Annotated in this window: 55 protein-coding genes, 4 tRNA genes and 1 riboswitch (1 of these 60 cut by a window edge); of the genes, 28 read left to right on the forward strand and 31 right to left on the reverse strand. The window is 65.9% G+C overall.

Annotated features, from left to right (window positions below; translation table 11 throughout):
• A protein-coding gene (gene recQ, locus AC6CIE_RS09645) for a DNA helicase RecQ (RefSeq protein WP_175123203.1) crosses the window boundary here: on the reverse strand, window positions 1-1,731 show its 5' portion. The gene continues 99 nt to the left of window position 1, outside the view; the window shows 1,731 of its 1,830 coding nt (coding positions 1-1,731); the start codon lies at window positions 1,729-1,731; its stop codon lies beyond the left edge, outside the window.
• Between the two features lie 92 nt (window positions 1,732-1,823).
• Entirely contained in the window at window positions 1,824-3,161 is a 1,338-nt protein-coding gene (locus AC6CIE_RS09650) for a fimbria/pilus outer membrane usher protein (RefSeq protein WP_414631973.1), read from the reverse strand.
• A 219-nt stretch (window positions 3,162-3,380) separates the two neighbouring features.
• On the opposite strand from AC6CIE_RS09650, the gene AC6CIE_RS09655 reads away from it, so the two are divergent.
• The 5 genes from AC6CIE_RS09655 to AC6CIE_RS09675 all read left to right on the forward strand — a co-directional run bounded on the left by AC6CIE_RS09655 (window position 3,381) and on the right by AC6CIE_RS09675 (window position 8,962).
• Window positions 3,381-4,082, forward strand: a complete 702-nt coding sequence (locus AC6CIE_RS09655; protein ID WP_008158717.1) for a response regulator — start codon at window positions 3,381-3,383, stop codon at window positions 4,080-4,082.
• Entirely contained in the window at window positions 4,082-5,671 is a 1,590-nt protein-coding gene (locus tag AC6CIE_RS09660; protein ID WP_498092158.1) for a sensor histidine kinase, read from the forward strand. The genes AC6CIE_RS09655 and AC6CIE_RS09660 overlap by 1 nt, the downstream gene beginning before the upstream one ends.
• Before the next feature lie 114 nt (window positions 5,672-5,785).
• Window positions 5,786-6,862: a Holliday junction branch migration DNA helicase RuvB gene (gene ruvB / locus AC6CIE_RS09665; RefSeq protein ID WP_498092159.1), complete on the forward strand. Its 1,077-nt coding sequence runs from the start codon at window positions 5,786-5,788 to the stop codon at window positions 6,860-6,862.
• Between the two features lie 103 nt (window positions 6,863-6,965).
• On the forward strand, window positions 6,966-7,931 hold the full coding sequence (locus AC6CIE_RS09670; RefSeq protein WP_175123200.1) for a threo-3-hydroxy-L-aspartate ammonia-lyase: 966 nt from the start codon (window positions 6,966-6,968) through the stop codon (window positions 7,929-7,931).
• Window positions 7,932-8,035: 104 nt separating this feature from the next.
• Window positions 8,036-8,962: a complex I NDUFA9 subunit family protein gene (locus tag AC6CIE_RS09675; protein WP_498092160.1), complete on the forward strand. Its 927-nt coding sequence runs from the start codon at window positions 8,036-8,038 to the stop codon at window positions 8,960-8,962.
• 9 nt (window positions 8,963-8,971) lie between these two features.
• Here the strand turns inward: AC6CIE_RS09675 and ruvA are convergent, their stop codons facing one another.
• From ruvA to AC6CIE_RS09705, 6 genes are all read right to left on the reverse strand, one after another.
• The gene (ruvA, locus tag AC6CIE_RS09680) at window positions 8,972-9,544 is read right to left on the reverse strand and encodes a Holliday junction branch migration protein RuvA (RefSeq protein WP_175137187.1); all 573 of its coding nucleotides are present in this window, start codon (window positions 9,542-9,544) and stop codon (window positions 8,972-8,974) included.
• Between the two features lie 128 nt (window positions 9,545-9,672).
• A complete protein-coding gene (ruvC, locus tag AC6CIE_RS09685; RefSeq protein ID WP_142050713.1) occupies window positions 9,673-10,221 on the reverse strand; it encodes a crossover junction endodeoxyribonuclease RuvC in 549 nt (182 codons plus the stop codon).
• Window positions 10,221-11,810, reverse strand: a complete 1,590-nt coding sequence (gene purH, locus AC6CIE_RS09690; RefSeq protein ID WP_175137188.1) for a bifunctional phosphoribosylaminoimidazolecarboxamide formyltransferase/IMP cyclohydrolase — start codon at window positions 11,808-11,810, stop codon at window positions 10,221-10,223. Before purH ends, ruvC begins: the two co-directional genes overlap by 1 nt.
• 102 nt (window positions 11,811-11,912) lie before the next feature.
• The gene (locus AC6CIE_RS09695; protein ID WP_006217670.1) at window positions 11,913-12,152 is read right to left on the reverse strand and encodes a helix-turn-helix domain-containing protein; all 240 of its coding nucleotides are present in this window, start codon (window positions 12,150-12,152) and stop codon (window positions 11,913-11,915) included.
• A 36-nt stretch (window positions 12,153-12,188) separates the two neighbouring features.
• Window positions 12,189-13,214, reverse strand: coding sequence for a tRNA dihydrouridine synthase DusB (gene dusB / locus AC6CIE_RS09700; protein ID WP_498092399.1), 1,026 nt, complete (start codon window positions 13,212-13,214; stop codon window positions 12,189-12,191).
• Between the two features lie 116 nt (window positions 13,215-13,330).
• Window positions 13,331-14,512, reverse strand: coding sequence for a UbiH/UbiF/VisC/COQ6 family ubiquinone biosynthesis hydroxylase (locus tag AC6CIE_RS09705; protein WP_175137189.1), 1,182 nt, complete (start codon window positions 14,510-14,512; stop codon window positions 13,331-13,333).
• 78 nt (window positions 14,513-14,590) lie between these two features.
• Here AC6CIE_RS09705 and AC6CIE_RS09710 point away from each other — a divergent pair, with 78 nt between their 5' ends.
• Window positions 14,591-15,055: an NINE protein gene (locus AC6CIE_RS09710; protein ID WP_175123195.1), complete on the forward strand. Its 465-nt coding sequence runs from the start codon at window positions 14,591-14,593 to the stop codon at window positions 15,053-15,055.
• A gap of 18 nt (window positions 15,056-15,073) precedes the next feature.
• Here the strand turns inward: AC6CIE_RS09710 and AC6CIE_RS09715 are convergent, their stop codons facing one another.
• On the reverse strand, window positions 15,074-16,417 hold the full coding sequence (locus AC6CIE_RS09715) for an aminopeptidase P N-terminal domain-containing protein (RefSeq protein ID WP_498092161.1): 1,344 nt from the start codon (window positions 16,415-16,417) through the stop codon (window positions 15,074-15,076).
• A 147-nt stretch (window positions 16,418-16,564) separates the two neighbouring features.
• Window positions 16,565-16,756, forward strand: a riboswitch (yybP-ykoY riboswitch).
• A gap of 43 nt (window positions 16,757-16,799) precedes the next feature.
• On the opposite strand from AC6CIE_RS09715, the gene AC6CIE_RS09720 reads away from it, so the two are divergent.
• The 5 genes from AC6CIE_RS09720 (at window position 16,800) to AC6CIE_RS09740 (ending at window position 23,984) form a co-directional block, all read left to right on the forward strand.
• Window positions 16,800-17,804 (forward strand): sodium:calcium antiporter, encoded by a 1,005-nt coding sequence (locus AC6CIE_RS09720; protein ID WP_498092162.1) that lies wholly within the window; start codon window positions 16,800-16,802, stop codon window positions 17,802-17,804.
• Window positions 17,805-18,242: 438 nt separating this feature from the next.
• Window positions 18,243-18,575 carry a hypothetical protein gene (locus AC6CIE_RS09725; RefSeq protein ID WP_498092163.1) on the forward strand — a complete coding sequence of 111 codons (333 nt, stop codon included), beginning with the start codon at window positions 18,243-18,245 and terminating at the stop codon, window positions 18,573-18,575.
• A gap of 429 nt (window positions 18,576-19,004) precedes the next feature.
• A complete protein-coding gene (mgtA, locus tag AC6CIE_RS09730; protein ID WP_498092164.1) occupies window positions 19,005-21,848 on the forward strand; it encodes a magnesium-translocating P-type ATPase in 2,844 nt (947 codons plus the stop codon).
• A 51-nt stretch (window positions 21,849-21,899) separates the two neighbouring features.
• Window positions 21,900-23,003, forward strand: a complete 1,104-nt coding sequence (locus AC6CIE_RS09735; protein ID WP_498092165.1) for a porin — start codon at window positions 21,900-21,902, stop codon at window positions 23,001-23,003.
• Between the two features lie 108 nt (window positions 23,004-23,111).
• On the forward strand, window positions 23,112-23,984 hold the full coding sequence (locus AC6CIE_RS09740; RefSeq protein ID WP_175123189.1) for a cytochrome c oxidase assembly protein: 873 nt from the start codon (window positions 23,112-23,114) through the stop codon (window positions 23,982-23,984).
• A gap of 52 nt (window positions 23,985-24,036) precedes the next feature.
• Here the strand turns inward: AC6CIE_RS09740 and galU are convergent, their stop codons facing one another.
• Window positions 24,037-24,888, reverse strand: a complete 852-nt coding sequence (galU, locus tag AC6CIE_RS09745) for a UTP--glucose-1-phosphate uridylyltransferase GalU (protein ID WP_175123188.1) — start codon at window positions 24,886-24,888, stop codon at window positions 24,037-24,039.
• Window positions 24,889-24,944: 56 nt separating this feature from the next.
• On the opposite strand from galU, the gene AC6CIE_RS09750 reads away from it, so the two are divergent.
• On the forward strand, window positions 24,945-26,468 hold the full coding sequence (locus AC6CIE_RS09750; RefSeq protein WP_175123187.1) for a M48 family metalloprotease: 1,524 nt from the start codon (window positions 24,945-24,947) through the stop codon (window positions 26,466-26,468).
• A 7-nt stretch (window positions 26,469-26,475) separates the two neighbouring features.
• On the opposite strand, the gene AC6CIE_RS09755 is transcribed toward AC6CIE_RS09750, so the two are convergent.
• From AC6CIE_RS09755 to AC6CIE_RS09770, 4 genes are all read right to left on the reverse strand, one after another.
• Entirely contained in the window at window positions 26,476-27,576 is a 1,101-nt protein-coding gene (locus AC6CIE_RS09755; RefSeq protein WP_239216265.1) for a YheT family hydrolase, read from the reverse strand.
• Between the two features lie 17 nt (window positions 27,577-27,593).
• Window positions 27,594-28,016, reverse strand: coding sequence for a YybH family protein (locus AC6CIE_RS09760; RefSeq protein WP_175123185.1), 423 nt, complete (start codon window positions 28,014-28,016; stop codon window positions 27,594-27,596).
• Window positions 28,017-28,056: 40 nt separating this feature from the next.
• Window positions 28,057-28,275, reverse strand: a complete 219-nt coding sequence (locus AC6CIE_RS09765) for a zinc-finger domain-containing protein (protein ID WP_175123184.1) — start codon at window positions 28,273-28,275, stop codon at window positions 28,057-28,059.
• Window positions 28,276-28,363: 88 nt separating this feature from the next.
• A complete protein-coding gene (locus AC6CIE_RS09770) occupies window positions 28,364-29,284 on the reverse strand; it encodes a branched-chain amino acid transaminase (protein ID WP_175123183.1) in 921 nt (306 codons plus the stop codon).
• Between the two features lie 173 nt (window positions 29,285-29,457).
• Here AC6CIE_RS09770 and AC6CIE_RS09775 point away from each other — a divergent pair, with 173 nt between their 5' ends.
• From AC6CIE_RS09775 to AC6CIE_RS09785, 3 genes are all read left to right on the forward strand, one after another.
• The gene (locus AC6CIE_RS09775) at window positions 29,458-30,207 is read left to right on the forward strand and encodes an AzlC family ABC transporter permease (protein WP_175137193.1); all 750 of its coding nucleotides are present in this window, start codon (window positions 29,458-29,460) and stop codon (window positions 30,205-30,207) included.
• Window positions 30,204-30,539 carry an AzlD domain-containing protein gene (locus tag AC6CIE_RS09780; RefSeq protein WP_175123181.1) on the forward strand — a complete coding sequence of 112 codons (336 nt, stop codon included), beginning with the start codon at window positions 30,204-30,206 and terminating at the stop codon, window positions 30,537-30,539. Before AC6CIE_RS09775 ends, AC6CIE_RS09780 begins: the two co-directional genes overlap by 4 nt.
• Before the next feature lie 283 nt (window positions 30,540-30,822).
• The gene (locus tag AC6CIE_RS09785; protein ID WP_498092166.1) at window positions 30,823-32,316 is read left to right on the forward strand and encodes a DEAD/DEAH box helicase; all 1,494 of its coding nucleotides are present in this window, start codon (window positions 30,823-30,825) and stop codon (window positions 32,314-32,316) included.
• A 92-nt stretch (window positions 32,317-32,408) separates the two neighbouring features.
• Here the strand turns inward: AC6CIE_RS09785 and AC6CIE_RS09790 are convergent, their stop codons facing one another.
• Entirely contained in the window at window positions 32,409-32,792 is a 384-nt protein-coding gene (locus tag AC6CIE_RS09790) for a thioredoxin family protein (RefSeq protein WP_175137194.1), read from the reverse strand.
• A gap of 63 nt (window positions 32,793-32,855) precedes the next feature.
• Here AC6CIE_RS09790 and AC6CIE_RS09795 point away from each other — a divergent pair, with 63 nt between their 5' ends.
• From AC6CIE_RS09795 to AC6CIE_RS09805, 3 genes are all read left to right on the forward strand, one after another.
• Window positions 32,856-33,665, forward strand: a complete 810-nt coding sequence (locus tag AC6CIE_RS09795; protein WP_175123178.1) for an EI24 domain-containing protein — start codon at window positions 32,856-32,858, stop codon at window positions 33,663-33,665.
• 31 nt (window positions 33,666-33,696) lie between these two features.
• Window positions 33,697-34,512, forward strand: coding sequence for a competence/damage-inducible protein A (locus AC6CIE_RS09800; RefSeq protein WP_239216271.1), 816 nt, complete (start codon window positions 33,697-33,699; stop codon window positions 34,510-34,512).
• 148 nt (window positions 34,513-34,660) lie between these two features.
• Window positions 34,661-35,524 (forward strand): IclR family transcriptional regulator, encoded by an 864-nt coding sequence (locus tag AC6CIE_RS09805; RefSeq protein ID WP_175123176.1) that lies wholly within the window; start codon window positions 34,661-34,663, stop codon window positions 35,522-35,524.
• A 100-nt stretch (window positions 35,525-35,624) separates the two neighbouring features.
• Here AC6CIE_RS09805 and AC6CIE_RS09810 read toward each other — a convergent pair whose 3' ends face one another.
• Window positions 35,625-36,602, reverse strand: a complete 978-nt coding sequence (locus tag AC6CIE_RS09810; RefSeq protein WP_056568785.1) for a tripartite tricarboxylate transporter substrate binding protein BugD — start codon at window positions 36,600-36,602, stop codon at window positions 35,625-35,627.
• A gap of 381 nt (window positions 36,603-36,983) precedes the next feature.
• Here AC6CIE_RS09810 and phaP point away from each other — a divergent pair, with 381 nt between their 5' ends.
• A complete protein-coding gene (gene phaP, locus AC6CIE_RS09815) occupies window positions 36,984-37,562 on the forward strand; it encodes a TIGR01841 family phasin (protein ID WP_105237564.1) in 579 nt (192 codons plus the stop codon).
• Between the two features lie 128 nt (window positions 37,563-37,690).
• Here the strand turns inward: phaP and AC6CIE_RS09820 are convergent, their stop codons facing one another.
• The 5 genes from AC6CIE_RS09820 to AC6CIE_RS09840 form a co-directional block, all read right to left on the reverse strand.
• Entirely contained in the window at window positions 37,691-38,734 is a 1,044-nt protein-coding gene (locus tag AC6CIE_RS09820; RefSeq protein WP_498092167.1) for a quinone-dependent dihydroorotate dehydrogenase, read from the reverse strand.
• Between the two features lie 62 nt (window positions 38,735-38,796).
• Window positions 38,797-39,534 (reverse strand): arginyltransferase, encoded by a 738-nt coding sequence (locus AC6CIE_RS09825; RefSeq protein ID WP_498092168.1) that lies wholly within the window; start codon window positions 39,532-39,534, stop codon window positions 38,797-38,799.
• Window positions 39,535-39,618: 84 nt separating this feature from the next.
• The gene (aat, locus tag AC6CIE_RS09830) at window positions 39,619-40,389 is read right to left on the reverse strand and encodes a leucyl/phenylalanyl-tRNA--protein transferase (RefSeq protein WP_175137198.1); all 771 of its coding nucleotides are present in this window, start codon (window positions 40,387-40,389) and stop codon (window positions 39,619-39,621) included.
• Window positions 40,386-40,967, reverse strand: coding sequence for an NUDIX hydrolase (locus AC6CIE_RS09835; protein ID WP_175123172.1), 582 nt, complete (start codon window positions 40,965-40,967; stop codon window positions 40,386-40,388). The genes aat and AC6CIE_RS09835 overlap by 4 nt, the downstream gene beginning before the upstream one ends.
• Window positions 40,968-40,977: 10 nt before the next feature.
• Entirely contained in the window at window positions 40,978-41,910 is a 933-nt protein-coding gene (locus AC6CIE_RS09840; protein WP_495602185.1) for a LysR substrate-binding domain-containing protein, read from the reverse strand.
• A gap of 132 nt (window positions 41,911-42,042) precedes the next feature.
• On the opposite strand from AC6CIE_RS09840, the gene AC6CIE_RS09845 reads away from it, so the two are divergent.
• Together AC6CIE_RS09845 and AC6CIE_RS09850 are read left to right on the forward strand one after the other, a co-directional pair.
• A complete protein-coding gene (locus AC6CIE_RS09845) occupies window positions 42,043-42,444 on the forward strand; it encodes a DoxX family protein (RefSeq protein ID WP_105237569.1) in 402 nt (133 codons plus the stop codon).
• A 118-nt stretch (window positions 42,445-42,562) separates the two neighbouring features.
• The gene (locus AC6CIE_RS09850) at window positions 42,563-43,018 is read left to right on the forward strand and encodes a nuclear transport factor 2 family protein (RefSeq protein ID WP_498092169.1); all 456 of its coding nucleotides are present in this window, start codon (window positions 42,563-42,565) and stop codon (window positions 43,016-43,018) included.
• Window positions 43,019-43,033: 15 nt separating this feature from the next.
• Here the strand turns inward: AC6CIE_RS09850 and AC6CIE_RS09855 are convergent, their stop codons facing one another.
• The 6 genes from AC6CIE_RS09855 to AC6CIE_RS09880 all read right to left on the reverse strand — a co-directional run bounded on the left by AC6CIE_RS09855 (window position 43,034) and on the right by AC6CIE_RS09880 (window position 44,798).
• Window positions 43,034-43,633: a DUF2946 family protein gene (locus AC6CIE_RS09855; RefSeq protein WP_498092170.1), complete on the reverse strand. Its 600-nt coding sequence runs from the start codon at window positions 43,631-43,633 to the stop codon at window positions 43,034-43,036.
• 4 nt (window positions 43,634-43,637) lie between these two features.
• Complete coding sequence (locus AC6CIE_RS09860) at window positions 43,638-43,973, reverse strand: hypothetical protein (protein ID WP_175123169.1); 336 nt, start codon at window positions 43,971-43,973, stop codon at window positions 43,638-43,640.
• A 99-nt stretch (window positions 43,974-44,072) separates the two neighbouring features.
• Window positions 44,073-44,146: transfer RNA gene (locus AC6CIE_RS09865), tRNA-Cys, on the reverse strand.
• Window positions 44,147-44,201: 55 nt separating this feature from the next.
• Window positions 44,202-44,277 (reverse strand) — tRNA-Gly (locus AC6CIE_RS09870).
• Window positions 44,278-44,422: 145 nt separating this feature from the next.
• Window positions 44,423-44,498: transfer RNA gene (locus AC6CIE_RS09875), tRNA-Gly, on the reverse strand.
• A gap of 224 nt (window positions 44,499-44,722) precedes the next feature.
• Window positions 44,723-44,798, reverse strand: a tRNA-Gly gene (locus AC6CIE_RS09880).
• 205 nt (window positions 44,799-45,003) lie between these two features.
• Between AC6CIE_RS09880 and murB the strand changes: the two genes are divergently transcribed.
• Window positions 45,004-46,047 (forward strand): UDP-N-acetylmuramate dehydrogenase, encoded by a 1,044-nt coding sequence (gene murB / locus AC6CIE_RS09885; RefSeq protein WP_498092171.1) that lies wholly within the window; start codon window positions 45,004-45,006, stop codon window positions 46,045-46,047.
• A gap of 195 nt (window positions 46,048-46,242) precedes the next feature.
• Here murB and dapB read toward each other — a convergent pair whose 3' ends face one another.
• Both dapB and AC6CIE_RS09895 read right to left on the reverse strand, forming a co-directional pair.
• Complete coding sequence (dapB, locus tag AC6CIE_RS09890; protein WP_175123167.1) at window positions 46,243-47,034, reverse strand: 4-hydroxy-tetrahydrodipicolinate reductase; 792 nt, start codon at window positions 47,032-47,034, stop codon at window positions 46,243-46,245.
• Between the two features lie 17 nt (window positions 47,035-47,051).
• On the reverse strand, window positions 47,052-47,588 hold the full coding sequence (locus AC6CIE_RS09895) for an outer membrane protein assembly factor BamE (protein WP_175137203.1): 537 nt from the start codon (window positions 47,586-47,588) through the stop codon (window positions 47,052-47,054).
• Window positions 47,589-47,742: 154 nt separating this feature from the next.
• Between AC6CIE_RS09895 and fur the strand changes: the two genes are divergently transcribed.
• Window positions 47,743-48,162: a ferric iron uptake transcriptional regulator gene (gene fur / locus AC6CIE_RS09900; protein ID WP_056321269.1), complete on the forward strand. Its 420-nt coding sequence runs from the start codon at window positions 47,743-47,745 to the stop codon at window positions 48,160-48,162.
• A 136-nt stretch (window positions 48,163-48,298) separates the two neighbouring features.
• On the opposite strand, the gene recN is transcribed toward fur, so the two are convergent.
• Window positions 48,299-49,960 (reverse strand): DNA repair protein RecN, encoded by a 1,662-nt coding sequence (gene recN, locus AC6CIE_RS09905; RefSeq protein WP_175123165.1) that lies wholly within the window; start codon window positions 49,958-49,960, stop codon window positions 48,299-48,301.
• A 13-nt stretch (window positions 49,961-49,973) separates the two neighbouring features.
• Window positions 49,974-50,873, reverse strand: a complete 900-nt coding sequence (locus tag AC6CIE_RS09910; RefSeq protein WP_105237577.1) for an NAD kinase — start codon at window positions 50,871-50,873, stop codon at window positions 49,974-49,976.
• Between the two features lie 141 nt (window positions 50,874-51,014).
• Between AC6CIE_RS09910 and hrcA the strand changes: the two genes are divergently transcribed.
• The 5 genes from hrcA (at window position 51,015) to AC6CIE_RS09935 (ending at window position 54,509) form a co-directional block, all read left to right on the forward strand.
• A complete protein-coding gene (hrcA, locus tag AC6CIE_RS09915) occupies window positions 51,015-52,019 on the forward strand; it encodes a heat-inducible transcriptional repressor HrcA (protein WP_062840377.1) in 1,005 nt (334 codons plus the stop codon).
• 45 nt (window positions 52,020-52,064) lie between these two features.
• The gene (gene hemH, locus AC6CIE_RS09920; RefSeq protein ID WP_286938764.1) at window positions 52,065-53,180 is read left to right on the forward strand and encodes a ferrochelatase; all 1,116 of its coding nucleotides are present in this window, start codon (window positions 52,065-52,067) and stop codon (window positions 53,178-53,180) included.
• A complete protein-coding gene (locus tag AC6CIE_RS09925) occupies window positions 53,170-53,406 on the forward strand; it encodes a hypothetical protein (RefSeq protein WP_175123163.1) in 237 nt (78 codons plus the stop codon). The genes hemH and AC6CIE_RS09925 overlap by 11 nt, the downstream gene beginning before the upstream one ends.
• 126 nt (window positions 53,407-53,532) lie before the next feature.
• Complete coding sequence (gene grpE / locus AC6CIE_RS09930; protein ID WP_175123162.1) at window positions 53,533-54,090, forward strand: nucleotide exchange factor GrpE; 558 nt, start codon at window positions 53,533-53,535, stop codon at window positions 54,088-54,090.
• 14 nt (window positions 54,091-54,104) lie between these two features.
• Window positions 54,105-54,509: a thioredoxin family protein gene (locus tag AC6CIE_RS09935; RefSeq protein ID WP_175184126.1), complete on the forward strand. Its 405-nt coding sequence runs from the start codon at window positions 54,105-54,107 to the stop codon at window positions 54,507-54,509.
• Window positions 54,510-54,590 lie beyond the last annotated feature (81 nt).

The raw sequence follows: 54,590 nt of genomic DNA on the forward strand, positions 1-54,590 counted from the left end.
CTCGGGCTGCGCCAGCGCGATCTCGCGCAGCGTGGCGTCGTGGAAGATCACGTAGGCGGGCACGCCGTGGCTCTTGGCGACTTCGCCGCGCCAGGCGCGCAGTGCCTCGAACACCGGCTGCAGTTCGGCCGGCAGGTCGATCGCCGCCGCCTTGGGCCGACCGCTGCCCGTCTTGCCGGAACGCGGCTTCTTTTCGGATTCGCGCCGCAGCATGAGCTGGTGCTCGCCCTTGAGCACCGCGCGGCTGCCTTCGGTCAGGGCCAGCGTGCCGAAGCCTTCGTTGTCCACGGTCAGCAGGCCCTGCGCCAACAACTGGCGCAGCACACCACGCCACGCGGTGTCGGAGAGGTCGGCGCCCACGCCGAACACGCTGAGCGACTCGTGGCCATGCTGCTTGGTGCGGTCGGTGACCTTGCCGCGCAGGATGTCGATAATGTGGCCGGCGCCGTAGCGCTGGCCGCGTTCTTTCCAGAGCCGGTACACGGCTGACAGCACCTTCTGCGCCGCCACCGTGCCGTCCCACGCCTGCGGCGGATCCAGACAGACGTCGCAATTGCCGCAGGCGGTGATCTGCTGCCCAAAGTAAGCCAGCAGCCGCACGCGCCGGCATTCCACCGTTTCGCACAGGCCCAGCATGGCGTCGAGCTGCTGGCCCAGGCGCCGGCGATAGGATTCGTCGCCGGGCGATTCGTCGATCATGCGGCGCTGCTGCACCACGTCTTGCAGGCCATAGGCCAGCCACGCCGTGGCGGGCAGGCCGTCGCGGCCGGCGCGGCCGGTTTCCTGGTAGTAGCCTTCGACGGACTTGGGCAGGTCGATGTGCGCCACGAAGCGCACGTCGGGCTTGTCGATGCCCATGCCGAACGCAATGGTGGCCACCATGACCACGCCGTCCTCGCGCAGGAAGCGCGATTGGTTGGCCGCCCGGATTTGGGGGCTGAGGCCCGCGTGGTACGGCATCGCATCGATGCCCTGATTGCACAGGAATTCGGCCGTTTCTTCGACTCGGGCGCGCGACAGGCAGTACACCACGCCGGATTCGCCTTCGTGCTCGGTGCGGATCATGTCCAGCAACTGCTTGCGCACCTCGTTCTTTTCGACGATGCGGTAGCGGATGTTGGGACGGTCGAAGCTGGAGACGAAATGGCGCGCTTCATCCAGGGACAGGCGCTGCGCGATCTCGGTGCGGGTGACGGCGGTGGCGGTGGCCGTGAGCGCGATGCGCGGCACGTCGGGCCAGCGCTCGTGGAGCATGGACAGGCCCAGGTATTCGGGCCGGAAGTCATGACCCCATTGCGATACGCAGTGTGCTTCGTCGATGGCGAACAGGGCGATGCGGCCGCGGTCCAGCAATTGCAGGCAGCGGTCGGTCAGCAGGCGCTCGGGGGCGACGTAGAGCAGGTCGAGCTCGCCATCCAGAAAAGCCTGTTCAACTTCGCGCGCCACCCGCCAATCCTGCGTGGAATTCAGGAACGCCGCGCGCACGCCCAGTTCGGTCAGCGCGTCGACCTGGTCCTGCATCAGCGCGATCAGGGGCGACACGACGATGCCGGTGCCTTCGCGCACCAACGAGGGGATCTGGTAGCAGAGCGACTTGCCGCCGCCCGTAGGCATGAGAACGAGCGCGTCGCCGCCGCCGATCACCTGTTCGACAATGGCTTGCTGGTCGCCGCGGAAGGATTCGTAACCGAAAACGCGCTGCAACACGCCGAGGGCGCGCGCGTCAGACATGGGGGTAGGCCGGAAGCATCATGGCAGCGATTTTAAGCCCCAAATCCCGGCCGCCCGTTCCGGAGGGAGATTTTGGCCACGCTATCCGGCACTTACCAGCTGAGCCAGGTGCCGCGCATGAAGGTGTCGACCGGCATGCTCAGGTTGGCGCGCCAGCCGTAGTCGCCCGTCACGATGTCGCGGTCGGCGCCGACGGCCAGCTTGACCTTCGGAGCCACGAACATGCTGTGGGACAGGCCCACGCGCTGCTCGGCCAGCACGGAGCCTTCGCGCAGCCCGGAATACGTGCCGCTCAGCGTGCCCCAGCCGGACAACGGGACGCCCGCCGACACGGTATTGCGCGTCTGGGCCGTGGACGCGACGCCGTCGGAATAGGTGGACAGGTCGCCGTAGCCCGCACCGATCTGCTCGTTGGTGTAGCCCAGCGTCACCGTGTCGGCCACGTCGATGCTGTAGCCGAAGCGGTAGCGGTAGCCGCTGGCCGCATCGAAGGTGCTTTGCGTGGCGCCGGCCCGGAAGGTGCCGAATTCGCCGGCGTTGTATGTGGTGCCCACGCCGCGGGTGGTCAGGGATGGGGCGCTCTGCATCTGGCCTTCGACCGTCACCACGGGCGTCAGCCCGTAGCGCACGCTGCCGCTGCCGACGGACGCGCCGTAGTCCACGGCCCCGGACTTGGCGGCCGGGTCCATCAGGTTCAGTTTGCCCACCGATGACGAGTAGCCGAAGCTGCCCTCGGGCAACGTGGCGCCGCTGCCGCCCCAGTTGGCGATCTGCAGCCCGCCCACCGGCGCGCCGCTGCCCCACGCGGGCGCATTCGGATTGACGTTGCCCACGGTGAGGGAAGGGCCGACGGTGTTGTTGTAGACCCAGTTGCGGCTGCCGCCATAGCGCAGGCCATCCAGTCCGCCGACGGACGAGAACCAGGGGCGCGAGGGGCGGGAAACCCCGGAAATCACCACCACGGGTATTTTCGGGAGATCGCCGTCTTCCAGTGCAAACGAGTAGTCCGGGGGGGTGTCGACGGCGGAAGCCGGCGTTGCCAGGGGATCGCAGGACAGCGGGACCGTCGGCGCGTTGCCCGTCAGGCCCATGCCGGTGCCGGGGATGAAGCCTTCGGCCGGGTCGTCAGCGCCATCGCGCACCGTGGTGTCCATGCCGGGTTCCGTCGCGTGCAGGTCGCACGGCGTCGGGTCCAGCGGCACGGCGCGATCTTCCAGCGACGGGGCGGGGCGCACCGGCAGCGATTGAACCGGCGAGAGCACGCCGATGCCGCGCGCCACGCGCGTGACGTCGCCCGCCGGGGGCGGCGTCCAAGTAAAAGGGGACACGTCGGGCTCGTCACCAAAAGCGGGCGCCAGCGGCCAGGCCAGGCCCGCCGTCAGCGCCGCGTGCAACAGCCCTCTGCGCCAGGGGTTAGCTGTGGCGGCCATGGGGACAGTGTAGGGAGCACCCTGCCGGGCATCTGTAAACGATCTTTAGGAAAGTCCACGAAGGGCGGCAGGCGAAGCGACATTCTAGGGCCAGTTCGGGGGCGAGGGGACCCCCGTTGCAAAAAGCCCGACACATCATCCGTACATCGTGCAACGGGTATATTTCAGATGATTTCCCGCCCCTTGCGAGCGACGGCGACGCGCCGCACTATGACGCCCATGGACAATTCCCACACCAAGCTGCTGGTCGTCGACGACGATCCGGCGCTGCGCCAATTGCTGGCCGACTACCTGAACCGGCATGGCTACGACACTTTGCTTGCCCCGGACGCGACCGACCTTTCCTCGCGCATTACCCGTTACGCGCCCGATCTGCTGGTGCTCGACCGCATGCTGCCCGGCGGCGACGGCGCCGATGCCTGCCGCCGCCTGCGCGAGCAGGGCGAGGACATTCCCGTCATCCTGCTGACCGCGCGCGACGAAGCCGTGGACCGCATCATCGGCCTGGAGGCCGGCGCCGACGACTACGTCGGCAAGCCCTTCGACCCCCGCGAACTGCTGGCCCGCATCGAGGCCGTGCTGCGCCGCAAGCGCGGCCCGTCCGCGCTCACCAAGGACGCGCCGGTCTCGTTCGGACCATTCGTGTTCGATCCGTCCACGCGTCAGCTGTCCCGCGACGGCACCGTCGTCAAGCTGACGGGCGGCGAGATCAACCTGCTTGAAGCCCTGGTGCGCAACGCCGGCAAGCCGCTGTCGCGCGAACGCCTGCTGGCGCTGGCCCGCGACGACGACGCCGGCGAACGCAACGACCGCGCGATCGACATCGCAATCCTGCGCCTGCGCCGCGTCATCGAAGACGATCCCAAGCAGCCGCGCTGGATTCAGACCGTCTGGGGCATCGGCTACCGGTTCTCGCCCTGATGCGCTTTTCCCCCAGCATTCTGGTGCCCCGCTCGCTGCGGGCACGGCTGATCCTGCTGATCCTGGGATCCGTCCTGCTGACGCAGGCCGCCACGTTGGTGACCGTGTCCTACTTCCGGCACAAGTTCATGGAAGACGTGGCCATCGGCTACATCGTCACCACCATCCGCACGCTGCGCGCCGCCGTATCCCAGGTGCCGGCCGAAGACCGCGCCGATTTCGTGCGGGCCGCGTCGCAGAACCAGTGGCGGTTGTGGTCGCGTGTGCTGCCCGCCGAAGCCAAGCTGCAGCGCTTCAATGGCCGCCGTCCGCCACCGCCGCGCGCCGCGCCGCGCCCGCCGCCTCCACCGCCGCCGTCCTCCCAGGATTCCCAATTTCACGGGCCGCCGCCGCCCCCGCCGCCCGAAGTCCGCGACGACGAGCGCGACACGCACGCCGCCCAGGCCGACGCGCGCGGCGACGCGCAGCGCACCGGCGACGGGGCGCGCGACCGCGAGGAGTCCAACCGCCGCTACAAGCCCGAGCCCGACGACATCCGCCGCGATCTGCGCGTGCTGGTCCAGCAACTCAACGAACGCCTGAACGACGGCACGCGCGTGGCGTTGTCGCGCGGCCCCACGCCGGAAATCTTCATTTCGCTGGCGCCCAACCCGGCCACCGAAGACGCACCGCGGCTGCGCGAGTGGCTGGTCATTCCGCTGGAACGGCTGGACCCGCCCGTGGCCACGCCCTTCATCGCCGCCTGGCTGGGCGGTCTGGGCCTCCTGCTGCTCCTGGCCGTGGGCTTTTCGTGGCACATCACGCGGCCGATCACGCGCCTTGCCGATGCCGCGGACCAGTTGGCCGCCGGCCAGCCGCAGCGCGTGGAACCCTCGGGGCCACATGAAACCCGCGTGCTGGGCGAACGCTTCAACGCCATGCTGGATGCGTTGTCCGAATCCGACTCGGTGCGGCGCACCCTGCTTTCCGGCCTGCCGCATGACTTGAAGGGGCCGCTGTCGCGCATGTGGCTGCGCGTTGAAATGGCCGACGATTCCACGCTGAAGGAAGGCCTGCGCACCGACCTGCGCGACATGCAGCACATGGTGGATCAGTTCATCGGCTTCGTGCGAGGCACCGATCCGGCGGCCTACCGCTATGCGCCCATCGTGCTGGCCGAATGGCTGACCGAGCGCGTGGGCGCCTGGCAGGGCGCCGGCACCGCCATCGGCCTGGACACTGCCCAGGATGCCAGTGGGGCGGTGGTGCAGGCCGACGCCGTGGCGTTGGGCCGTCTGCTGGACAACCTGATCGGCAACGCGCTGAACCACGGCGCGCCGCCGGTGGACATCGCGCTGCGCCGCGAAGAAGGGCACGCGGTGCTGGACGTGGCCGACCACGGCCCGGGCATCGTACCCGAACGCCGCCTGGAGGCCTTGCGGCCGTTCAGCCGGCTGGACGACGCGCGCACCCGCACGGGCAGCGTGGGCCTGGGCCTGGCCCTGGCCGAGGCCATCGCGCGGGCGCACGGCGGATCGCTCGAACTGCGCGAGGCCGATTCCGGCGGCCTGTGCGTGCGCGTGCGTCTGCCGCTGTCGCAGGCCGCCTGACCGCAGGCCGCCTGATCGCAGGCCGCCTGACTGACGTGTCCTCGGGGCGGCCCCGGGGCGGGCCGGGCTACGGTACGATTCATCCTGCTTCGTCCTTTGCCCGTACCCCGCACCATGGCCATCCAGTCCGATTCGCTTTCCTCCCGTCCCGACGCCCCTCGCATCGTGGCGCCGCAGCCGGTGTCGCCCAACGAGGAGTCGATCGAACGCGCGTTGCGGCCCAAGGCGTTACAGGAGTACGTCGGGCAGCAGCGCGCCCGCGAACAGCTCGAGATCTTCATCGCCGCGGCCAAAAAGCGCGGCGAGGCCCTGGATCACGTCCTGCTCTTCGGCCCGCCGGGCCTGGGCAAGACCACGCTCGCGCACATCATCGCCCACGAAATGGGCGTGCAGTTGCGCCAGACCTCAGGCCCGGTCCTCGAACGCCCGGGCGACCTGGCCGCGCTGCTGACCAACCTGGAAAAGAACGACGTCCTCTTCATCGACGAAATCCATCGCCTGTCGCCCGTCGTCGAGGAAATCCTCTACCCGGCGCTGGAAGACTTCCAGATCGACATCCTGATCGGCGAAGGCCCGGCCGCGCGCAGCGTGAAGCTGGATCTGCAGCCCTTCACGCTGGTAGGCGCCACCACGCGCGCCGGCATGCTGACCAATCCGCTGCGCGACCGCTTCGGCATCGTCTCGCGGCTCGAGTTCTACAACGCTGCCGATCTCGGCCACATCGTGACGCGCAGCGCGGGCTTGTTGAACGCCGTCATCACGCCGGACGGCGCAGCCGAGGTGGCGCGGCGCGCGCGCGGCACGCCGCGTATCGCCAACCGTCTGCTGCGCCGGGTGCGCGACTACGCCGAGGTCAAGGCGGGCGGCACGATCGACGCCGAGGTCGCGGGCCGTGCGCTTGCCATGCTGGAAGTCGATCCGCAAGGGCTGGACCTGATGGACAGGAAGCTGCTCGAAGCCATCGTCCACAAGTTTGATGGCGGCCCGGTCGGCGTGGACAGCCTGGCCGCGGCCATCGGCGAAGAGCGCGACACGATCGAGGACGTCATCGAGCCGTATCTCATCCAGCACGGCTACCTGCAACGCACGCCGCGCGGGCGCACCGCCACGCTGACCACCTGGCGCCACCTTGGCCTGGCGCCGCCTGCGGGCACCGCCACCGGCGGCAGCGGCGACCTCTTCGGCAAATGATCCGCGCCACGCGCCGTCATGCCAACGGGCGGCGCGCAAACCGCGCGACGGGTTTATGATCCGAGGGTTTCGTTTCCCCCTCGCGATCTAAGGACCTTATTCCATGCAGCCCGAATTGCCCTCCTATGATGACGTCGTGCGCGCCAGCGAGCGCCTGGCCGGCAACGCACACCGCACGCCCGTCCTGACCTCGGCCACCGCCGATGCCATCGCCGGCGCGTCGCTGTTCTTCAAGTGCGAGAACTTCCAGCGCATGGGCGCGTTCAAGTTCCGGGGCGGCTACAACGCCATCGCGCGCCTCACGCCCGAGCAGCGTGCCGCCGGCGTGGTGACGTTCTCGTCGGGCAATCACGCGCAGGCCATCGCGCTGGCCTCGAAGCTGCAAGGCGTTCAGGCCACGATCATCATGCCGCTGGACGCGCCCGCGGCCAAGCGCGCGGCCACGGAAGGCTACGGCGGCAAGATCGTCACGTACGACCGCTACACCGAAGACCGCGAGACCATCGCCCGCCGCATCCAGGCCGAAACCGGCGCTACGCTGATCCCGCCGTACGACCACGAGGACGTGATCGCGGGGCAGGGCACCGCCGCCAAGGAGCTGTTCGAGGAAGTCGGCGAACTGGACTACCTGTTCGTGTGCCTGGGCGGCGGCGGCCTGCTGTCGGGCTCGGCCCTGTCCGCCTTCGCGCTCAGCCCGCGCTGCCTGGTGTACGGCGTCGAGCCCGAAGCCGGCAACGACGGGCAGCAGTCCTTGCGCAAGGGTGAAATTGTCCGAATCCCCGCGCCCAAGACGCTGGCCGATGGCGCCGCCACCACGCACCTGGGCAACATCACGTTCCCCCTCATCCAGAAGTACGTGCGCGACATCGTCACGGTGACGGATGAACAGCTCGTCACGACCATGAAGTTCTTTGCCGAGCGCATGAAGATGGTCGTGGAACCCACGGGCTGCCTGGCCGCGGCGGCCGTCATGCAGAACGTGGTGCCGGTGCGCGGGGCCCGGGTTGGCGTCATCATCAGCGGCGGCAACGTCGACCTTCCGGCCTACGCCCGGCTGCTGGCGGGCTGACGCGCATCAAGCGGCGCGCGCGGCGTGCGCCCTGCGCGCGCTTGCGCCTGCCGACCTGGCAAGGCAGAATCGAACCTCGATCCTGACGAACCGGAGGCTACGCCATGCGTATCCTTGTCATTGGCGGCACGGGCTTCATCGGCCGCCACTTGGTAGCACGGCTTTGCGCGGACCCGCATCAGATCGTCGTGCCCACGCGGCTCATTGCACGCGGACGCGACCTGCAATTACTTCCCACCGTCACGCTGCTTCAGGCGGACATCCATGATGACGCCGCGCTCGACGGCATGGTCCGGGGCTGCGACGCCGTCGTGAATCTGGTGGGCATCCTGCATGGCAATCTGGGCCGGTCATATGGGTCGGACTTCGCGCGGGCCCACGTGCATCTGCCGCAGCGCATTGCGCAGGCCTGCGTGCGCCACGGCGTGCGTCGCCTGCTGCACGTCAGCGCGCTGGGCGCCGATTCCAGCGGCGACAGCATGTACCAGCGTTCCAAGGGCGACGGCGAGGCCGCCATCAAGGCGGCCTACCAAGACCGCGGCGATATCGGCTGGACCATCTTCCGCCCGTCGGTGCTTTTCGGCCCCGACGACAACTTCACCAATATGTTCGCGTCGCTGGCGCGCTGGCTGCCGGTATTGCCGCTGGCTGGCGCCAACGCGCGCATGCAGCCCATCTATGTGGGCGACGTGGTGACCGCCATGACGACGGCGCTGGCCGACTCGCATACCTGCGGCAAGACCTACGAACTGGGTGGACCGCAGGTCTACACGCTGGGCGAGATCGCGCGGCTGTGCGCCGCCTGGAGCGGCCATCCGCGTCCCGTCATCAGCATCCCGATGGGGGTGGGTCGCATGCAGGCCCGGCTGTTCGAATGCATGCCGGGCACGCCGCTGATGTCGCGCGACAATCTGGATTCCCTGCGCCGCGACAACGTCTGCGGCGGGCCGATCGCCCCCGAGCTGCATGTGGTGCCCACGGGGCTGGAAGCCGTGGCGCCGCGCTACCTGCAGCACGGCAAGACGGCCTAGCGCGATTACTCAGCGCACCAGCGCCTTCAGCGCCTGCTTGATGCCGTCGGACACGCCCACGCCCTCGGGCAGCGTCTTCAGGGCCGACAGCGATTCCTTCTCGGAGTAGCCCAGCGCCAGCAGGGCATTCAGGATGTCGGACTGGTTGTCGTGCGTGACGTGCGCCGCGGCGCCAATGTCCGCGCCCAGCTTGCCGCGCATCTCCAGCAGCAGGCGTTCCGCGGTCTTCTTGCCGATGCCCGGCACGCGGGTCAGGCGGCCCGACTCCTGCAGCGTGATGGCCTGCGCCAGATCCGCGACCGACAAACCCGACAGCACCGACAGCGCGGTTCGCGCCCCGATCCCGCTGACCTTGATGAGCTCGCGGAACGCGCTGCGTTCGCCGGCCGAGGCAAAGCCATACAGGATGTGCGCGTCTTCGCGCACGGTCAGGTGCGTGTAGAGCGTGACGCGCGCGCCGGTGTCGGGCAGCGAATACAGCGTGCTCATGGGCACGTCGATGTCATACCCGATTCCGCCCACGTCCACGCAGATCGTGGGGGGCAGTTTTTCGATCAGGGTTCCGGTGATTCTTCCGATCATGGTGAGAGGCCTGGCAATGGTGGAGCCGCGCAATGCGCGGCAGATGCGGGGATTCTATACGTGCGGGCGCGCGAGCGGGCGGGGCCGCGTAGGCGTGATGTGACGCAGCGAAAAAGGGAAAGCGGGGATCAGCCGATCAGCCGGCCGTTGCGGATGCGGGTCTTGCCGCCCATGCGCAGCGCGCTGCCCAGGCGTTCCAGCTTGTCCTGCAGCGGACCCACGTGCGCGTGGCAGATCGCGCAGGCCAGCGCGTCGGCCGAGTCGGGGGCGGGTACGCCGTCCAGCGCCAAGAGATGCTGCACCATCATCTGCACCTGCTCTTTCGCCGCGCGGCCGGTGCCGACCACGGCTTTCTTGATCTGCAGGGCGGTGTATTCGTGCACGTCGAGCGAACTGTCGGCCAGCGCGCACAGCGCCGCGCCGCGCGCCTGCCCGAGCAGCAGGGTGGAAGCGGGATTGGTGTTCAGGAAGACGATTTCCAGCGCGGCCACGTCGGGTTGCGTGTCGCGGGCCACCTGGCGCAGATTGTCCAGGATGACCTTCAGGCGTTCGGACAGCGTCAGCGCCGGCGGGACCACGATGGTCCCGCTGGCCACGTAACGCAGCCGCGAGCCTTCGGCATCGATCACACCGAAGCCGGTGCGGCGCAGGCCGGGATCGATGCCGAGGACGCGCATCAGTGGCGGAAGTGGCGGGTGCCGGTCAGCACCATGGCGATGCCGTGCTCGTCGGCGGCGGCGATGACTTCGTCATCGCGCACGCTGCCGCCCGGCTGGATCACGCAGGTCGCGCCCGCCGCCACCACGACGTCCAGGCCGTCGCGGAACGGGAAGAACGCGTCGGACGCCACGGCCGAGCCCTTCAAGGTCAGGCCGGCGTTTTCCGCCTTGATCGAGGCGATGCGGGCCGAGTCGATGCGGCTCATCTGGCCGGCGCCCACGCCCAGCGTCATGCCGCCGCCCACGAACACGATGGCGTTGGACTTGACGTACTTGGCGACCTTCCAGGCGAACGACAGGTCGTTCATTTCCTGTTCGGTAGGCTGGCGCTTGGTGACGACCTTCAGGGCGTCGCGCGGCACGTTGTAGGCGTCTGGCGTCTGCACCAGCCAGCCGCCGCCCACGCGCTTGATGTCGAAGGCGTTCTGGCCCGTGCCCATCGGCACTTCCAGCACGCGCACGTTCTTCTTGGCGGCCAGGATGGCCAGCGCGGCGCCGTCGTAGGCAGGGGCCAGCAGCACTTCCAGGAATTGCGCGCTGACGGCTTCGGCGGTCGCGGCGTCAACCGGGCGGTTGAAGGCGATGATGCCGCCAAAGGCCGACGTCGGATCGGTCTTGAAGGCTTGCTGGTACGCGCCCAGCGTGTCGGTGGCAACGGCCACGCCGCACGGATTGGCGTGCTTGACGATGACGCAGGCGGGCGCCTCGAAGCTGCGCGCGCATTCCCACGCCGCGTCGGCGTCGGCGATGTTGTTGTAGGACAGTTCCTTGCCCTGCAGCTGGCGGTAGTTGCCCAGCAGGCCCGCCGGACGCTGCGCGTCCACGTAGAAAGCGGCGCTTTGATGCGGGTTTTCGCCGTAGCGCAGGGCTTGTTCCTGCTTGACCTGCAGCGTCAGCGTGCCGGGCCATTCGTTACGGGCGGGCACGGCTTCCTGCACGGGTTCGGCTTCGGTCAGGCTGGTCAGGTAGGCGGCGATGGCGCCGTCATACGAGGCCGTGTGGGCGTAGACCTTGGCGGCCAGCGCCAGGCGCAGGCCGTAGGAGGTCGAGCCGCCCTTGTCCATTTCGGCCAGGACACGCGAGTAGTCGACCGGGTCGATCACGACCGTCACGCCGCCGGCTTCGGTGCCGTGGTTCTTGGCGGCAGCGCGCAGCATGGCAGGGCCGCCGATGTCGATGTTCTCGACGGCGTCGGCAAACGTGCAGTCGGGCTTGGCGACCGTCTCGCGGAACGGATACAGGTTGACCACCAGCATGTCGATGCGATCGATGCCAGCCGCCTTGATCGTGTCCATGTGCTCGGCGCTGTCGCGGCGGGCCAGCAGGCCGCCGTGGATCTTCGGGTGCAGCGTCTTCACGCGGCCGTCCAGGATCTCGGGCGAGCCGGTGTGGGCGGCCACTTCGGTGACGGTCAGGCCGGAATCGGCAAGCAGCTTGGCGGTGCCGCCGGTCGACAGCAGGCGCACGCCACGCGCGGCCAGGGCGCGGGCAAATTCAACGATGCCGGTCTTGTCGGACACCGAAAGCAGGGCGGTTTCGATTTTCATGATGGGACGGAGTGGGGCGGAGACGCCTTTCTCGTTCTGGTCGGATGGGAAATCTGGAGGGGGCGGCGGCGCCAAGCATGCGCCGCCCGCGCGGGGGGAAAGCTAAACCTGGATATTGTGCGCCAGCAACTTCTTGCGCAGGGTGTTGCGGGTGATGCCCAGCATCTCGGACGCCCGGGACTGGTTGCCGCCCGACCGCTCCAACGCTACTTCAAGCACCGGGCGCTCCACGCAGCGCATGACCATGTCCCACATATCGTGGGGCTCGGACTCGCCCAAGTCTTCGAAATAGCGCTCCAGGCTGGCGCGCACGCATTCTTCCAGGACATCTTTCTTGCTCATTTGAGTACAGATATTTTTATGTTGGTGTTTAGGCGGTCATGCCGCCAATAGGGCTTCTGCGGCCGGCGCCGGGGTAGGGGCGCCGTCGCGTGAGAGCGTGTCGAACCAGTCCGCCACCGCCCGCCATTGGTCGCGGGTGTTGTCGATCAGGTTCATGCCGGCGCAGAACGAATCCGCGCCCGGCAGGCCGTCCACATACCAGCCTATGTGCTTGCGCGCGGTGCGTACGCCGGTGTGCTCGCCATAGAAACGATAGTGGTCGTCGAGATGTTCGAGCAGCAGCTCGCGCATTTCCCTATAAGAGGGAGGGGCCAGTGATTCGCCCGTGCGCAGGTAGTGGTCGATTTCGCGGAAGATCCACGGACGGCCCTGGGCCGCCCGGCCAATCATGACCGCATCGGCGCCAGTGTAATCCAGGACATGCCGGGCTTTGGCGGGCGAGTCGATATCTCCGTTCGCAATCACGGGGATGCCGATTTCGGCCTTGACGGCGCGGATGGTGTCATATTCCGCCTCGCCCGTATAGAGGTCGGCCCGCGTGCGGCCGTGCAGCGTGAGGGCGGCAATGCCGGCGTTTTCGGCCAGCTTCGCGACGCGCAATGCATTGCGGCTGTTGCGATCCCACCCGGTGCGGGTCTTCAGGGTGACGGGCACGCCAAGTGGCGCGCAGGCGGCGACCACCGCGTCCAGGATGCGGACGATCAGGTCTTCATGGCGCAACAGCGCCGATCCCGACGCCACATTGCACACCTTCTTGACCGGACATCCCATGTTGATGTCGATGATCCGGGCGCCCTTGTTGGCGTTGAAGGCGGCGGCCTCGGCCATCATGGCGGGGTCCGCCCCGGCTATCTGCACCGAAATGGGGGCGATCTCGCCATCGTGGTTCAGGCGGCGCGACGTCTTGACGCTGTCCCAGAGTTTCGGGTTGCTGGCGGCCATCTCGGACACCGCGTAACCCGCCCCCAGCTTCTTGCAAAGCTGGCGGAAAGGACGATCCGTCACGCCCGCCATGGGCGCGACAAGAACGTTGTTGGGAAGGGTCCACTGGCCTATGCGCATGCTCACATTTTAACCGGCTCGATCGAACCCCCATTTTTGGGGCGCGAGGGCCTGGTAACAAACAGGGAATAAAAGAGGGCGATCCCGCCCCTATGCGGGGCCGGATCGAAGGGAGGTCAGGCGCGGAAACCCTGCAGCAGGTGCTGCGCGAGCGGGGCGCGCAGCGGGGAGGCAAGGTCCATTCCCAAGAGCGCGGCGCCGCAGGCGTGTTCGACGGGCGCGAGGCCGGTGGCGAAGATGCGCGGCATGAAATCGGTGAGCCCGGCGGTGATGAAACGATCCAGATGGCGCGCGCTGGCGAATTCGGCGAGCGCGGGGCCGGGGTTTGAGCCGGCGTTGGCAGCGCGACTCGCCAGCCAGCCCGCCAGGGTCTGCGCCAGCCGCGCCGCGTCGCGCAGGCCCAGGTTCAAACCCTGCCCCGCCACCGGGTGCAAGGTCTGGGCCGCGTTGCCGATGGCCGCCACGCGGCCGTGCACCTGTGCGCGGCGGGCGGACAGCGCCAGCGGGAAAACGTGGCGGGGCGCATGGCTGGACAGACGGCCCAGGCGTTCGCCGAAGGCCTGCGTCAGTGCGTGGGAAAACGCGGCGTTATCCAGCGCCGCCAATTCGGCCGCGCGGTCCGGCGCGCTGCACCAGACGACCGAATAGGCGTCCGGCGTCTGCGGGTGCGGCAGCAGCGCCAGCGGGCCCTCGGACGTGAACCGTTCCCAGGCCCAGCCGCGCCGGGGCAGGGTGGCCTGCGCGGTGGTCAGCACGGCGTGCTGGTCGTAGTCGCGCCGCACATCCGTGGCGCCGGCGCCGTCGGATTGCACCGCAACGCCGCAAAGGATTTGTGTTTCGCCCTGCTGGATGCGCACGCCGTCGGCATCCTGGAGGCCGATCTGCGCCGGCGGACCGGCCAGCACGGTGACGCCGGACGCCGCGACGCATTCGTCCAGCTTGGCGTACAGCCCGGAATAGGCCACCACGCTGCCCAGTTGGGGCACGTTGAAATCGGTGTGCTGGATCAGCGTGCGGCCCAACCGGCCGCGCTGCGACACATGGATGTTGCGGATGTCGGCCGAGCGTTCGGGCCAGGCATGCAGCGACTCCAGCAGCACCCGGCTGCCGTGGTTCATGGCGAGCACGCGCGGATCTGCGGCCGGGATGGCCGCGGCCGGCGTGACGGGGACCGGTGCGCTGCCCGCGAGCAGGGCGATGCGCGCCGGATCGGGCGCCACGCGCGCCAGCATCAGGGCCAATACGCGGCCCACGGGGCCGGCGCCAAGAATCGCAATGTCGTAGGCGGAGGAAGTCATGCCCGGATTTTACTCGTCCACTACAATCGCGGCAGCCGCCGCAGCCCGGCGCCACGGCTCCCTTACCGGTTGATTGACATGACGCAGGCTCAGGCTTCCTCTTCGCTTTCCGCCGTATCCGCCCGCCGCCCCCGCAGCAAGGTTGTGGTGGGGCTGCTGGCCTGCCTGCTTGGCGCCTTCGGGGCGCATTGGTGGTATCTGGGCCGGCGCCACGCGTGGCTGGTCACCGCGTTCGCCGCCGTGTGCCTGTTCTGCGCATTCCGCTTCTACCCGGTCTGGTACGACAACCCCGCGTTCTTCCTGCTCTTCATCCCGATGATCGACGGCTTCATCGAAAGCGCCGTCTACTCGCTGATGCCGGACGAGAAATTCGATCGGCTCTGCAATCCGGGCTTGGGCAAGGTGTCGTCGACAGGTTGGGGCCCGGTGCTGGTGGCGATCCTGGCCTGCCTGGTCGGCGCCATCGTCACCATGTTCGCCATCGCCATGGTCGTGGTCTACGTGTGGGTGGCCATGGGCTGGCTCGACGGCTACGTGCTGTAAGTCGCTTGCCCCGCCGCGCTATTCGCGCATCAGCGCCTCGATCTCGGTGGCCTGCACCGGGACGCCTCGGGTAATCAGTTCGCAGCCCTCGTCCGTGACCAGCGCGTCGTCCTCGGTGCGGATGCCGATATTCCAGTAGACCTCGGGCACGTCGTCCGCCGGGCGCACATAGATGCCCGGCTCGATCGTCAGCATCATCCCGGTTTCCAGCGTGCGCCACGGCCGCTCCGCGCCGGTTGCCGTGCCCGGCTGGCGGTAGTCGCCCACGTCGTGGACGTCCAGCCCCAGCCAGTGGCCGGTCCGGTGCATGTAGAAGCGGCTGTAGTCGCCCGATTCCAGCACGCCGTCCAGCGACCCCTTCAACAGTTTCAGATCGAGCATGCCTTGCGCCAGGACGCGCAAGGCGGCCTCGTGCGCGTCGTTGAAGGTGCGGCCCGGCGCGGTGGCCTGGGCCGCAGCATCCTGCGCCGCCACCGTCAGGTCGTACAGCGCGCGCTGCGGGCCGCTGTAGCGGCCGTTCGCCGGAAATGTGCGCGTGATGTCGCTGGCGTAGCTGTCGACCTCGCAGCCCGCATCGACCAGTACCAGATCGCCGTCGCGCAGCACCGCCTCGCCGGCCGGATAGTGCAGCACACAGGCGTTGGCCCCGGCGGCGACGATGCTGTTGTACGCCACCGACTGCGCGCCATGCCGGCGGAATTCATAGAGCAGCTCGGCTTCGATTTCGTATTCGCGCATGCCCGGCCGCGCAACGCGCATGGCCCGCGCATGCGCGCCCGCCGATATCTTGGCCGCGCGCCGCATTGCCGCGATCTCCGAGGCGTCCTTGATCAGCCGCATGTCGGCCAACAGCGGACGCACGTCCTGCTGCCGCGTCGGTGGCGTGTGCCCGCCGCGGCTCTTTTCCTGTGCCGCGGCCAGCCAGCGGCGCAGGCGGCCATCCGTGCGCTTGTCGCCGGCCAGCGGCGCGTACAGCGTGGGGTGGTCCAGCATCAGCGCGGGCACCAGCTCGTCCAGCGCGTCGATGGGGTGGGCGTCGTCAAAGCCGAAGTAGGCCGCGGCAGCCTCGGGGCCGAAGCGCTTGCCTTCCCAGAGTTCATGCTCGACATGGCGCGGCCGGCAGAACAGCACGGCCCGGTCCGTGGCGCCGGCAACCAGGACCAGCCACGCGTCCGGTTCGGTAAAGCCGGTCAGGTAAAAAAAGTCGCTGTCGTGCCGGAAGGGGTATTCCGCGTCGCGGTTGCGGATGGCTTCCTGCGCCGTCGCCAGGATCGCGACGCCGCCACCGTCTGCGCGCATGCGCTCCATCAGGCGCTGGCGCCGCGCGGCGAAAGGGGCGATGTCGTCGGGAGGCAGGCTCATGGCGGGCGGGTCGGGGCGGGCACCCCGGCAAGGGCGAAAGATGGGGCCTACTTTACCCGCCATCCCGCGAATGCAACACCCCGGCGCGCGAATCCGCGAGGACGGCGCGGTGATGACTGGACGGCGCGCGAACCGCTGCTACAATCGCCGCTCTGTCATTGGGGAGTAGCCATCCTTTTCCCCTAAAGGAGTCAGCGTCAACAGACTTGGTGGTTCAGTGCTGCGGAGCAGCCGCTAGAACCCCATGGCGCTGACGGCACCCACGTCCGGCTTGCCGCCGCGTGGATCAGCCAGGCGAGACCTTTGGCCGCGTAGCGTTCACCCTTGGCCGGGCGAGCCGCTGCGTCGCGCCAATGGTATCTGCTCGTCCGGCCGCGTTCCCATGTTGCTCACCCTGTTTCTGTTCTTCCTGTCCGCGGCAGTGATCTACGTCGCGTGCGAGTTCTTCGTCAACGGCGTCGAATGGGTTGGTCACCGCTTCCAGTTGGGCGCGACCGCCACCGGCACTGTGCTGGCGGCCTTCGGCACCGCGCTGCCGGAAAGCGCCGTCACCTTCATGGCCGTTGTCTTCGGCGATACCCCAGAACAAAAGGACATCGGCGTCGGCGCCGCAATGGGCGGTCCTCTCGTGCTGGCCACGCTGGCCTACGCCGTAGTCGGCCTGGCCCTGTGGCGCGCGCGCCGCGGCCAACCCGCGCAGGCAGACTGTATCAACGCGGACCAGCGCCGGCTGGCCCGCGACCAGGCCTGGTTCATGGGCATCTTCATCTTCAAGGTGGGCCTGGGGCTGCTGGCCTTCGCCTGGAAGCCGTGGCTGGGCTTCGTGTTTCTGGCCACCTACGCGCTCTACATCAAGCGCGAGCTGAGCAACGACGAGGAATGCCTGGACTGCGAGGACCTCGAGCCGCTCAAGCTGCGACCCCGCGACGAGAACCCGACCATGTTCTGGGCCGCCGCGCAGACCATCATGGCGCTGGTGGTGATCGCCGGCGCGTCGCACGTCTTCGTGAACCAGATCGAACTGCTCGGCATTGCGATGGGCGCGTCGCCGCACGTGGCCGCGCTGCTGCTGGCGCCGGTGGCTACCGAATTGCCGGAAATCATGAACGCGCTGATCTGGGTGCGCCAGGGCAAGGAGCGTCTGGCGCTCGCCAACATCTCGGGCGCCATGATGATCCAGGCCACCATCCCCAGCGCGCTCGGCATCTTCATGACGCCGTGGGTGCTGGATGCGCCGCTGCTGGCCGCAGGTCTCTTTACCATGGTGTCCATCGGCCTGTTGTGGATGCGCTTCCGCCGCGCCGCCATGAGCGTGCCGGCGCTGTCGGCGGTGGGCGGACTGTATGCGCTGTTCGCCGGCTATCTGGGCTGGCACTTCTACGCCTGAGCGCAGTTGCCGGGCAGGCCGCTCCGTGCCTGTCCGGCTTTGCTTCATTTGTGTGTCAAAAGTGCGTCAGACCCTTGTCCATCAGTACAAACCCGCGTAAACTCGCCGTGTTTTCCATCCCAGGAGTTGTCTTCGTGAATACCGATTCCGGCGAAAGTTGTCGATCTTGCATCGACGTCGCTGTCTGACAGGATCCACGCAGAACTCCGTCTGCCGCATCCTGTCATTCAGGTTGCGGTGTATCCCAAGCGCCAGGCATCAGCCCGGCCCATAGTGCAGGCCTACGGTCTGCCGGAACTCCCCCCGACATAAACCGCCAGAACCGCCGCTAGTCGCAGCGCCAGCGTTCGTGCACGTTCGTCGTGCCCGCCGCAAGGGCGTTGTCCGGCTGCGCTCGTGTTCGCGATCACGCTCCGCCTTCTTGTCATGGAGGTCGTTATGCGTTTCTTCGACTTGTTCCTGCGCCGCGCTGGCGTGGACCGTGCCACCGCCCTGGGCCGCCGTCGCGGCACGTCCCGGCTGACGGTGATCTGTCCTCGCGGCGAGCTCGGCGCCCTGCGCAAGCAGATCTGCCTGGACTTCAGCGCCGCCGGCCTGGATGTCGCGCAAGTGCAGATCGATCAAGGCCGGGAGCCGGATCTCGCATCGGCTTGCATCACCGTCAATTGCCCCCCGGAACTGCGGGCGGAACTGATGACGCAAGCGCGCCGTCTGAGCGCCAACCCTGCTGTCCGTCACGTGCATTTCGGCGCGCAGGCCGCATTGGCCTGATCGCGCCTTTTCTTTCAACCCAGGAGAAATCATGCCTAGCGCCTTAGACCCAGAGCCTCGATTGCGCCCTGTGCGCGGCTCCGGCATGCCTATCTGACCCGTCATCTCCCTGCGAGCCGACTGGCCGGATAGACATCCCGGTCCGTACGGAACCCGCAGCCTGGAATCCCCGGCCCAGCACGCGCCCTGCGCGCCCCGGCGCCCGGTCCTGATTCCACCGCCCGCTCCCTTTCCGTTTTCCGCACCCGGCGCGCCATAGACGCGATCCGGACACCGGCAACATTGCTCCGGCGCCTGCGCACGCCCGTCAGTGGCGGTCTCACGGCATTTCCTCGGAAACGCCGCGGTCCGCTGCTGCCCGCGCGCGGCCGCCGCCGGCAGGGTAGTCCGTGTCTCCCGCAACAACTTTAATAAATGCGGAGCACTCCCATGTTTGCTTTCCTGAAGTCCTTTTTTTCTTCCGCTGCGCGTCTGCGCCGCACCGGCCGGCACTTTCGCCGCGCCCCCATTCTCGAGCAAGGCGGGGATCAGGCCGCGGCATCGTCCGTAGCCGCCCGCCGCGCCAGCCAGCGTATGGTCGAGACGTCCCGGCTCGGTTTCGATTCGCTGTTCGAACAGTTTGGCAGCGGCTGGGGCGGCCTGTCCGACGCCCAGGCGCTGGCCGCGCGCGAACGCCACGGCGCCAACGAGGTCGACCACGAAAAGCCGCTGTCCTGGCCAGCGCACCTGTGGCTGTCGTACCGCAATCCGTTCAATCTGCTGCTGACCGCGCTGGCCGTGCTGTCGTGGCTGACCGACGTGCGCATGGCCGCGCCCGAGGAACAGTCCTGGACGGCGGTTGCGATCATCGGCTCGATGGTGGTGATCTCGACGGTGCTGCGCTTCGTGCAGGAGCAGCGCTCGAACCGCGCCGCCGAGGCCCTGAAGGCGATGGTGCGTAACACCGCGACGGTGCTGCGCAGCGATGCCGGATCGCCGGCCGCCGGATCGCCGGCCGCCGGATCGCCGGCCGCCGGGTCGCCGGACGCGGGCAATGGCCGGCGTTTCTTCGGCGCCGCCCTGCATGCCTCCGGCTCGCAACAGCGCGAAGTGCCGCTGGCCGACCTGGTGCCCGGCGACGTGGTGCTGCTGTCCGCGGGCGACATGGTCCCCGCCGATTGCCGCATCCTCAACGCAAAGGACCTTTTCGTTGCGCAGGCCGCGCTGACGGGCGAATCGCTGCCCGTCGAAAAGCACATGTCCCCGCGTGAGCAATCGGCCAATGCCCTCGAGCTCGAAAACATCGCCTTCATGGGCACCAACGTGGTCAGCGGAGCGGGCAGCGCGCTGGTGGTGGCCACCGGCTCGGACACGTACTTCGGCCAGTTGGCGGGCCGCGTCACGCAGACCTCGCGCGCGCCCACGCAGTTCCAGCAGGGCATCAACCGCGTGAGCTGGATCCTGATCCGCTTCATGCTCGTCATGGCGCCGGTGGTGATGTTGATCAACGGCTTCACTAAGGGCGACTGGCTCGAAGCGCTGCTGTTCGCGCTGGCCATCGCGGTGGGACTGACGCCCGAAATGCTGCCCATGATCGTCACCGCGACGCTCGCCAAGGGCGCCGTGCGCATGTCGCGCCGCAAGGTGGTGGTCAAGCGCCTGGATGCGATTCAGAACCTGGGCGCCATGAACGTGCTGTGCACCGACAAGACCGGCACGCTGACGCAGGATCGCATCGTGCTCGAGCGCCATACCGACGTGTATGGCGCGGCCAGCGACGACGTGCTGGCGTACGCGTATCTGAACAGCTACTACCAGACGGGCCTGAAGAACCTGCTGGACGTGGCGGTGCTGGAGCATGCCGAGGTCGCGCGCAGCCTGGATCTGGCAAGCCGTTACCGCAAGATCGACGAGATCCCGTTTGATTTCTCGCGCCGCCGCATGTCCGTTGTGGTGAACGAGACCGAGAACGGCCGCGACCACCACGAACTGATCTGCAAGGGGGCGCTCGAGGAAATGCTCTCGGCCTGCACGCGGCTGCGCGTGGGCAACGAGGTGCATCCGCTGACCGACGCCCGCCGCGCCGATATCCGCCGCGTGACCGCCGGTCTGAACCGCGACGGCCTGCGCGTCATCGCGGTGGGCGTCAAAGAGTTGCCGCCCACGCAGCAGGCCTATGGCATCGCAGACGAATCCGATCTGGTGCTGGTGGGGTACATCGCCTTCCTGGATCCGCCCAAGGAGTCGACGGGACCCGCGCTGGCCGCGCTGAAGGACTCGGGCATCGAGGTCAAGGTGCTGACCGGCGACGTTGAACTGGTCACGCGCAAGGTCTGCCGCGAAGTGGGACTGGACGTGCGCAAGGTGTACCTGGGCGCCGAGATCGAGGCGATGGACGACGAGGAGCTTGCCGCCGCCGTGCGCGAGGCCAACGTGTTCGCCCGCCTGTCGCCCATCCACAAGGAACGCATCGTGCGCAGCCTGCGCGCGCAGGGCAACACGGTGGGATTCATGGGGGATGGCATCAATGACGCGCCGGCGCTGCGGGCGGCGGACGTGGGCATTTCGGTGGATTCGGCGGTGGATATCTCGAAAGAGGCTGCCGACATCATCCTGCTGGAAAAGAGCCTGATGGTGCTGGAGGACGGCGTGATCGAAGGCCGCAAGACCTTCTGCAACATGCTCAAGTACCTGAAGATGACGGCCAGCTCGAACTTCGGCAACGTGTTTTCAGTGCTGGTCGCAAGCGCCTTCCTGCCGTTTCTGCCGATGCTGCCGATCCACCTGCTGCTGCAGAACCTGATGTACGACATTTCGCAGACGGCGATCCCGTTCGACAACGTCGACGAGGAACTGCTGAAGCAGCCGCAGCGCTGGGACCCGGACGGCCTGGGCCGTTTCATGGTGTTCTTCGGCCCGATCAGCTCGATCTTCGATATCGCCACCTATGCCGTCATGTGGTACGTGTTCCAGGCCAATGCGCCCGAGCACCAGACGCTCTTTCAGTCCGGCTGGTTTGTCGAAGGCCTGTTGTCGCAAACGCTGATCGTGCATATGATCCGCACGCGCCGGATTCCCTTCCTGCAAAGCCGCGCTTCGTGGCCGCTGATGGGTATGACGCTGATGGTGATCGCGCTGGGCCTTGTGCTGCCGTTCTCGCCGTTGGCGGAATACTTCCAGCTGCAGGCGCTGCCCTGGAGCTATTTCCCCTGGCTCGTCGGCATCCTGCTCGGGTATTGCGTGCTGACGCAGGCGCTGAAGGGTTTCTGGGTGCGCCGCTACGGCTGGCAGTAGGCTGATGCAACCGGCGGCGGGCTCAACCCGCCGCCAACGCAAGGAAAGATCATGAGAATTGCATTGTGCGCCGCCTTGTCGGCGGCCGGCCTGATTCCGCCCTGTACCGCGCTGGCCGCGGATGCCGGGGCCGGACTGCAACTATATGGCGTGGTGGACGCGGGCGTTGCCGTGACCCGGGTGTCGGGGCAGGGCAGTCACAGCGGCCTGCTGAACGGCGGGCTGACCGACTCGCTCTGGGGGCTGCAGGGGACGGAAGACCTTGGCGGCGGTTGGGCCGCCAACTTCCAACTGGAAAGCGGCTTTGACCCGTCCAGCGGCACCGCGGCCGACGGCAGCCGCCTCTTCAACTATGGCGCCTGGGTCGGCCTGGCCCATGCGGACTATGGCGACTTGCGGTTCGGCCGCCAGTACACCGTTGGTCAGACCTACGGCGACGCGCTGGAGATCGCCTCCTGGAAAGACATGGGCATGGGCGCCACCTTCAAGGCGTCCGACAACTACCAGTTCAGCAACATGGTGAACTGGTATTCGCCGCAATGGCGCGGGTTTCAGGCCGGGGTCGGATACGCCTTCGACGCGGATGGGCAGGACAACTTCCGCACCAACCAGAACACCCGGGCAATCAGTGTGGGCCTGAAGTATGAGGACGGCCCGCTGCTGGCCGTGGCGACTTGGGAACAACTGCGCCTGGCCGACCCGCCCGCGGCGGCCGAGGGGCGTCCGCAGGCGATACAGCTGGGCGCCTCGTACGACTTTGAGGTGGCCAAGGTGTCGGTGGCCTGGTCGCGCCAGCGCAACGGTTACGTGGGACTGGACGGCGGCGACCCGGATGGCTTGGGCGTCGGGCTGGGCCCGGCGGCCTTCGTGCAGGGCGGCACGGTCGATGCCTGGCTGGTCGGGGTCAGCGTCCCCGCCGGGCCGGGCGCGGTGTTGGTGCAATGGTCCCTGGCCAAACCCGACTGGCGTTGGGCCAATGGCATGACGGCGCGCAATGCGCAGGTCGCGACGCTGGGCTATACCTACGACCTGTCCCCACGCACGACTCTCTACGCCTTCGCCGGCTACGCGTCGAACTACACGCTGGACAACCAGTTCGACCCCGGCAACGCCCACACCACGCGCATCGGCACGGGCGTGTCGCACCGCTTCTGACGCATGCCGCCTGCGGCGGCGCCCGGCAGCGGACAACGGCGGGGTCTACTACAATCGCCTGAGATCGGCGCCCGGCGCGCCGGTCTTCGTCTTCGCGTCGTTTCTCGGATGGCCCGCATGGATAGTCTCGAATGGCTCGTACCCTGGGAGTTCTCTCCCACGCTGGTGGCTTCCTTCCTGGTGGCCATCGTGCTGTTCGTACGCGGCCAGCGGGTCCACCACGTCACGCGTGCGCGCAGCATTCTGTTCTGGACAGGGATGGTCCTGCTGTACCTGTCGCTGCACACCCGCCTCGACTATTACGCCGAGCGCATGTTCTTCATCCATCGCATCCAGCATCTGGTCCTGCATCATCTGGGACCGCTGCTCGTCATGGCGGCCTTCCCCGGACAGGTGATGCGGGCGGGCCTGCCGATGCGGTGGCGCGTGCGGCTGCGCGACTTCCTGCGCACGGGCACGGGCCGCGCCACGGTGGCCGTGCTGACCAACAAGATTTTCGTGCCGGCCCTCTTCGTGTTCCTCGTGCTGGTCTGGCTGATCCCGTCGGTGCAGTTTTATTCGATGCTGGATTGGCGCCTGTACCGGCTCATGAACTGGTCGGTGGTGATCAGCGGCTTCATGTACTGGAACCTGATTCTGGACCGTCGTCCCGCGCCCCCGGCGGCCATGTCGCCCGGCGGTCGGGTGATCTCGCCCGTGGCGACCATGCTGCCGCAGATGGTCGCGGGCGCCGTCATCGCCTTCACGGAAAGCGACATCTACCCGCTCTTCGAGCTGTGCGGCCGTGCCATCGCCATGTCGGCGCAGACTGATCAGACGATCGGCGGGCTGACGATGTGGATCCCCGCCGCGCTGGTGGAAGTGATCGGCCTGATGGTGGCATTGGGAACGCTGATGCGTCTTTCCGCCAAGGGGCGGCTGCGCAAGGCGGATCGGGATGCGCGCGCGCGCGCCAAGTCCGGCGCGGCGCTATCGTCGTAAGCCCGGCCGGGAATGCCGCGCTGATTGGCGCATTCCCGTCAGGCCGTGCGGGTCATTCCGGCAGCAGGCCGTGATACTTCTTGCCCAGCGCCACGGTGGCCTGGAACATGCCCGCCTTGTTGCCGCAGTCGTAGCGCACGCCGTCGAAGCGATGCGCATAGACCTCGCGCTCGCGCATCAGCGAGGCGATGCCGTCGGTCAACTGGATCTCGTTGCCCGCGCCCATCTTGGTTGAGCGCAGATGGTCGAAGATCGCGGCTTCCAGTACATAGCGGCCCACAACAGCCAGCGTCGACGGTGCGGCCTCCGGGTCCGGCTTTTCGACGATGTGCGTGACGCGCTCGGTGCGGCTGTCCGCCGGCGTCTCGCCGGTATGGGTGGCCACGATGCCGTACTTGCGCGTGTCGGCGCGCGGCACGTCCTGCACGCCCAGCACGCTGGCGTTGCGCGCCACGGCCACATCCACCAGTTGCTTCATGGCAGGCGTATTGGCGTCGATCAGGTCGTCGGCCAGCAGAACGGCAAAGGGTTCGTCACCCACGGCGGGCGCGGCCGACAGCACGGCGTGGCCCAGGCCCAATGGGGCCGACTGGCGGATATAGAGGCAATTGACGTGCGCGGGTAGAATGCCCCGCACCATTGCCAGGAGTTCATGCTTGCCCTTGCTTTCCAGGTCGGTTTCCAGCTCGGGTGCAGAATCGAAATGGTCCTCGATGGCGCGCTTGTTGCGGCCGGTCACGAATATGAGATCAGTGATGCCGGCGGCGACGGCCTCTTCCACCGCGTATTGAATCAGGGGCTTGTCGACCACGGGCAGCATTTCCTTGGGCATCGCCTTGGTGGCGGGCAGGAAGCGTGTACCCATGCCGGCGACAGGGAAAACGGCTTTACGGACGGGACGCATTGATACCTCGTTGAGGATTCGATGAAACATTTTAAGCTCATCGCTATCATAGGCTTATGAACCGCAGGAACATGCCATCCATTTGCTCGATTGCGAAACGGGGCGCGATCGCTAGCCTTTGCGCGGCGCTCGCCATTCCCGTTGCTCCCGTCACCGCGTGGGCGCAGCCGGTCGGGTTGCCTTCCATGGGCGCCGCCTCGTCGTCCGACCTGTCGCCCATGCTGGAGCGCACGCTGGGCGAAGCCATCATGTCGCAGGGGCGCCGCGACCCCACTTACATCGACGACTCCGAACTCAGCCAATACCTCACGACGATGGGGCGCAAGCTGGCGCAGTTTGCGCCAGGCGGCGTGCCCGAGGTCGAGATGTTCGGCGTGCGCGATCCCGAAATCAACGCATTCGCGATGCCGGGCGGCTTCATTGGAATCAACACGGGTCTGATCGTGTCGTCGGCCAGCGAGTCCGAACTTGCGGCCGTGGTCGCCCACGAAATCGGCCACGTCGTGCAGCGCCACATTGCGCGCGGCATGACCCAGCAAAATCAGAACGGCATGCTCATGCTGGCCAGCCTGGCGGGCGCGTTGCTTGCGGCGCTGGCGGGCGGCGGCGGCAATCTTTCCATGGGCGTGGCCGCCTTCGGCCAGGCGGCGGCCATCAACCGGCAGTTGGGCTTTTCCCGCGACGCCGAACGCGAGGCCGATCGCGCCGGCCTGCAGATGCTCACCAAGGCCGGCTACGACGCCGCCGGCATGTCGCAGATGTTTGCGCGGCTGATGAACGCTTCGCGCCTGAACGAAGGCGCGGGCGGCGGCTCGTGGGCCAGTACCCACCCGCTGTCGATCGAGCGCATGTCCGACGTGCAGAACCGCACCCGCGCGCTGCCGGCAACGCGCCATCTGGACAGCGACGACTTCTGGTACATCCGCGCCAAGATGCGCGTGGTGCAGGGCCGCGATACCGTGGGCTTGCGCACCGCCGGACAGCAATTGCAGGACGAGGCCCAGGCGCTCTCGGGCGTGCGGCAGTCTGCCGCTTATTACGGACTGTCCCTGCAGAACTATCAGCGCAACAATCTTGCGGAAGCGGAACGCTATTGGAATCTGGCGTCCGCCGATGGGCGCAGTTCGCCCCAGTTGGCGAAGCTGGGCGTGGACATCGCGCTGGCGCGCAAGGATTTCCCGCAGGCGCTGTCACTGGCCCAGGCGGGCACCAAGCGCTATCCGGACCACCGGGCGCTGGGCATCGCGTACGCGCAGGCGCTGCAGGGCAATGGGCGGCACGCCGAGGCGCAGGACTACCTGCGCGCCAAGATCAAGCAGTGGGGCAGCGACGAGCCCAGCCTTTACCAGATGCTGGCGCAAAGCGAAGAGCGCAACGGCAAGCCCGTACAGGCGCGCCGCGACCTGGCGCGTTACTACGTCATGACAGGCGCCTATGCGGCCGCGGAATCGCAACTGCAACAGGCGCGCGGCCTGTCCAAGGACTTCTACGAGCAGTCGCAGATCGACGTGCAGATCAAGGAAGTGAAGGACAAGCTGGCCGAAGAGCGCCAGCTGCTCGAGCGCTTCAAGTCGGGTTGACGGGCGCTTAGAGACCCGTTTCGAAGAACCGCCCCAGCCGCTGCGGCAGCCAGTTCAGATGCCCCGGAAAGCTGCCTGTCGGAAAGCCCGCGTGCCCGCCGTCGGAAGGCTGGTGCAGCAGGATGCCCGGCGCACACTCGTCAGGTTTCGGCAGCGAAGCGGCAGGAATGAAGGGGTCGTTGCGCGCGTTCAGCACCAGCGTCGGCACGGCGATCTTGGGCAGCCACGGCTTGCTGGAGGCGCGCGTCCAGTAGTCCAGCGCATTGCGAAAACCGTGCATCGGCGCGGTATAGGTGTCGTCGAACTCGCGCAGGTCGTGCGCGTGCGCGATCCGCATGACGTCGATGGAACCCGGAAACCGGTGCGCTTTTTCCAGGACCTTGTGCTTGAGCGTCTTCAGAAAGTGCGCCGTATACACGCGCCGGTTGAAGATGCCGGTGGATAGCGTCTTGCCGCAGGCGACCAGATCCAGCGGCGCCGACACGCCGGCGCAGGCGGTCAGCCACGTGGTGTCTTCCTGGTGTTCCCCCAGGTACTTCAGCAGCGCGTTGCCGCCCAGCGATACGCCGACGGCATGCCAGCGCGCGTGGGGAATGCGCTGGCGCACGGTGTTGAGCAGAAACCCGACCTCGGCCGAGTCACCCGAGTAATACGCGCGGGCCAGCCGGTTGGGCACGCCAGAGCAACCCCGGAAATGCGCGATGACCACGATCCACCCGCGCGCCCGGAAATGGTGCGCGACGGACTGCGCATAGCGGCTGTTGCTGCCGCCTTCCAGGCCGTGGAACAGGATCAGGGCAGGGGTGTCGGGCGTTTGCGGCAGCGACTTCCAGTCTGCGTCCGTCATCCAGCGCGCCGCGGCGGTCTTGCCATTGCCGACCGGACGTTGGCCGCTCACCGGCGCGCCATCGGCGGCCTTGTGCGGAAACAGACCAGGGCCTGTCCAGTCGAAGTCGACGAAGTCCGTATCGGGCGTGTCGACGCGATCGCGCACGAACGCGATGCGGTGATACTGCGCGAACAGGGCGGCGTAGACCGTCTGGCTGTCGCCCCCGGGAAGCCAGGGGGGTACAGGGCAGGGCGTTGTATCAAGACGAGCAGCGGCCAACTGGGAATCCACCGCGTTCAATGAAGCATGTCGGGCACGTCGTGCAGGTCGAGCACCCCGGCTTCGGAGGGCGCCTGCGAGGCATGGTGCATGACCATGCGCCAGCCCGTGGGGCCCTTGTGGTAGATGTTGGTGGCATAGCAGTTGGCGAACTGCGTGCCCTCACGCGTGCGCACCGCGACCTGTTCCACCAGGACATGCACCGCGCACATCATGCTGAGCATGACGAGCGGGCGCAGTGGACGCACATGCAACGGACCGTTGGCCAGCACCTGTTGCCAGGACTCGTGCACCGCGGAATGGCCGACGACGCGCAGCCCTCCCGGATGGATGCATACGACTTCCTCGTCGTCGGCCCAGACCTGCATCAGGCGGACGGCGTCCGCCTGCTCAAGGGCTTCGTAGAACGCGTGTTCTGCTTCTTCGGGCGTGGCGAACATGGCTGCTGAAACGGTTAAGCGTGTTATGGGGCGGTGCCGCTCAATGGTGGCCGTGCAACACCGTGCCGGCCTTCAGGCGGTACTCGGCGCCACAGTAGGCGCAGCTTGCGGAACCGGTGCGGGCCACGTCCAGGAAGACGCGGGGGTGCATGCTCCAGAGCGGAGCCTTGGGGCCGGGACAGAACACGGGAAGGTCTTCGGCGCCGACCTCGATGACTTCGTTAGCGCGGGAGCCGGCGGCCGGGGCAGCAGCGGTCATGGATATTCCTGAAAAAAAACCGATAGACGGCAGGTTGAAACAATGATGCGGTCTTGCTGGGCAAAAGCGCGCCAATCAGAATTGAGAATCAGACTTTACTTAGCCAGTGATGGTACTTCGGGTTGCGGCCATTCACCACGTCAAAAAACGCGTTCTGCAATAGTTCGGTGACTGGACCACGCCGGCCCGAGCCGATCTGGCGGTTGTCGACTTCGCGGATGGGCGTGACTTCAGCGGCCGTGCCGGTGAAGAACGCCTCGTCCGCGATGTAGACGTCGTCGCGGGTGAGCCGTTTGGTGACCACACGCAGGCCGAGGTCGGCCGCCAGGGCGTGTATGGTCGAGCGGGTGATGCCGGTCAGGGCGGAAGCGATCTCGGGTTCGCAGAGCACCCCGTCCTTGACCAGAAAAAGATTTTCACCGGAGCCTTCGGCCACGAAGCCGTCGGTGTCCAGCAGCAGGGCTTCGTCGTAGCCGTCCTGCAGGGCTTCGGTATTGGCCAGGATGGAATTGGCGTAGGTGGTGGCGACCTTGGCGCGCGGCATCGTGACATTCACGTGCTGGCGCGCAAACGACGAGACCTTCACGCGGATGCCGCCGGACAGCGCTTCTTCGCCCAGATACGCACCCCAGGGCCATGCCGCGATGGCCACGTGCACCCGGGCGCCCTTGGGCGACACACCCATTTTTTCGGGGCCGTAGAACACGAGGGGGCGCAAGTAGCCGGATTCAAGCTGGTTTTCGCGCACGACCGTCCGCTGTGCCTCGTTGATCGTGTCGCGATCGAACGGCATGGGGATCTGGTAGATGTGCGCCGAATTGAAGAGCCGGTTGGTGTGGTCTTCGAGGCGGAAGATAGCGGTGCCGAGGGTGGAGTTGTAAGCGCGCACGCCTTCGAAGACGGACAGCCCGTAGTGCAGCGAATGCGTCAGGACATGCGTCGTCGCGTCTCGCCATGGGACGAGCTTGCCGTCATACCAGATGAAACCGTCGCGGTCAGCCATCGACATGGTCTTCTCCACACAGTGCGCACCAAACCTGCCGCCGTGCGCCAGGCCATGGGGGCCAAGAATCTCGAGGGCGCTATTGTATCAAGCAGCGAGGTTACAATACGGGCCTATTCGCGCAGTTCATTCCCATCGAGTATCCATGTCGTCCTGCCTGAATCGCCAGGGGCCAGCCGTTGTCCTCTGAAACCGCGCTTCCTGAATCCGAAGACCCAGCCCTGGTCCGCCAGGAACGCGTAACAGCCTTCCGTGCCGGCGTCCACGCCATCGTGCCCGCCCTGATCGCCACCGCGACCTGGGGATTGGTGACCGGTGTGGCGATGGTCAAGTCCGGACTGACGGAATCCATGGCGCTCGCCATGACGCTGCTGCTGTACGCCGGCTCGGCCCAGCTCACCTCATTGCCGCTCATCGCCGCCGGCGCGCCGCTCTGGCTGATCTTCGCGGCCGGCTGCGTCGTGAATCTGCGTTTCATCATCTTCGGCGCCGCCCTGCAGCCCTATTTCCGCCACCTGTCGTGGCCCAAGCGACTGGGACTCGGCTATTTCACTACTGACATGGGCTTCGTGCTGTTCATGCCCCGATTTGGCGACTCGGTCGAACGCGGGACCCGCGAGCAACTCTGGTTCTTCCTGGGTTCCATCGTGCCGGGCTGGCTGGTCTGGCAGTCGTCGTCGATCATCGGTATCTATCTGGGCGCGCAGGTTCCCACCGATTGGTCCCTGGATTTTGCCGCCGTGCTGGCGCTGCTGGCCATCACGGTGCCGCTGGCCAGTTCCAAACCGATGCTGGTGTCGATGCTGGCCGCCGGCGTCGTCGCCTGGGTGGGGCAGGCAATGCCCCTGCGCCTCGGGCTGGCCGCGGCGGTGATCTCCGGCGTCATCGCCGGCATGTGGGCCGAACGCTTCTTCAAGGCGCGTCCATGACAAATTGGTCCTGGGAACTCTATGTCTATTCCGCCATCCTGCTGCTTGCCCTGTGCAGCGTATTGACGCGCGCCGGGTTCATGCTGTTTGGCGATTACATTCCGCTGTCCGACAATGTGCGCCGCGCCTTGCGCTACGCACCCGCCGCGGCGCTGACTGCCATCGTGGTTCCCGATCTGCTGCCCTGGAAGGCCGGGCTGGGCCCTGTGTTCGACTACAAACTGGTCGCCGGGCTGGTCGCCATCCTCGTGTTCCTGCGCACCCGCAGCGCGGTGCTTGTGATCGTGGTCGGCATGCTGGTGCTCTGGGGTTTGCGCTGGCTGGCCAGCTGACGGCCACAAATCCAGGGTCACATCGTCCGTCTGATGGACACTCGAGGCACTTTTTTTGCCTCGGTGGGCCATTGGATCGTGCTGCCGACCGGCCCTCAAACAGACCGTTTGACCGTGTGGTAAGGCGGCTGCGCTAAAATTCATCAATCCACAGCAATCCGGGCCTGGTACTGCCCTCATAAGTATCGAATCCAGCATGGATGCCCCGATGCCTTATGTAGCAGTGCATGCAGCACTCTCGTTTTGTTCTTTTTCACTGGTCCCGGTACTTGCCTAACCCCTGATGACTGAATCCACTCAAACCGCAGCACCCACCGCTGACGCGCCCGCGCCCGCGCCCGCGCCGACGTTCGACGATTTCGGGCTGCACCCCCTGTTGTTGCAGTCCATCGCCGAAACCGGCTACACCACCCCCACGCCCATCCAGGCGCAGGCCATTCCCGTCGTGGTGTCGGGTCGTGACGTCATGGGCGCCGCGCAGACCGGCACCGGCAAGACGGCGGCCTTCACGGTGCCGATCCTGCACCGTCTCATGCCCCTGGCCAACACCAGTGCTTCGCCCGCCCGGCATCCGGTGCGCGCGCTGATCCTGGCGCCCACGCGTGAACTGGCGGACCAGGTCTTCGAGAGCGTCAAGCGCTACAGCAAGAAGACGCCGCTGCGCTCGGCCGTCGTGTTCGGTGGCGTGGATATCGGTCCGCAGAAAGAAGCGCTGCGCCGCGGCTGCGAGGTGCTGGTCGCCACGCCGGGCCGCCTGCTCGACCACGTTGAACAAAAGAACGTGAACCTCAGCCAGGTCGGCATCCTGGTGCTGGACGAAGCAGACCGCATGCTCGACATGGGTTTTCTGCCCGATCTCGAACGCATCATCCGGCTGCTGCCCGCGCAGCGCCAGGGCCTCTTGTTCTCGGCCACGTTCAGCAACGAAATCCGCAAGCTGGGCCGTTCATACCTGAACCAGCCTGTGGAAATCGAAGTGGCGGCGCGCAACGCCACCGCGACGACCATCACCCAGATCGCCTACAAGATGACCAGCGACGCCAAGCGCGCCGCCGTCGTGCATCTGGTGAAGTCCCGCGGCCTGAACCAGGTCATCGTTTTCTCGAACACCAAGATCGGCACGGCGCGCCTGGCGCGCGACCTCGAACGCGACGGCGTCAAGGCTGAATCGATTCACGGCGACAAAACCCAGGCCGACCGCATGAAAGCGCTGGAAGCCTTCAAGGCGGGCGAGCTCGAAGTGCTGGTCGCAACCGACGTGGCCGCGCGCGGCCTGGATGTGGCGGGCGTGCCTTGCGTCATCAACTACGACTTGCCGTACAACGCCGAAGACTACGTGCACCGCATCGGCCGCACGGGCCGCGCGGGTGCGTCGGGCGAAGCCATTGCCCTGTTCACCGCCGATGAAGAGCGTTTCCTGCTCGACATCGAAAAGCTCATCAAGCGCGAAGTGCCTCGTGGCACGCTCGACGTGCCGGCGGATCTGATCGCCCGCAGCCATCGCCGCAGCGACGGTGGTTCGCATTCGCGCGAAGGGCGCGAGAGCAGCCGTGAAAGCCGCGGCGACCGTGGCGATCGCGGCCGTTCTTCGGACCGCCGCTCCAGCCATCATGGCGGCGGCTCGCGCCAACCGGTGGACGACTTCTTCCTGAAGCCTTACGAGCCCTCGACGACTGCCGCGCCGGCCGAAGAACAGGATTCGCGCAGCAATGCCGCGCCGTCGTCGGCGCCCAAGCGCCAGCTTGCCGTCCTGCTCGGCGGCAGCCGCAAGCCCTGATCGCACGCGACACCGGTCGCCGGTCCTCGGACCGCAAAAAAACCCGCAAGGCCTTCAGGCGTTGCGGGTTTTTTGTTGGGCGCGGCGCGATGTCAGGCGGCCAGCATTCGCGGCAGATCGGGCAAGGCGGTGGTCACGGCCGCGCTGTCTTCGTCAAGGCTTTCCAGCAGACGCTCCAGGTGGCCGATATGCGGCAGCATGGGGCCGTAGAACACGACACGACCGCCGATCTGCACCAGCAGCGTAGGGAAGTTCTCGACGTCCACGTCGCCCAGCAATTCAGCGTGATCCTCGATGTCGACCCAGGCAAAGACGTGTTGCGGCAAGGCGCCGGCCAGGGCCTGCAATTTGGGCTTGTATTCTTCGCAGGTGTCGCACCAGGCGGCGCAGAAACAGGCGATGAGCCAGGTGTTGGGCGTGGCGCTCAGCCGCGCGCGCAGCGGGGCAAGATCGGTACCAGGAGTAAGCAGAGACATGTGAGCGGATCGGGGCGGGTTTGACTATCATACCCGGGTTGTTCACCCCTCAATTTGATTGCCATGACCGTCCTGCGTACTGATCCGCCCGCCCCCGGAAACGGCCGCCTGTCCGGCGCCGGCGCGGGGGCCGTAAGCGTGGGGCAGGCGTTCAAGCGCGCGCTCGTGTCGCAGTGCCACCCGACCATGCTGTTCGCGGTGCTGCTGCCTTTCCTGATCGCCCTTGTTGGCGCCATCCTGCTGCTCTGGTTTTTCTGGACGCCCCTGACCGACTGGTTGCGCACCGAGGTGTCGCAATGGGACATCGTCAATCGCGTCGACCAATGGTTAGTCGCGGTCGGCCTGTTCTCGCTCAAGATCTGGCTGATTCCGGTCATCGCCGCGGCCATCCTGTTGCCGGTGTCCGGCATCCTTGGACTGGCCATCGCCGCCGTCTTCGTCATGCCGCTGGTGCTGCGTCACGTCGGTCAGCGCGAATACGCCACGGTGGGCCGCCGCGGCAAGTTCTCCACCGCGGTCAGCGTGTGGAACGCCGTGTGGGTGTCCGCGGCGTTTGCCGCGGGGTGGGTGCTGACGCTGCCGCTCTGGCTCGTGCCGCCCATGGCCATCGTGCTGTCCATCTTCTGGTGGGCCTTCGCGTTCTCGCGGATGATGCGCGTCGACGCGATCGTCGAGCACGCCAGCCCGGATGAACGCAAACTGATCCTCGAACGGAACAACGGCGGCTTCTGGACCATCGGTCTGATTTGCTCGCTACTGAACCTGCTGCCGCCCGCGTGGATTATCCTGCCGGTGTTTTCCGCGCTGGTCTACGCGCACTACGGCCTGGAAGCCCTCAAGCGCCTGCGGCAGGACCGCGTCATCGACGTCTGATCGGCGTCTTTTCTTATCAATGGAATCGGACATGGCTGCAGAACCCACCGCCCGCCGTATCGGCCTCATCATCGTTGGCGATGAAATCCTGTCGGGACGGCGCCAGGACAAGCATTTTTCCAAGATCGTCGAAATGCTGGGCGCGCGCGGCATGCACCTGAGCTGGGCCGAATTCCTGCCTGACGAGCGCGACCGTCTGGTCGACGCCTACAAGCGCAGCTTCGCCAGTGGCGATGTCGTGTTGTCGTGTGGCGGCATCGGCGGCACGCCCGACGACCACACCCGCCAGGCCGCGGCCGCTGCGCTTGGCCTGCCGCTGGCACTGCATCCCGAAGCCGAGGAGGCCATCGCATTGCGCACGCGCGAAATGGCGGAAAAGGGGCAGGGCACTGCCGACATGAGCGCGCCGGAAAACCAGCAGCGGCTGCAGATGGGCATGTTCCCCGAAGGCTGCGAGATCGTCCCCAATCCGTACAACCGGATCCCGGGATTCTTCATCAAGGATCACACCTTCGTGCCGGGCTTTCCCGTCATGGCATGGCCAATGCTGGAATGGACGCTGGATACCCGCTATCGTGCGCTGCAGCATATTCGCGCCCACGTCGAGCATTCCTTCCTGGTTTTCAGCATGCCCGAATCGCGCATCACGCCGTCGATGGTTACTGTGGAAAGTCGTTGGCCCGACGTCCGCGCGTTCAGTCTGCCCAGCGTCGGCGAGGCGGGCGGCACGCCCCACATCGAGCTGGGCGTGAAGGGCGAACCCGAGGCTGCCGCAGCGGCGCTGGAATTCCTGCGCGCCGAAGTCCTGCGCCTGGGCGGCAAGCTGGCGCCCCCGGCGGCGGCCTGATTTGCGCGCCGGCGGGGGACCGCCGGTCGCGCCCGCTGCGCAAATACCATTTGCCAAACCGGCCGGTAAATTTCACAATACGGGATAAGAACTGTTTGCTGCATTGCCGCAACGCGTGTCTTGCGTGGCGGCGCCAGCCCAAAATTCCATGGCCCGTCTTCCCACCCCTCGCAATCCGCTGGACGCCGAAACCGAAGGCGCTTCCGCCCATCCGATCGCCATTCAGGTCATCGAACGCGCAATGCGTCTGCTCGACGCCCTGGCCGCGCAACCGGATCCGGTCACGCTCAAAGAACTGTCGGCCACCACCGGGCTGCACGCCTCCACCGCCCACCGCATCCTGAACGACTTGGTCGTCGGCCGCTATGTCGAGCGGGTCGACAACGGGCTGTATCAGCTGGGCATGCGCCTGCTGGAGCTGGGATCGCTGGTCAAGGGCCGTCTGAACGTGCGCGAGGCGGCCATTCCCGCCATGCGGTCGCTGCACAAGCTGACGGGGCAGACCATCAATCTTTCCGTCCAGCAGGGCGACGAGATCGTCTACATCGACCGCGCCTGGAGCGAACGCTCCGGCATGCAGGTGGTGCGGGCCATCGGCGGCCGCGCGCCGCTGCACCTGACGTCCACCGGCAAACTGTTTCTGTCCACGGGCGACACGCGCCAGGTGCGCGCCTACGCGCTGCGCACGGGGCTGGCCGGCCATACGCGCAACAGCCTGACCGATCTGGACAAACTGGAACGCGAACTGGCCCTGGTGCGCCGCCACGGCTACGCCCGCGATAACGAAGAGCTGGAGTTGGGCGTACGCTGCATCGCCGCCGGCATCTTCGACGACACCGGCAAGCTGGTGGCGGGGCTGTCGATCTCGGCGCCGGCCGAACGGCTGCAGGACGACTGGATCAAGGCGCTGGTCGAAACTGCCGCCAGCATTTCCGAAGCGCTGGGCTACGAACCCTCCGTGTCCTCGGGTTTCAACGGATTGGGTCTGGCGGCCGAAGCCATGCGGCCGTAGCTGCGGCGCACGCCAAAACAGAAAGCCCCCGTGAGGGGGCTTTTTTATGGGCCGTTGCCGCAAGAGGCGCCGCCGAAGCGGGCGGCCTCTTGAAGCGGGCTTATTGCTTTTCGATGCCGGCCTTCTTGAACAGCTCGGCCCATTGCGGGACCTGCTGCTTGACCTTGGCGGTCAGCGCATCGGGGTTGGCTTCCGACGTCAGCACGGTGGCGCCGAGTTGCTTCATGCGCTCCTGGAACTTGGGATCGGCCAGACCGGCCTGCAAGCTCTTGACCAGCTTGTCCACGACAGGCTTGGGCGTGCCCTTCGGCACCCACATGCCATGCCAGATGCCCACTTCAAAGCCCTTGTAGCCGGACTCGTCCATGGTCGGCAGCTTGGGCAGCGTGGGAACGCGCTTCAGGCTGGTCACGGCGTAGGCCTTCACCTTGCCGCCTTCGATCTGCTGCGTGGTGTTGGTGGTCTGGTCGCACATCAGATCGACCTGCTTGCCCAGCAGGTCGTTCATGGCGGGCGCGGTGCCCTTGTACGGGATGGTCAGCAGTTGCACGCCCAGGGCTTCGACCAGCATCGTGCCGCACAGGTGGCTGGCGGCGCCGATGCCCGCGTTGGCGAGCGAGACCTTGTCCTTGTTCTTTTTGACGTAGTCGGCCAGTTCGGCGATGGTGTTGGGCGGGAAGTCCGAGCGGGCGACGATGGTCATGGGCACGTCGACCACCAGGCCGACCGGCTCAAAGCTCGTGAAGGGGTCATACCCCGGATTCTTGTACAGCGACGGGGCGGTCGAGAAGCCGGCGTGCATCAACAGGATGGAATAGCCGTCCGGCTGGGCACGGGCGACCTGAGTGGTGCCGATGGTGCCGCCGGCGCCGCCCTTGTTTTCAACGACGACCGTCTGGCCCAGGCTGGGCCGCATGGCTTCCGCAAGGGAGCGGGCGACGTTGTCCGTCGGGCCGCCTGCCGCGAACGGCACCACCATGTTGATGGGGCGTTCCGGATATTCCGCGTGCGCGGCGCCGGCCGCGAACAGGGCACCGGCCGCGAGCAGGGCCGAAAGCGTGCGGGGAATGAAAGTCATGAGGTCTCCGATTGCAGGGTTTTGCTTGCTGCGATTAGTTATCTTTCGCTGACATATCATTGGTATTTGTCTGTCATCAGCGTGAAAACAGTGTAGAAAAGAATTGATACCGCGTCATGTCCGGTATTTCCCGAGTTCCGGGAATTCGTTGAGCAGAATCAAGCCCCGGCAGGCGGGCGCACCGTTAAAGTGCAAACACTTGTTGCGCCGCACAAAAACTGCTTGACAAGTTTTTTACCCAGTCTAGAATGGCAATTGTGCAGTGCATCAAACGGGCCGGCGGTAGCTTGTAGTACCAGTTTCCGCGCACGTTTCTTATTTCGTCGCAGACAACCATCCTTACTGCCGGACAGCCTCCGGCTACCCTGAGAGGAGCATCCTATGAGCGCAATTCCGCAACAAGTTCTGGACCGTCAAAAGGCCAGCATCAACACCATCGTGGCCGCCCAGACCGCCGTCTTCGCCGGCTTCGAAAAGCTGGTCGAACTGAACCTGAAGGTCGTGAAGGCCACCCTGGACGAAGTCGCCCAGAAGTCGCAGCAAGCCGCTGAAGTCAAGGATCCGCAGGAAGCCGCCGCGTTCGCGACGGGCCTGCTGCAACCGGGCGCCGAAAAGGCTCTGGCCTACACCAAGCACGTGTATGACATCGTTGCCGGCGTGCAAGGCAGCCTGGTCAAGCTGACCGAAGAACAGATCGCCGAAAGCCAGCAACAGCTGAGCGAAGCCGTCGACCAGTTCTCCAAGAACGCCCCGACCGGTTCCGAAAGCGCCGTCGCCCTGATCAAGTCCTCGCTGGCCACCGCGACCAGCGCCTACGATTCGATGACCAAGGCTGCCAAGCAGGCCGCTGAAGTCGCCGAGTCGAACCTGAACGCCGCCGCCAACGCGACCTTCAAGGCCGCCACGGACGCCGCCGACGCCGCGACCAAGGTTGCCGGCCGCAGCCGCCGCAGCGCCTAAGTATTTGGCGCACGGTGCTGCGCAAAGCGCAGTAATGTAGTACTGTTGAGTGACAGAGCAGAGCTGGAATTAGGGCCACCCACAGGGTGGCCCCTTTTTTTGCCTGCGTTTTTTGTCTTTATCGGCCGTCAGCGGGACGCAACGGCGCGTACGCATTCGCCGACCAGCCCGGGGCCACGGTAGATGAGGCCCGTGTAGAGCTGCACCGCGTCGGCGCCGGCTTCCATCTTTTCGCGGGCTTCCCGTCCGGACAGCACGCCGCCCACGCCGATGATGGCCAGGCTATTGCCCAGCCGTTCCTTCAGGCGGCGGATCACCGCCAGCGACAGTTGATGCACGGGCGCGCCGGACAGGCCGCCAGCCTCCTCCGCGTGGGCCTGGCCCTTCACCGCGTCGCGCGACAGCGTGGTGTTGGTGGCGATGACGCCATCGATGCCGTGGCGTGGAAGGATCTCGGCGATGGCGTCGATTTCTTCCTGTGACAGGTCCGGCGCGATCTTCACCGCCATCGGGACCCGGCGCTGGTGCTGGTCTTCCAGCGCGCGGCGCTTGTCGGCCAGCTGCGCGAGCAGCGCAGAAAGCTCGTCGCCGCTTTGCAGCGCACGCAGGTTCTTGGTGTTGGGCGACGAGATATTCACGGTGACGTAGTCGGCATGCGGGTACACGCCGTCCAGGCCGATCAGGTAGTCGTCGGCGGCCCGTTCGATGGGCGTGTCCGCGTTCTTGCCGATGTTCAGCCCCAGGATCCCGCCTTGCTTGCGCCACGTGCTGCGCTGCACGTTGGCAAGAAAGGCGTCGAGCCCCTGATTGTTGAAGCCCAGCCGGTTGATCAGCGCATTGGCGCGCGGCAGGCGGAACATGCGCGGCTTGGGGTTGCCGGGTTGCGCGCGCGGCGTCACCGTGCCGACCTCGATAAAGCCAAAACCCAGGTTGCCCAGCGCGTCGATGTAGGCGCCGTTCTTGTCCAGGCCGGCGGCCAGCCCGATCGGGTTGGCCAGCTGCATCCCCATCAGCGTGCAGGGCGCCTTGGGCTGCGCGTGCATGAGTTTGCGCGTGGCGCCGCATTCATAGGCGCGCTGCAGGCCCGAGAGGGTGACTTCGTGGGCGGTTTCCGCGTCCATGGCGAAGAGCGCCGGGCGGGCCAGGGGATAGGCGTGGAAGAGGATAGACATGGGCCGGGATTGTAGAGCGATTTGCTCCGTCCCCGTCGATTGCAAACGACGCCGCAACAGATTCAGGCGGACGGGCGCTCGGGACTGTCGCGCCATTCCCCGTCGACCAGGAACTGCGCCGGACGGAAGGCCGATTTGTAGGACATTTTGCGGCTGTCCGCGATCCAGTAGCCCAGATAGAGCCACGGCAGGTTCAGCGCGCGGCACTGTTCTACCTGCCAGAGAATGCTGTACGTGCCCAGGCCATCGGCGATGTCCGGGTCATAGAACGTGTAGACCGACGACAGGCCGTCGTCCAGCACGTCGATGATGGAGACCATCACCAGCACACCCTCGGCGTTGCGGAACTCGACCAGCCGGGTGTTGACGCGGCTGGTCAAGAGGAACTGCGCGTACTGCGTGCGGCTGTCCTCGTCCATGCCGCCGCCCGGATGCCGGCCCTGCTGATACCGGGTATAGAGCCGGTAGTGTTCCGGCGACCATGCCAGCTCCGCGACGAACGACTGCAGATGCTGATGATCGCGCCACGCACGGCGCTGGCTGCGGTTGGGGGCGAATCCGGCCGTATCCACGCGTACGGGAATGCAGGCCTGGCAGTTGTCGCAATGGGGACGATAGGTAAATAGACCGCTGCGGCGAAAGCCTTGTTCCACCAATTGGGAATACGTGCCCGCGTTGATCAGATGCCCGGGCGCGGCAACCTGCGACCGGGCCTGGCGACCCGGCAGATAACTGCAAGGGTAGGGGGCGGTTGCGTAGAACTGCAGCGTGGAGAAGGGAAGTTCTTTCAGCTGGCTCATTGGAGCTGGCTCATGGGAGCTGGCGTATCGGATATCCCGCGTATAGGCGGCAAACCCGGGACGGGAGTGGCTCCATATTAACGCTTAACTCGGGCTGCAATCCGTCCCCTCGGGTGTATCCGGATGCAGCTGCCCGCGCGTGTCCAGCCGGCCGCGTGACCACGGAATGCCGGGCTGTTGAGTGGCTTGCCGAACATGCCGCAGAAAGTGTTCCCGTGGCACGGGAGCCGCGCCCATGCTGGCCAGATGCCGCGTCTGCTGCTGGCAATCGATCCATTCGACGCCCTGCGCGTCCAGGTAGCGAACCAGATGCGCGAGCGCGATCTTCGAGGCGTTCGGGACGCGGGTGAACATGGATTCGCCGAAGAACATGCGTCCCAGGCTGATGCCGTACAGTCCGCCCGCCAATTCCCCGTCAATCCAGGTTTCGATGCTGTGTACGACGCCGGCGTCATGCCACTGCCGGTAGGCGTCCTGCATGGCAGCGGTGATCCACGTGCCCGGCTGGCCGTCGCGCGGCGCGGCGCAGGCCGCCATGACCTGGGGGAACACGGTGTCGACCCGCACCTGCACGCTGGGCGTGGCTTCGTATTCCCGGGCGGCGATCTGGCGGAGCAGCTTGCGCAGCGAGTGCGACGGCGCAAAGTCCTTCACGGGCAGCACCATGCGCGGGTTCGGACTCCACCAAAGCACGGGCTCGCCTTCCGAGTACCACGGAAAGATGCCGTTGGAATAAGCCTGGGTCAGACGTTCCGGCGACAGGTCCGCGCCCGCGGCCAGCAGGCCGTCCGGATCCGTCAGCGCGAATTCCGCAGGAGGAAACGGGGTGTCGGCGGCGAGCCAGGGCAGTTTCAACGGTGGGATTCTAGGGTGTAGTGATGCGGGCCGAAGGTGCCGCGTTTGCGGTCCTCAAAGAACAGGCGCAGGGTGCTGGCGACGGTGCGGAAGGCCAGGTCGTCCCAGGGAATTTCGGATTCGTCGTACCAGCGCGCTTCCAGGCTTTCCGGGCCCGGGTCCAGTTCCGGACCCACCGCCTGGGCGAGATAGAACACGTGCACCTGCTCGATCTGCGGGACGTCGATGATGGTGTAGATGTCGCCCAACTGGATTTTGGCGCCCGACTCTTCCAGCGTTTCCCGCGCCGCGCCTTGCGCCGTGCTCTCGCCGAGCTCCATGAAGCCGGCGGGCAGGGTCCACGTGTTGTAGCGGGGTTCGATCGCGCGGCGGCAGAGCAGGATGCGGTTTTCCCAGACGGGCACGGTCCCGACCACCAGCCGCGGATTTTGGTAATGGATCGCCCCGCAGTGGTCACAGATGTCACGCTCGCGGTTATCGCCTTCCGGCACGCGGCGGTTTACCGGAGAGCCGCACTGGCTGCAAAAGTGGGAACGGCGCGGGGCGGGGAAGTATTCGAGGGGCGATTTGGCGGTCATGGGTACGATTCTACCGGCTGCGGCGGGTCGTGGCGCGCCGGGCCGGCGGCGTGGGCGCGGGGCTGCCGAACCGCGCTTCCAGGTGTTCGACGAACGACCGGACCTTGGGCGACAGAAAGCGGCGGTGCGGGTAGACGGCGACCATGGAAATCGGCGTGTGGGCATAGCCGGTCAAGAGGGCGGTCAGACGTCCGGCGCGTATGTCATCCCCGACCAGGAACTCCGGCTGCAGGATGATGCCGTGGCCGGCCAGTGCAGCGGTGCGCAGCACGTCGCCGTTATTGGCCCGCAACGCCGCGTTCACGCGCACCAGATGCGTCACGCCGTCCTTCTCGAAATGCCATTCGTTGCCCGTGCTGGCGTAGGCGTAGTGCAGGCAGCGATGCTGCTTCAGGTCTTCAGGCACGGCCGGCGCGCCGTGGCGCTCCAGGTACGACGGCGCTGCGCAGACCAGCAGTTGCTGCGGCGCCAGGGGCCTGGCCACCAGCGACGAATCCACCAGCGGGCCGATGCGCACCGCAACGTCGTAGCCGTCCTCGACCAGATCCACCACGCGGTCGTTCAGGTCCAGGTCGATTACCACGTCCGGATAGCGCTGCAGGTATTCGGCGATGGCTGGCCCCAGATGCAGGATGCCAAAGGACACGGGCGCGCTGACCCGCAATCGTCCGCTGGGCCGCTGGCCTTCCGCCTGCAGCGACAGCTCCAGGTCGGCAACCTCCGCCAGAATGGGCCGGACCCGGTCGTAGAAGGCGCGTCCGGCGTCCGTCATGCTGAGCTTGCGCGTCGTGCGGTTCAGCAACCGCACCCCGTACTTCTGCTCCAGATAGGCGATCTGCCGCGTCACCACGGATCGCGCCTGGCCCATCTTGTTGGCGGCTGCCGCGAATGAGCCCAGTTCGACGACCTTGGCATAGGTCTGCATGGCGGTATGGGTGTCCAAGATTGTTTCCTATCGAGGAACAATAATTTGCAATTCTGCATGTTTATCTTTGTTTTTGGAATCGCAAGAATACGGCCCATGAAGGATCTGCCTGCTCCGGGCGATTCGCTTTTCTGCACAAGGATGATTGCAATGATTGATTCCCGTACCGCGCCGTATGCTGCGTTGCTCTTGCGCGTGGCGCTGGGCGTGATGTTCCTGGCTCATGGCCTGACCAAGCTGCTGGTGTTCACGCTGCCCGGCACCGCCCAGTTCTTCGCCAAGATCGGTTTTGCCAGCTGGTTGGCCTATCCGGTCACGTTTTTCGAAGTGGCCGGCGGCATCCTGCTGATCCTGGGCGTGGTGCCGCGCTGGGTCGCTGCGATTGCCGTGGTGCAGCTCTTCGCGGCGTCGACGGTCCATTTTGGCAATGGCTGGGGCTTCGGCAACCCGGGCGGCGGTTGGGAATATCCGATTTTCCTGACCGTGGCGGCTGCCGTCCTGGCGCTGTTGGGCGACGGCAAGTTCGCGCTGGTCAAAAGCGGCCGCCGCTGAGCCATAGCGGCGTCAAGCCACTGAGCGCTACGCGCATCAATCTGTTTACCGGGCCGGACGTGGCCCGCGCGAAGGCGGGGCCATAGAATGGCTTCGCCTTTTTTTATCTGGAGTCGATATGTCCCGGCCTATGTTCATGCGCACGTTTGCCGCACTGCTGTTTTCCGTCCTGGCCTGTGCCGCGCAAGCCACGCCCGAACAAGAAGCCGCCAACAAGGCTGCCGTCCTGGCGTTCTATGAAAAAGGCTTGAACCAGAAAGACGCGGACGCCGCGCTCAAGTACGTGGGCGATTGTTATGTGCAGCACAATCCCAACGCGGCCGACGGCCCCGAGGGCTTCCGGCAATTCATCGCATTCCTGCGCGACAAGTATCCCGCCTCGCACAGCGAAATCAAGCGCGTGTTCACGGATGGCGATTACGTCATCCTGCATGTCCACGCCGTGCGCGAGCCGGGTACGCGCGGCAACGCCATCATCGACATCTTTCGCCTGGAAGGCGGCAAGATCGTCGAGCATTGGGATGCCGTGCAACCGATTCCCGAGAAGGCCGCCCACAGCAACGGGATGTTCTGAGTTTGCGCTGACCCGTCAGGCCGCGGGGGCGTGCGGGGCGGGGTCAAATCCCAGGCGCGCGGCGATGTCCGCCTGCGCGATTGCGTGCAGCGGCGCCGCCGCGTACACGTCAGGCCAGTCGGCTGTCATCGAATGGCTAGCCGCCAGTTCGGCCAGCGCGTCCAGCAGCGGAGCACCAGCTTGCGTCCGCATCATCTCCAGCAGCGGCTGCAAATCGCGGTCCAGCACGATGCCGGCGCCCATTGGCGTCGATGCGTAGAGCCGGCCTTCATCATCCAGCCACCACGCGCTGACTGCGTGGACGGACGCGTCCGTGTGCGTGATGAGGCCGCGATTGTCATCGGCAAGGCGCAACACATAGGGCGCTGCGTCCAGACGTACGAACACCCGCTGCGGGCCGTTCTGGAAAAACCAGCGGCCGTCGTTGTCGCGTTCGTAATTGCGGCTGATGAATTCCAGGATCTGCGTATTGGTGATCGGCTCGCCCGGCCCGCCCTCATTGGCCTGTCCTTGCGGATGAAGGCGCCAGCGGCCGCGCGCATCCAGCGACAGCCATCCGTAGACAGCCGGCACATTCGGCCAGCGGGTGAGGGCGTCCTTTACCGATTGATCCATGGTCTCAGGGGCGGATGACGATCGTGGGCGAGATGACGATGCCAGGTTGCACCGGCATCACGGGCACCGCCACGGGTTGCGGTGCGTAGCCATAAGCATAGTCGTCACGGCATTTGCGCTTTTCGCTGTAGTCGCCGTTGCGCTTCCACTTGCGCTCGACCTTGCAGGCGCCATCCCAATACTTTTCCTTGTACTCGCCGCCCTTGTGGCGGTGGTGATGGTGCTTGTCATGCGCCTCGGCAGCCAGCGGCGCTAGTGCGATCAGCGCGGCGGCGGACAGGCTCAGGAAAGCGGGGCGGGCAGTAAAGCGGCGCGGTTGCGATACCGGGATGTTGTGCATGGACTCATCGTTCAAATGAAAACGGGGTCACCATAACAATCATCCGGCTGACCGGGCGTAGGGATGGGTAACGAGATGCTGGGGAGGGGGAAAAGATGCTGGAGGCGCAAGCCGGAATCGAACCGACGTACACGGATTTGCAATCCGCTGCATAACCACTCTGCCATTGCGCCAGCACTTGCAAGAAAAAAGGAAGCGCGGTGTTGGCCGATGCTTCCTCTTTGTATTTGGAGCGGGAGACGAGTCTCGAACTCGCGACCTCAACCTTGGCAAGGTTGCGCTCTACCAACTGAGCTACTCCCGCGGGGGTACTGCTGGGGTACTACTTATTACTACTAAGCTACAAGCCTTCGCTTGTTCTGATGAATGCCTGTTTTGGTATCAGGGCTGTTCACCAAAGACAGCGATTGTACATACTTTTAAGGGTCTTTGCACGGCAGACCGAAATCTGGAGCGGGAGACGAGTCTCGAACTCGCGACCTCAACCTTGGCAAGGTTGCGCTCTACCAACTGAGCTACTCCCGCATTTGCTAATACCCTCATCGCTGGCTGTGCGCTTGAGTCTTCAAGAAGAATCTTCAAGAATCTGGCGGCTGTCCAATCAGCGAGGCGAGAGTATACATTAATTTTTTCATCCATCAAGCCGGCTCGCATGTGCTGCATGAACTGGCTTTTCAGGCATGAAAAAAGGGCCTTTCGGCCCTTGCTTTCAATGATCTGCAGCACTGAAAAAGCTGCACATCAAAATCTGGAGCGGGAGACGAGTCTCGAACTCGCGACCTCAACCTTGGCAAGGTTGCGCTCTACCAACTGAGCTACTCCCGCATTGGTTCCGCAAACTGCTCAGAACCGCTTTTCTTATTCACTCTGATCAACTTGGTTATCGATCAGAAGGCGCGCAGTCTATCACGATTTTTTGAGCTTGTCCCAAGCCGATCATGCAGGCTGTGATTCGAACTTCAAATCGGGTCAAGCACTCAATCAAGTAAACTGAGCGAAGACAGAAACTATAGCACATCACGTAGCATCCATGTCAAATTCCTTCGCCGGACCCCCGTCCGATTCGTTGTCTCCGGCCGTGCAGGACCTTACTCGTCTGAATACGCTGGGACTCGCGTCCCGGGCCGACGCCTTCGTCGCGCTGCGCGATCCGGCGCAATTGCCGGCCTTGTCGGCGCTCGCGCAAGCGGCGCCGTCGCTGCTGGTGTTGGGCGGCGGCAGCAATGTGGTGTTGCCCGAGCGTGTGCCGGGCTTGGTCGCGCGCGTCGCGTTCGAAGGCGTGCGTCTGCTGGAGGCGCGGCCGGACGCATGGATCGTCGAAGCCGCGGGCGGCGAGAGCTGGCACGGATTCGTAGCGGCCTGCGTGGCGCAGGGATGGGACGGCCTGGAGAATCTGGCGTTGATCCCCGGTACCGTCGGCGCCTCGCCGGTGCAGAACATCGGCGCTTACGGCGTCGAGCTGCAGGAGCGGTTCCACAGTCTGACGGCCTGGGATGTGCGCGAGGCACGCTTCGTGGAAATGCGGGCGGCCGAGTGCAGGTTTTCATACCGCGACAGCACGTTCAAACATGATGAACCTGGCCGCTGGATCATCGTAAGCGTGCGGTTTGCGTTGCCGCGCCCCTGGCGGCCGGTGCTGGAATATCCCGATCTGCAACGTCATGCGCGGCTGGCGGACGGAGCGCCCAGCGCGCGCGACGTGTTCGAGGCGGTTTGCGAGATCCGGCGAGCCAAGCTGCCGGACCCCGCCGTCACCGGAAATGCGGGCAGCTTCTTCAAGAATCCGATCGTGCCGGCTGCGCAGCGTGAAGCGCTGGCGGCGCGTTTTCCCGGCCTGGTGTCGTATCCGCAGCCCGATGGCCGCTACAAGCTGGCCGCCGGCTGGCTGATCGATCAATGCGGCTGGAAGGGCAAGGCGTTGGGCGCGGCGGGTGTGCATGATCGCCAGGCGCTCGTGCTGATCAATCGAGGCGGCGCCACGGCCGAGGACATCATGGGCCTGGCGCGAGCGGTGCAGGACGCCGTGGCTGACCGTTATGGCGTGCGGCTGGAGCCGGAACCCGTCGTGGTGTGACCGGCCGGACCTGGCCGGCCGCACCTAGCCGGCCGCGCTTAGCCAGCCGCGCCTAGCCGGCCACGCCTAGCCGGCCGCACCTAGCCGGCCGCACCTAGCCGGCCGCACCTAGCCGGCCGCGCCCAAAGAACCGCAACAACACGGCATGAAAAAAGGACCCCGAGGGGTCCTTTATTTTTAGCGCCGTGAACCGGATCAGAGGCCCAGCACCGACTGCATGTCGTACAGACCGTTGCTCTTGCCGTCGAGGAAGCGCGCCGCGCGCAGCGCGCCTTCCGCGTAGGTGGCCCGGCTGGACGAGCGGTGCGTGATTTCGATGCGCTCGCCGATGCCGCAGAACGACACGGTGTGATCGCCGACGATGTCGCCGCCGCGCAGCACCGAAAAGCCGATGGTGCCGGGTTTGCGCACGCCGGTGTCGCCGTGGCGGCTCCAGGTGGCGACGTCGGGCAGGGCAACGTCCCAGGCGGACGCAATCGTTTCGCCCATCTTCAGCGCCGTGCCCGAAGGCGCGTCGACCTTGTTGCGATGGTGCGCTTCAAACACTTCGACGTCATAGCCGGCGTTCAGGATGCGGGCCGCCATGTCCAGCAGCTTGAGCGTGGCGTTGACGCCCACGCTCATGTTGGGGGCGAACACGATGGCGGTCTTTTGCGCAGCGACTTCGATTGCGGCGCGGCCATTGTCGTCAAAACCGGTGGTGCCGATGACGGCCTTCACGCCGTGCTTGACGCAGGCTTCCAGGTGCTTGAGCGTGCCTTCCGGGCGGGTGAAGTCGATCAGGCAATCGGCGCCGGCAAGGGCGTCCAGATCATCCGTGATGGCCACGCCCGTCTGCTTGCCCAACTGGGCGCCGGCATCGCGGCCCAGCGAAGCGGAGCCCGGGACGTCCAGCGCAACAGCCAGCTCCAGGCCGTCGGCCTTCAGGATGGCCTCGATCAGCATCTGGCCCATGCGGCCGTTGGCGCCGGCGATAGCAATACGCATAAAAAAAGTCCTTCGGTTTAAAGCAGCGGCTCGGGCGCGTTGCCCGGCTGGCCTGGGTATTGGTTGAGCGGGCTGACGGGCGCATCGGCGTCGCGCTTCTGTTCGTCCTGCTCTTGCTTGATACGCTCTTCGTCCCGATTCAGACGCTTGTCGGCCTTTTCGTCGGCAACGGCATCCGGCGTGTTGATCTGGTAGGGCTGCAGATCAGGCTGCTTGTCGCCTTCCCAGCGCACGAGGCGGTCGTTTTCGAACCAGACGGTGAACTTGCGCTCTTGCGAGTTGCCGTAACCGGGCTTGAAGTAATACGGGTAGTCCCAGCGGTTGGCGTGCAGCACGCTGGTGAGCGTGGGGCTGCCGAGTGCGAAGCGGACTTGTTCGCGGGTCATGCCGGGCTGGAGCAGTGCGACCTGTTCCTGCGTGATCCAGTTACCCTGCTGGACCGGAGCTTTGTAAGGGAAGCCCCATTTGTTTGAGGTGCAGCCCGCCAAGGCGACGGCCAGGGCGGCGACGGCCAAACCGGTCTTCAGAGAGCGGGAGGGAATACGTGCAAACATGGACACTACGCGCCCCTATTATTTGGAAGCAAGCAAAACCGTTATCATAAAGGTTTCATCAGGATAGTTCCGCGAGGCGGCATGAATTCGGCGAGCCGGCTTGCGGTGACCCCAGTCCTTGCCCATGCCAACGCGGACGGAGAGCGATTACACCATGAGCGACCAAAGCGAACTGAAAAACATGGGTTTGAAGGCGACTTTTCCTCGCCTGAAGATTCTTGATATTTTCCGCAAATCGGGTGAACGGCACCTGAGCGCCGAAGACGTCTACCGCGCCCTCATCGGCGAAAACGTCGAGATCGGCCTGGCTACCGTCTACCGCGTGCTGACCCAGTTCGAGCAGGCCGGCATCCTGGCGCGCAGCCAATTCGACAGCGGCAAGGCCGTTTTCGAATTGAACGACGGCGACCACCACGACCACTTGATCTGCACCAATTGCGGCAAGGTTGTCGAGTTCTCGGATCCCGAGATCGAAAAGCGCCAGCAGAAGATCGCCAAGGACAACGCCTTCGCGCTGGAAAGCCATGCGATGGTGCTGTACGGCATCTGCGGTAGCTGCCTCAAGGGCCGGTAAGCCCAGCTCGGCAGGCTAGCGGCCGGCCCGTCCGGCTGCTTAGGTGAAAAACAAAGCCCCTTCGATGTGAAGGGGCTTTTTGCATTTGGCCATTGCGTGCGCGTCGGTCGAGGGATGCCCCCACGCGGGGCCAGACTCAGGGCGCGGTCTGCCCGAAGCCTTCCAGCATTTCGCGCGCGTGTTCCCGGGTGGTGGCGGTGAGCTTCATGCCGCCCAGCATGCGCGCGATTTCCTCTACGCGGGCTGGGGCGTCCAGCGGTTCGATGCTGGAGCGCGTGGTGCCGCGCGATTCGGCCTTGCTGACCAGGAACTGGTTGTTGGCGCAGGCAGCAACCTGGGGCAGGTGGGTGACGCACAGCACCTGATGGCGTTCACCCAGCTCGCGCAGCAGCTTGCCGACGGATTCGGCGACCGCGCCGCCCACGCCGCTGTCGACTTCGTCGAAGATCAGCGTGGGGACGCGCGCCGCGCGGCTGGCGATAACCGATAGCGCAAGCGAGATGCGGGACAGTTCGCCGCCCGACGCGACCTTGGCCAGCGGCCGCGGGGTAGTGCCGGCGTGGCCGGCGACCAGAAATTCGACCTGTTCGCTGCCGTGTGCGGAGGGCGCGGACGGCGCGAGCGTCGGTTCGAAGCGGCCGCCCTGCATTGCGAGCGTCTGCATGGCCTGGGTGACCTGCTTGCCCAGATCCTTGGCAACCTTGCGGCGCGCGGTCGTGAGCTTGGCGGCGACTGCGTCGTATTGCGCCTGCGCCGCAGCCGCCTGGGCGCGCAGCGCGTCGATGTCGCCGGCGGCCTGCAGGGCCGCCAGCTCTGCATGCAGGGATTCCCGCAATTCGCACAACGCGTCGGGTTCGGTGCGGAACTTGCGGGCGGTCTCGAACACCAGCCCAAGACGCGCTTCCACGTCCGCAAGCCGCTTCGGATCAAGTTCGACCCGGCTGACATAGTTGTTCAGGTCGGACACGGCTTCGCTGATGGCGATGCGGGCCGATTCCAGTTCGTCATGGACGCCCTTCAGGCCCGGATCGTGCCGCAGCATCTGCTGCAGACGCTGGTTTGCGGCCGTCACCCGGTGATGCGCGGAGTCGCCTTCGCCGTCCAGCGTTTCAAGGATCTGCGAAGCCCCGTCCAGCAGCGATTGCGAATGCGACAGGCGCGTGTGCTCGGATTGCAGGGCTTCCCATTCGTCCGGCCCGAGGTTGAGCTGGTCGAGTTCATTGACCCGCCATTGCAGGCTTTCGCGTTCTGTCGCGAGGCTTTCAGCGTCTTTTTCAGCGGATTCCAATTGGCGCGCCAGTGCGCGCCATTGCTTCCATGCCTGGCCGACCGCCTGGCGCAGATCGCCATGGCCGCCGTGCGCGTCCAGCAGGTCGCGCTGGGCATCGGGACGCATCAGGCTTTGGTGCGCGTGCTGGCCGTGGATGTCGACCAGGCTGTCGCCGAGTTCGCGCAGCTGCGCCACGGTGGCCGGTGTGCCGTTGATGTAAGCGCGGCTGCGGCCTTGCGCATCGATGACACGCCGCAGCGAGAGTTCGTCGTCGGCGTCGATCTCGCGTTCGGCCAGCCACGCATGCAGGGCCTTGGGGGTGTCGAAGACGGCGGTGATGTCGGCGCGGGTTGCGCCTTCGCGCAGCATGCTGGCGTCGCCGCGCTCGCCAAGGGTGAGGGCCAGCGCATCGACCAGGATGGATTTGCCGGCGCCGGTTTCGCCGGAAAAGACGGTAAAGCCGGGTCCGAAATGGATTTCGGTCTGTTCGACGATGACGAAGTCGCGGATGTGCAGGGTGCGCAGCATGTGGGGGCGCTAACTACTCTACGTTGTCGGAGGCTTCGGGCATCAGGTTCCAGTGCAGCTTGCGGCGCAGGGTGGAGAAGAAGCTATAGCCTTCGGGATGCACGAATCGGATGGTGTAGGGCGCGCGCTGCACGACGATGCGGTCGCCCGGTTGCAGGTCGGACCAGGTCTGCATGTCGAAATGCACACTGGCGCCGACTTCGACGCGGCCCATGGCAGTGAGCGTCATGTTGAGCACACCGGTGTCCGGGATGACGATGGGGCGGTTCGACAGCGTTTGCGGCGCCACCGGCACCAGCACCATGGCGTTCATGCCCGGATGCAGAATGGGGCCGTTGGCCGACAGCGCATAGGCGGTGGACCCTGTGGGCGTGGCGATGATCAGGCCGTCGGCACGCTGGGTATACATGAAGGCGCCGTCCAGTTCGACCCGGACCTCGATCATGCCGCCGCGTCCCGCACGGTTCAGGACCACGTCGTTCAGCGCCGAGGCGGAGTACATCTTTTGATCACCGCGCCATACGCTGCCTTCGAGCAGCATGCGGTCTTCGATCTGGAAGCTGCCCTCGAGCACCCGGGCAAGCGCTGCGTGCGCGTCCTGCAAGGCGATGTCGGTGATGAAGCCCAGGCGCCCGTGGTTGATGCCGACCAGCGGCATGCCGTAGGGCGCGAGATGGCGGCTGGCGCCCAGCACGGTGCCGTCGCCGCCCATGACCACGGCCAGCGAGGCGGTCTTGCCGATTTCCTCGAGCGTGGCGATGGGATATTCGGTCAGCCCGGTATTGCGCGCCGTGTCCGCGTCGATCAACACATGCCGGCCCGCTTGCGTCAGCGCGTGCGCAAGGGCTCTCAGCGGTGTGTCCAGGCCGGTGTCCTGGTATCTGCCGATCAGGGCGACGGTGGGAAAGTGCATGGCTGCGTACAAATGAAAAAGGGCAAAACCGTAAAGCTGAATGTACCCAGAATGGGCCGATTAGCCGATTATATGGGGCCGTATATCGGGTTGCGGGACAAAAATCGCCCCAACCGAAAAAGATTCCCTAAAATAGCCGCTATGGATGACCGCGCACGCGCATTACTGAAAGCGTTGATAGAACGCTACATCGCCGATGGGCAGCCAGTCGGCTCGCGGACGCTATCTAAAGTCTTCGACTTGTCCCCAGCCACCATCCGCAACGTCATGGCGGACCTGGAAGAGCTGGGGCTGATCCATAGCCCGCATACTTCCGCCGGCCGTGTACCCACGCCGCGCGGATACCGCATGTTCGTCGATTCGCTGCTGTCGGTACAGTCGTACCAGCTTCAGCCGCACAACATGGGCGAAATGCTCTCTGCCGCCGAACCCACTCGCGCCGTCAACGCGGCCGCCGCGTTGCTGTCGAATCTGACGCAATTCGCGGGCGTGGTGCTCACGCCCAAGCGGGCCCAGGTGTTCCGCCAGATCGAATTCATCCGCCTGTCCGACAAGCGCGTCCTGTTGATCATCGTGACGCCCGATGGCGACGTCCAGAACCGCATTCTCTTCGTCCAGCGGGATTACGCCGAATCCGAACTGCTGGAGGCCGGCAACTTCTTCAACATGCACTTCGCCGGCAAGTCGTTCAATGCCGTGCGGCAGACGCTTTCGACCGAGCTGGCCCAGTTGCGCGAAGACATCTCGCGCCTCATGCAGGCCGCCGTCGAGGCCAGTGCCGAAGCTGCCGAGGACGGCGACGCCGTGGTCATTTCCGGCGAGCGAAAGCTGCTGGACGTGACCGACATCGCGTCCGACATGGACCGGCTGCGCAAGATGTTTTCGTTGTTCGAGAAAAAGACCGACCTGCTGCAGTTGCTGGATGTCTCCAGCCGGGCGCAGGGCGTGCAGATCTACATCGGTGGCGATTCGCAACTGGTGCCCCTGGAAGACGTTTCCGTCATCACCGCGCCGTATGGCGTGGATGGCAAGGTGGTGGGCACGCTGGGCGTCATCGGTCCGACCCGCATGGCCTACGAGCGCGTCATACCCATCGTGGACATCACGGCGCGCCTGCTGTCCAACGCCCTCAGCCACAACCAGTAGTTCCATTCAAAGCTACATCCTCCTTGTGGAGGAAGGGGAGTTTTTGTGTTTCTTCGCCTGTTCAAGTATCTCTGGCCTGAGCGCTACCTTCCTGAACCCGAGCAAGAAGACCCCTTCAACGAAGATCCGCCGCCGCGCGTGCCTGGCAAGGTCGGCGTGCTGCTGGTGAACCTGGGCACGCCCGACACGCCGACGGCCAAGGACATCCGCAAGTACCTGGGCGAATTCCTGTCCGACCCCCGCGTCATCGAGATCCCGCGCTACCTCTGGAAGCCCATCCTGCACGGCATCGTGCTCGTGCGCCGCCCCAAGCGCCTCGAGCCCCGCTATGGCGGCATCTGGATGAAGGAAGGCTCGCCCCTGATGGTCTACAGCCAGCGGCAGACCGACGGCGTGCGCGCCGCCCTGCAGGCGGCCGGGGTGGATGCCGCAGTCGAACTGGGCATGCGCTATGGCAATCCCTCCATCCCCCACGCCATCTCCAACCTGCGCAAGCAGGGCTGCGAGCGCATCCTGACCGTGCCGCTGTATCCGCAGTACGCCGCCAGCACCACCGCCACCGTCGTCGACGCGGTTACCCGCTACATGGGCAAGCTGCGCGATCAGCCGGAAATGCGCTTCATCAAGCGGTTCCACGACGACCCCGCCTACCTGGACCCGCTCGCCGCGCGCATCGAACGGTACTGGAGCGAACACGGCAAGCCTCAGAAGCTGGTCATGAGCTTTCATGGCCTGCCGCGCTACTCCATCGAGCTGGGCGACCCGTATTACCGCGACTGCATGGAGACGGCCCGGCTCCTGGCCCAGCGACTTTCGCTGCCCCGCGACCAGATCGAAGTGACCTTCCAGAGCCGGTTCGGCACCGCCCGCTGGCTGGAGCCCTACACCGAACCGACCCTCAAGGCACTAGCCGCATCGGGCGTCACCGAGGTCGATGTGGTGTGCCCGGGATTTGTGGCAGACTGTCTCGAAACCCTGGAAGAAATCAGCCTGGAATGCCGCGACGCCTTTCTCGAGGCCGGTGGCAAGCAGTTCCGTTACATTCCCGCCATCAACGACGATCCGACCTGGATCGCGGGGTTGTCTGGGCTGGTGGAACGATACTTGCAGGGGTGGATTCCAGACACCACGGACTTGAAGGAGAAGGCGCATGCACCATGATCCCAAGACTGGCGAATCGGTCAAGAAGGGCAAAGTCAGCACTCCCGTCGACGAAGACCGCGTCGAACACGACCTGGACGAGGCCCTGGCCGACACCTTCCCGGCCAGCGACCCCGTCGCGATCCCTTCGGATCCGGACGCGGACGACAAGCGGGTGGACCGCGCACTGAAGGAAAGCTTCCCCGCCAGCGACCCCGTCGCTCCCGCGCAGCCAAGCAAAAAGTAGGAAACCGCCGCCAGGCGCCCGGCCGCCGCGCCGGGTCCTGGGGAATATTTCGCTTACCCGGGCTTGAATTAGGGGTATTGGCCCCCATTCATGTCTCCGAAAGCCATTCTTTTTGGAGGATTCCCCATGACGGCACCCCACGAGCCTGCTGACCAGGCGCCCGAAGTCGGCCAGAACGCCGATGCGGCACCCGCCGCCCAGGACGCCGCGCAGGCCGAGCTGAACGAGTTGCGCGCCCAGCTGGACGCCGCCCAGGCTACCGTCAACGAGCAGCACGACCAGCTTCTGCGTGTGCAAGCTGAAGCCGAGAACGTGCGCCGCCGCGCCCAGGAAGAAGTGTCCAAGGCGCGCAAGTTCGGCATCGAATCGTTCGCCGAAAGCCTGGTTCCGGTCAAGGACAGCCTGGAAGCTGCCCTGGCCCAACCCGATCAGACGGTCGAAACGCTGCGCGAAGGCGTCGAAGTCACCCTTAAGCAGTTGGCCGCCGCGTTCGAGCGCAACCTGCTCAAGGAAATCGCACCGGCGCAGGGCGACAAATTCGATCCGCACCAGCACCAGGCCATTTCGTCCATTCCGCATGAACAGCCCGCCAACACGGTGGTGCAACTGCTGCAGAAGGGCTATGTGATCGCCGACCGCACCCTGCGCCCCGCGCTCGTGGTCGTCTCGGCTGGCCAGGGCTGATCCGCGTATCCGCCATGACCGACCCGCGCTTCGACCCGGCCCAGGTATTCCAGGTGTTCGGCATGCGACATGTCGACACTGCGGGATTCGACGCGGCCGTGGTGCAAGCGCCCGGCGCCGACCTGCGCTGTGTCTTCCTGTGGGGCCAGGATTGCTACAACTGCAACCTGTTCAAGCAGGCGGCGCTGCTGCACCAGGAAACGCTGCTGGGGCTTGGCCTTACGTGGTTCGAAGCCGATGTCTACGCGGATGAACCGCTGGGCCGCCGGTTTTCGTTGCATGGCGTCCCCACTTTTGTGCTGTACCGGTCCGGCAAGCGCCTTGGGCGCATCACCGGCTGGCCCGGATTGCCCCAGTTCACTGCGGCAATCCAGCGCCTGCAGGACCCGGGCCCGGAAATTTCCAGCCCGGCGTCTTGAAAAACCCCACGGGCAGCCCCAGTTACGGGGAGACAAGCAGTTTTCCCCAAATTTTCATAGATTTAATAATCAAGGTAACCC

Source organism: Achromobacter sp. GQ309 (assembly GCF_059759315.1).

Excerpts from the sequence above, each read along its gene's own strand:
- AC6CIE_RS09650 (WP_414631973.1), bottom strand. The coding sequence starts at position 3,161 with ATGGCCGCCACAGCTAACCCCTGGCGCAGAGGGCTGTTGCACGCGGCG.
- AC6CIE_RS09655 (WP_008158717.1), top strand. The coding sequence starts at position 3,381 with ATGGACAATTCCCACACCAAGCTGCTGGTCGTCGACGACGATCCGGCG.
- AC6CIE_RS09660 (WP_498092158.1), top strand. The coding sequence starts at position 4,082 with ATGCGCTTTTCCCCCAGCATTCTGGTGCCCCGCTCGCTGCGGGCACGG.
- ruvB (WP_498092159.1), top strand. The coding sequence starts at position 5,786 with ATGGCCATCCAGTCCGATTCGCTTTCCTCCCGTCCCGACGCCCCTCGC.
- AC6CIE_RS09670 (WP_175123200.1), top strand. The coding sequence starts at position 6,966 with ATGCAGCCCGAATTGCCCTCCTATGATGACGTCGTGCGCGCCAGCGAG.
- AC6CIE_RS09675 (WP_498092160.1), top strand. The coding sequence starts at position 8,036 with ATGCGTATCCTTGTCATTGGCGGCACGGGCTTCATCGGCCGCCACTTG.
- ruvA (WP_175137187.1), bottom strand. The coding sequence starts at position 9,544 with ATGATCGGAAGAATCACCGGAACCCTGATCGAAAAACTGCCCCCCACG.
- ruvC (WP_142050713.1), bottom strand. The coding sequence starts at position 10,221 with ATGCGCGTCCTCGGCATCGATCCCGGCCTGCGCCGCACCGGCTTCGGT.
- purH (WP_175137188.1), bottom strand. The coding sequence starts at position 11,810 with ATGAAAATCGAAACCGCCCTGCTTTCGGTGTCCGACAAGACCGGCATC.
- AC6CIE_RS09695 (WP_006217670.1), bottom strand. The coding sequence starts at position 12,152 with ATGAGCAAGAAAGATGTCCTGGAAGAATGCGTGCGCGCCAGCCTGGAG.
- dusB (WP_498092399.1), bottom strand. The coding sequence starts at position 13,214 with ATGCGCATAGGCCAGTGGACCCTTCCCAACAACGTTCTTGTCGCGCCC.
- AC6CIE_RS09705 (WP_175137189.1), bottom strand. The coding sequence starts at position 14,512 with ATGACTTCCTCCGCCTACGACATTGCGATTCTTGGCGCCGGCCCCGTG.
- AC6CIE_RS09710 (WP_175123195.1), top strand. The coding sequence starts at position 14,591 with ATGACGCAGGCTCAGGCTTCCTCTTCGCTTTCCGCCGTATCCGCCCGC.
- AC6CIE_RS09715 (WP_498092161.1), bottom strand. The coding sequence starts at position 16,417 with ATGAGCCTGCCTCCCGACGACATCGCCCCTTTCGCCGCGCGGCGCCAG.
- AC6CIE_RS09720 (WP_498092162.1), top strand. The coding sequence starts at position 16,800 with ATGTTGCTCACCCTGTTTCTGTTCTTCCTGTCCGCGGCAGTGATCTAC.
- AC6CIE_RS09725 (WP_498092163.1), top strand. The coding sequence starts at position 18,243 with ATGCGTTTCTTCGACTTGTTCCTGCGCCGCGCTGGCGTGGACCGTGCC.
- mgtA (WP_498092164.1), top strand. The coding sequence starts at position 19,005 with ATGTTTGCTTTCCTGAAGTCCTTTTTTTCTTCCGCTGCGCGTCTGCGC.
- AC6CIE_RS09735 (WP_498092165.1), top strand. The coding sequence starts at position 21,900 with ATGAGAATTGCATTGTGCGCCGCCTTGTCGGCGGCCGGCCTGATTCCG.
- AC6CIE_RS09740 (WP_175123189.1), top strand. The coding sequence starts at position 23,112 with ATGGCCCGCATGGATAGTCTCGAATGGCTCGTACCCTGGGAGTTCTCT.
- galU (WP_175123188.1), bottom strand. The coding sequence starts at position 24,888 with ATGCGTCCCGTCCGTAAAGCCGTTTTCCCTGTCGCCGGCATGGGTACA.
- AC6CIE_RS09750 (WP_175123187.1), top strand. The coding sequence starts at position 24,945 with ATGAACCGCAGGAACATGCCATCCATTTGCTCGATTGCGAAACGGGGC.
- AC6CIE_RS09760 (WP_175123185.1), bottom strand. The coding sequence starts at position 28,016 with ATGTTCGCCACGCCCGAAGAAGCAGAACACGCGTTCTACGAAGCCCTT.
- AC6CIE_RS09765 (WP_175123184.1), bottom strand. The coding sequence starts at position 28,275 with ATGACCGCTGCTGCCCCGGCCGCCGGCTCCCGCGCTAACGAAGTCATC.
- AC6CIE_RS09770 (WP_175123183.1), bottom strand. The coding sequence starts at position 29,284 with ATGTCGATGGCTGACCGCGACGGTTTCATCTGGTATGACGGCAAGCTC.
- AC6CIE_RS09780 (WP_175123181.1), top strand. The coding sequence starts at position 30,204 with ATGACAAATTGGTCCTGGGAACTCTATGTCTATTCCGCCATCCTGCTG.
- AC6CIE_RS09785 (WP_498092166.1), top strand. The coding sequence starts at position 30,823 with ATGACTGAATCCACTCAAACCGCAGCACCCACCGCTGACGCGCCCGCG.
- AC6CIE_RS09790 (WP_175137194.1), bottom strand. The coding sequence starts at position 32,792 with ATGTCTCTGCTTACTCCTGGTACCGATCTTGCCCCGCTGCGCGCGCGG.
- AC6CIE_RS09795 (WP_175123178.1), top strand. The coding sequence starts at position 32,856 with ATGACCGTCCTGCGTACTGATCCGCCCGCCCCCGGAAACGGCCGCCTG.
- AC6CIE_RS09800 (WP_239216271.1), top strand. The coding sequence starts at position 33,697 with ATGGCTGCAGAACCCACCGCCCGCCGTATCGGCCTCATCATCGTTGGC.
- AC6CIE_RS09805 (WP_175123176.1), top strand. The coding sequence starts at position 34,661 with ATGGCCCGTCTTCCCACCCCTCGCAATCCGCTGGACGCCGAAACCGAA.
- AC6CIE_RS09810 (WP_056568785.1), bottom strand. The coding sequence starts at position 36,602 with ATGACTTTCATTCCCCGCACGCTTTCGGCCCTGCTCGCGGCCGGTGCC.
- phaP (WP_105237564.1), top strand. The coding sequence starts at position 36,984 with ATGAGCGCAATTCCGCAACAAGTTCTGGACCGTCAAAAGGCCAGCATC.
- AC6CIE_RS09820 (WP_498092167.1), bottom strand. The coding sequence starts at position 38,734 with ATGTCTATCCTCTTCCACGCCTATCCCCTGGCCCGCCCGGCGCTCTTC.
- AC6CIE_RS09825 (WP_498092168.1), bottom strand. The coding sequence starts at position 39,534 with ATGAGCCAGCTGAAAGAACTTCCCTTCTCCACGCTGCAGTTCTACGCA.
- AC6CIE_RS09835 (WP_175123172.1), bottom strand. The coding sequence starts at position 40,967 with ATGACCGCCAAATCGCCCCTCGAATACTTCCCCGCCCCGCGCCGTTCC.
- AC6CIE_RS09845 (WP_105237569.1), top strand. The coding sequence starts at position 42,043 with ATGATTGATTCCCGTACCGCGCCGTATGCTGCGTTGCTCTTGCGCGTG.
- AC6CIE_RS09850 (WP_498092169.1), top strand. The coding sequence starts at position 42,563 with ATGTCCCGGCCTATGTTCATGCGCACGTTTGCCGCACTGCTGTTTTCC.
- AC6CIE_RS09855 (WP_498092170.1), bottom strand. The coding sequence starts at position 43,633 with ATGGATCAATCGGTAAAGGACGCCCTCACCCGCTGGCCGAATGTGCCG.
- AC6CIE_RS09860 (WP_175123169.1), bottom strand. The coding sequence starts at position 43,973 with ATGCACAACATCCCGGTATCGCAACCGCGCCGCTTTACTGCCCGCCCC.
- murB (WP_498092171.1), top strand. The coding sequence starts at position 45,004 with ATGTCAAATTCCTTCGCCGGACCCCCGTCCGATTCGTTGTCTCCGGCC.
- dapB (WP_175123167.1), bottom strand. The coding sequence starts at position 47,034 with ATGCGTATTGCTATCGCCGGCGCCAACGGCCGCATGGGCCAGATGCTG.
- AC6CIE_RS09895 (WP_175137203.1), bottom strand. The coding sequence starts at position 47,588 with ATGTTTGCACGTATTCCCTCCCGCTCTCTGAAGACCGGTTTGGCCGTC.
- fur (WP_056321269.1), top strand. The coding sequence starts at position 47,743 with ATGAGCGACCAAAGCGAACTGAAAAACATGGGTTTGAAGGCGACTTTT.
- recN (WP_175123165.1), bottom strand. The coding sequence starts at position 49,960 with ATGCTGCGCACCCTGCACATCCGCGACTTCGTCATCGTCGAACAGACC.
- AC6CIE_RS09910 (WP_105237577.1), bottom strand. The coding sequence starts at position 50,873 with ATGCACTTTCCCACCGTCGCCCTGATCGGCAGATACCAGGACACCGGC.
- hrcA (WP_062840377.1), top strand. The coding sequence starts at position 51,015 with ATGGATGACCGCGCACGCGCATTACTGAAAGCGTTGATAGAACGCTAC.
- AC6CIE_RS09925 (WP_175123163.1), top strand. The coding sequence starts at position 53,170 with ATGCACCATGATCCCAAGACTGGCGAATCGGTCAAGAAGGGCAAAGTC.
- grpE (WP_175123162.1), top strand. The coding sequence starts at position 53,533 with ATGACGGCACCCCACGAGCCTGCTGACCAGGCGCCCGAAGTCGGCCAG.
- AC6CIE_RS09935 (WP_175184126.1), top strand. The coding sequence starts at position 54,105 with ATGACCGACCCGCGCTTCGACCCGGCCCAGGTATTCCAGGTGTTCGGC.